Consider the following 57,671-nt stretch of genomic DNA (forward strand, 5'->3'; position numbering starts at 1 on the left):
AGCCGCATGCAATGGAAATTCAATTCGGCGGTGTTGTTTTACGTATCCATGGGACTGATTGTCCCGATCGAGGTCGTTGTTATTCCTTTATTCCAGCTGGTTAAAGCGCTGCATATCAAAAACAGCTATTTAGGTCTTATCCTGCCGTATTCCGGCTTCGCCATCGCTTCCTGCGTCCTCATGCTGTATGCCTTTCTCCGTTCGTTGCCGAAGGAGCTGGAGGAAGCGGCATGCATAGACGGAGCGAATGTCTATCAGACCTATATAAGAATCATATTTCCAATCGTGATGCCGGCATTGGTTACGCAATGCGTCCTTATATTCATTCGGATTTGGAACGAATTCCCGCTGGCTTTTATTATCGCCTCCAAGGATCAATTTCGGCCTCTAACCGTGGGATTGCTTGGTTTCTTCGTCAATGTGGGAGTTACGGATTGGGGGTTGATCGGCGCGAGCATGCTGCTATCCAGTTTGCCTATGATTATCGTTTATTTGGTAGGCAACGAGAAAATCGAAAATGCTTTGACAGCAGGGGCTATTCTGAAGTAGCCTCGCTCATACGCTCAGGCAGCCATGTGCATCACATTTTGCTTACATCCAAGGAGGTTTTATGGAAGTGAGAAAAAGAGCATTCATTTGGGTCATGACTTTCGTAATGGTTTTTTCCATGCTGCCCTTGTCAAGGTCGGTAGTCTCGGCCGACAGCGCAGCTAGTACGACTATCTATGTGGCTACGAACGGCAATGACAGCACGGGTGACGGAACCAAGGAAAAGCCGTATAAATCGATTGCCAAGGCAAAAGAAGTCGTAAGGACGCTGCCCAAGACCGGCGGGGATATCGTCGTTCAAATCGCGGACGGATATTATCCGCTAAATGAAACCCTGGTCTTCTCCAAGGAAGATTCCGGCAGCGCAAGCAGCACGATTCGCTATGAAGCGGCACCGGGTGCGAAGCCGGTAATCAGCGGCGGCGAAATGCTGGAAAAGGGCGTATGGACGGAGGCCGTCGGCCTTACCCAGACGGGAGGCTTAAAGGCGTATAAAACGACCCTTAACCGGAGCGATAAGCTGCGCGCGATCTATGTAAACGATAAGCGCGCCAACATGACGACAAGCCCGCAGATCGCTTCAGCGAACAGAACCGTTACGGGCACCCCCACCGTCAGCTTTACCTCTGCCGATAACCCTTGGGCGTGGCAGAACGGCAGCAACATTCGGGCCGGCATCGTATTCGATGCCAGCGTAGGTCTGACGACGGAAACGAAAAACCCTCAGAACATCGAGGCCGAAAGCATGGGCGGCTCTACGGCCAGATGGGCGAGGCCTTTCGTCACTTTCGCTTCGATCGAGCAAGCGCCGGCAGCCAGCAACAAACCCGGCGGCGTCATGCTCCGGTTCCAGATGCCGTATGGGGCGATTTCACAATCCTTAGGCAATAACACGCAATACAATCCGGGTAACAATCAAGTTATCCGCAATGCCTTCGAGTTCCTCAACAAACGCGGAGATTTCTATTTCGACCAGGCGGAAAGCACGCTCTATTACATCCCGCTTGCCGGTGAAGATATCAATACCGCCGACGTAGTTGTTCCAAAGCTTGAGACGGTCCTCGACATTAGAGGAATCCCGGTAGGAGATCGGTTGAATCCGATTGAGGGCTCGGATGACGGACGCGTCAAAAACATCACCTTCAACGGGCTGACATTTGCCCATACCGACTACAAGCTGTTTGAACTGACGGGCACCTACACGCTTAGCGACGGATCCGGTCCGGTAACGACGAGCTCCCGCGGCTACGCATCCGTTCAAGGCTCAATCGTGAACAAGGTTTATTTCCCAAGCAGCATTAACTGGCATGAGACCTTCTACCGGGGGTACGACATACCGCCAGCTGTCGTCATGATCAACGCGGCGAGGAACATTAAGGTACTGAACGGCGAGATCGGGCTTGCCGGATTTAATGGCATTCATATCGAAAACGATGCCAAGAACATCGAGGTCACGGGCAACTATATCGTGGATACGCTCGCTTCCGGCGTAGTGGTCGGACATCCGCAGCATATCTATGAAAACGATGAGCCGATTAAGCAGGAATCCAGCGTTTCCGTCTCCGGTACGCCAATCAGGAACTGGGCTGGCGTTGATAAGGAAAAGTTTGCGGCGGGTACGGAAGCGGTGCCGGAAAACATTTATATTACCAATAACTTCTTGTACAGAACCTGCTACGGATTTCCGGGCGCCAACGCGCTAGCCTCTTTCTACACAACGAATATGCAAGTTCTGCACAACTACATTTACGACACCACTTACGGCGCGATGAGCATCGGCTGGGGCTGGGACGAGTACGACGGGTTCGGCTTTACCGCCCAAGGCACGAACAAGACCGGCGGTCCTTACCATGGCACGCATGAAACGAGCGTCGCAAGATCTCCTATCATTTCGACAACCTCAAGAAACAACAAAATAAACTACAACCGGATAGAGGAAATTTGTACGGTCGTTAACGACTCCGGAGCCATCTACTCATTGGGACGCCAAGGGGATCCGGGTAATTTGCCGGGCGGAGGAACATGGGACACCGTCAACAATTTGACCAACGACCCCGTCACCGACAAGAACAGCAACTGGAATCCCGACAACTGGACGAATTTCACCGAAATGAACTACAACTTCCTTAACCCGAATCCAACCGACAAGCCTACAACCTCCAACAACTGGACAAACGGATTCCATCCCGACGAAGGCAGCACGTTCATCAAGATGATCGGCAACGTCGTGCAGTCAAAGCTTTCCCATGCACCGGGACAAAGCCGTCTCTTCGAATTTAACAACTGGAAGCGTAAAAGCGATATGATTGCCGTCGGAGGTTACGTAGACGGAAACAACAATCAGAATGGCGCTCCTAGGATTACTTACGACAATTACAAAAGCGAAGCCCGCATTTGGCCGTTAAAAGGCAACGAAATCGTGCTGAATTCGGGGCTCACCAATGAATACACCCATATGATCCCAAGAAGCCTCATTGCGGATACCGAGTTTGAGCTCGCTTCCAATGTCATTATGGGTAAAGGCGAAAAGCTGAACCGCAGAGGCCTGCTAAATGCTCAAGACACGGTCTGGCTTGCGCCAGCGAACACAACGGTGTTCAGCGAAGGCAATACGATGACAAAAGCTGCAGGCAACGAGAAGTCAATCAAAGCTCCGTCTGCCGCGGGTGAATACAAGCTCTATATTCAATACGGAGACGGCAGGGATACGGCCACATCCAAGTATACGGTCTACGTCGACCAGAACGCGTCCGCGATCAATGTGACGGACGGGGAAAATTACGAAGTTTCGGCGGTACGGCCTCTTGAACTGACTTTGAGCAAAGACTACACCTATACGCTTAACGGCAATCCCGTGATGAGCGGTTACAAAATCGCCACCGAAGGAAGCTGGACCCTAGTCGCCAGCACGCCGACCGAGCCGAATTCCATGACGATCAACTTTACAACGTCCGTATCGGTGGCCAACAGGCTGCTCCCGGCGGATGTGTCGGTAGCTCCGGGCGGGCAAGTGAGATTTGCAATCGATTTGGACGACTCGACTAAGAAGATATGGATTTCCTCGTCGAGCGGCGGACATTTCGATGGAGGCGACGATGAAACCGTAGCTTCAGGCGATATGCTCGCAATGACCGCGCCCATGCTGCCTGGTCCGTACATTATTTACGTACTGGCGGCGGACGGCGAAGTGTTGAGTCAATCGCACGCCCGCGTTGTGGTAAGCGATAAAACGCCTGCCGATATTCCTAGAAACGGTCTTGACTTATGGCTAAAAGCCGATGAGGGCGTGGAAAAAGACAGCAGCGGCAACGTAACGGGATGGACAAATATGGGAAGCGTACCGGCGAAGCTTGTCCCGGCGAGCGTTCCCGGCAGCGGCGGTGATAATCTTGGAACGCCAACCGGCAACCCTACATTAAAGAACGATGTATACGATTATGTAGATTTTGCCGCGAACTCGAGGCCGCTTAAGGCCGCAGGCTTTAAGGATTATAACGGCAGCACGCAGATGACGATATACACGCTTGTTAGACCAACAACGACAGCCAACAACTCCAGCGACCAGAATGGCCTTGTTTATTTCGGATTAAACGAGGCTTACCAAACATGGGCTGCCAACGACGGCTGGAGCGGTATTAATCTCGGCGTGGGAACAAACAGAGTTAACATCCGCTTTGGTAACGCGGATGGAAGCGTATCGGGCGGCGGGCAGCAAATTGCGACAACTGCCACGGACGGTCTGGTCAGCGTTCGCGCTCAGTTAGACGGAACCAATAGAGCCGTTTACGTGAATAACAACATCATCGGAACCCCTGGAACCAATGCGAAGGCGCTTAAAGGGAATAAATCGGATCTGGGCGTAGGCTACTCGATGGCTGCCGCAACTCCTTTCCGCTTCATGGGCAGAGTCGCACAGATTCTGATCTACGACAGGGTGCTGACGGCAGAAGAAATATCGAAAGTAGAAGCTTACTTTAACGAGGTCAAAGCCGGTCGCGGCGGTTCCGCGAACCCGATTACGCCAGTGGCGGTCGACAAAACGCTGCTGACCTCCTTCATAGGGACTGTCAATAACCTGGACGATACGCTTTATACCACCGATTCATGGAACACTTTTGCAAGCGCTTTAAGCGAGGCTCAAGCTGCCGTTGTGAATAGCGGAATCGGGCAGGAGGCAGCTGACAATTCCTATTACGCGCTGCGTAACGCGTTCAAAGCGCTTCAACTGGTCGTTCCCGTAACGGAAGTTACCGTCAGCGGGGAGAACGGCGCGTCCGTCATCAATCGGATCGGCGGCACGCTGCGGATGAGCGCAACTGTGAAACCGGATAACGCGACGGAGCGAAGCGTCACATGGACGGTCTCCGGACTTGACGGCACTGCGACCGGCGCTGCGACGATCGACGGCACCGGCCTGCTTTCGGCAGTCGCTGATGGTAACGTCCGGGTAACGGCCACCGCAGGCGACGGGTCCGGGGTGAGCGGCTCTAGCGTGGTGATGATTGATTCCGCCGCGCCGACGATCACCGTAATCGGACTTACAGACGGAAGTACGCTCGGCAATGCCGGCGAGTTCTCGGTACAGGTTGCCTTAACCGACAATTTGTCAGGAGTTGACGGCAGCAAGACGACGGTCACGCTGGATGCGAATCCTTATGTGCCGGGTTCGCCAGTGCCGCTGTATACGCTGGCTCCGGGTTCACACGCGCTTGCCGTGACTTCAACCGATTTGGCGGGGAATACCGCCACGCTAACGATGACTTTCACGATTGATGTCGATCAGGAAACCCTCAAGGAGCTAGTGACGGTTTTTGCTGACAACGGGTCGATCGATTCGCACGGTATTTCCAACAGCTTGCTGAAGAAGCTGGAGGCTGGCCAGCTTGAGGCGTTTATAAATGAAGTGAAAGCGCAGCGCGGGAAGCATATCGCCGAAGAAGCGGCAGACTATTTACTTCGGGATGCACTCCTTATAACGGGTCGGTAGTCGAAAGGGCTATCTCTCGAATCCAATCGGATCGGGAGATAGCCCTGCACGCTGCTTTGTGATTATTTTTAATCAGCCGTATGCTTAATTGTTCTTAGGACGCCATAGATGCCGTTTATCTTCCCATTCGGAATAAACTTAACGGTTACGTATGTTTTGCCTGCTGTTAAGGCATGGGGGAGTTCAAACTGTTTTTCATAGAAGCTCCTCTTCCATGCGTCCGGAAAATCCTCGGTTGCAAGCAGCTGCTCGTCGATATAAATATCAAAGCTTCTGTTCGTATGCATACGGTTAAAGGTTACCGCCAAGGAAGCTCCCGGCTGGATCTTCATCCGGTAGCTGAACCATCCTCCGGCTTCCGCCATCCTTCCGTTTAATCCTTCCCACGTACCGCCATGCGTGCGCTCGCCCTCGATCTGATGCTCCAATTCATATTGATCATTGCCAACTTGAACAGAATCAATCGTAGCTTCTCTTAATCTGCGTTCACGGTCCACGGCATCCGTATGCTGCCGCAGTTCCTCGGATCCATCATCCAGTAGGCTCCAATAAATGCCGTATCTTTCCCGGTGCTGCAGATAGTGGGGAGTAAAGATTAACCGTTCATCCATATCGGTGTTTCTCAGCGAAAAGGCCAGTTCATTCCCAAGACGTACGACATGCTTGTCGAAGTTGCCGAGCCATTCCTTCACGCTCATCCCTTCAGGTACGATATAATCCTTAACGGCGATTCTTCTTGTCGCGATGTTAACGATAACCCCCGTTCTAGATTCCACCATATCTTCTTGGCCAAGCGCAGCGCTTAGAACGATAGGACCGTATTGCAGGCCAATGACATGAGGGGCATCGGGAAGAGAAGAGAAAGCAACCTTCATTGGAATGCGGGCTTCAATGGTATCTCCGTCCTTCCAGATCCGGTCAAGAACAACATATTGCTGCTGAACGGAAGCAATAACCGCTTCCCCATTAAGTGCGATTTCGACTTCTCCGGCAGCCCAATAAGGGACGCGAATATGAATGGCAAGCCGTTTCGGGCTGCTTGTGCTTACCGTGAAATGGACAAGGTCGCTATACGGCAGCGAAGTTGTCTGCGTGACAACGGTTTGCTGCTCTGACCAATCCAGTCGGCTGCTGTAAAATTGATTGACATAAAGGTTATGGTCCAAGTGGAAGTAAATGCTGTCATTCAGCTTGGTAAAGCTCTCCATTCCGGTACCCGTACAACACCAAAAGTGTTCAAAGGGCGAGCTGTAAATTTTGAAGTATCCGGTAGCCATCGGCTGGAAATACATCGTCATGCCGGTCTCCGGATTTTGCGAAGACAGGATGGCGTTAATATACGTTCTCTCGTAAAATTCGGCGTATTTGCTGTCCTGCGTCAGCTTGAACAGCTCTTTGGTCAGCTTCAGCATATTATAACTGTTACAGGTTTCGCAGGTTACGTCGGAGCGTTTGCTGTCCAGGATATCCGGTTCTCCGAAATGCTCGCATTCGCTGTTGCCGCCAGTCAGATAGCTGTGATGATAGACGACCGTATCCCAGAAGTTGACGGCCGCTTCCAGATAGCCGCGCTCGCTTTCCCCAAGCGTGAGATAACGGTTCAAGGCACCGATAAACTTAGGAATCATCGTATTGGCATGCTTGCCCTTCAGCACATCCCGTCCTTCCCGAAGAGCATCGAACAGGCGGATCTCGTCGAACTTGTGAGCGGCATCCAGATGGCGATTGTTGCCGGTGAGCTTGTACAAATCATACATGCAGTCGTTCATGCCGCCGTATTCTACCGCCAGTACGGTGGCCTGAAGCTCCTCCGACCACGAACAAGCTCGGTCTGCGACCCAATCGCCCAGGCGCGTGACAACCTCGTAAGCCTGTTGCAGCTTGGTCGCCTGATGGATGGCAATAAGTCCGGCAATGATTTTATGCATGGTGTACCAAGGAACCCATGCCGGCTTCCTATTCTCCACATTGTCAAACAACGTCTCGGGAAAAGCGGATAGATAACCGTTGTCCAGCTGGGCTTCCGCCAGCTCTGCAACCATGTATTTCAGCCTCTCGAGCAGCCCGGAATCCTGCGTTTGCGCATAGGCCTGGGATACGGCCGTTAAATAATGACCTAACGTATGGCCGCGGATTTCAGTATTCTCCCAGCCGGGATACTTATCCGCTTTTGGCTGCAGGCCGCTAGTCTCCTTGAATCCGGCAAGCAGCCGATCCACGTCATAGCTGCGCAAATAATCCAATTCTTTCTGAAAGGCGTTCGTTTGGTAATCACCGTACAGCTTCACGCGATCCAGTCCGAAATGGTTCAACGACGTATTGCCTGTTAAGGCCTTCATGATCATCACCCTCTCGTCAATATGCTAAAAGCTTATTACTAGCTGGCGGCCCCGGTAAATGGCGTAAGGTTTGATTATGTGTCAAAAAGGAAGTTCTTTTAAAAGTTCTTCCCGGATTCGCTTATTCTGATCTACAATATAGTGTAAAAAAGGCGGAAAGGGTGGCGGCTTATGACTTATTACAGCTTCCGTGTCGATACGCCGGTCTCCCTTGTGATGACCGGCAAATTTATCGCTCCGTCTCCGGAGTGGAAGCATATGCAACGGGTGCTGCTCGAATTCGAGCTGTTTGTCCAAACCCGCGGCACATTGTATATGGCAAGGGGCAAGGAACGGTATGCCTTGCATGAAGGAGATTTTCTGCTAATGCCGCCGGGAGCCGTGCAATTCGGCTACAGGGAATCCGACTGCAGCTTTTATTGGCTTCACTTCTCCGTTCAAGACGGGTACAGGTCGGTGGAGGGCAATTCGGAGTATGAACCCGGCGTATTAACGATCCCCGACAAGGGGACGCTTCGCAGTCCGGACAAGCTGATTGTCATGATGAAGCAGCTGCAGGACTCCGTCCGAAGCTACAGGGAGCAGACGCTTAACAATTATTTGACGACCGGCATTTTATGCGAATTGTACAACCAGCTGTTTTTCGTCCAGAATCAATCGGGAAAGAAGCTTAAGCAGCGGCAGCTATACAACGACATCGTTGACTATATTAAATGGAACAGGCAGGAGAATATGAAGGTGAGCCAGCTGGCCGAGCATTTCGGTTATAATGCCAAGCATTTGTCCTTCTTGTTCTCGGAGATTGCGGGGATTCCCTTGAAGCAATTCATGCTGCAGGAGAAGATGGATGCGGCTAAATCTTTGCTGACGGATACGAATCAGAGCATCAAGGAAATAGCGGAGCAGCTGGGCTATTCCGACAGCCATCAATTTATGCACAGCTTTAAGCGAATGACAGGACTTACGCCAACGGATTATCGCAACGCTTACGCGAACCGGCTGCTGTATTATAGGTGAATAGCTTGTATGGACAACAAACAGGACAACTCTTTTCCACGGCGGTCGGAAGAGGGATGCCTTGTTTCTATAAGCCACATCGATAATGATTGTATCGCCTTATACTGCCGGGATTAACGCATCAGCCGGGGATTTTTTTTTGCTTAAGCATCTAAGAATAGATCAATAATCAATGAGGATAGGTCATTGTTTTGAATAAATAGATATTCTATACTAGCTTCAATAAGAGGCATGAAAGCGCTGCCAATAACAGTTAATAGTGAAAATTACAAGATTTTTTACAGGGGGGAGCGGTGCTTATAGCCGTTTTAAGCTTTAAATTCTGAATATTAAGAATTATAAATTTATTTAGGTGGTGTAAGAAGGTGCGAATACATTACAGCAAGAGTAGAACTTCATTCCTTAAATTTCTATACATACTGCCATTTATGATCTTGCTCGGTATCTTTGCCTACTACCCGCTGTATGGCTGGGTATATGCATTCTTTGATTATATGCCTCCGATCCCTTTATCCCAGTCGCCTTTTGTCGGCCTGAAATGGTTTCGTTCTTTGGTCGAAAACCAAGTGAAGATCGATCAACTTCTTCAGATTATTAAAAACACGTTTGGCATGAGCGGCTTGAATTTGCTTTTCTCCTGGCTTCCCATGATCTTTGCCATATTCATGACCGAGATGAAAGCGGTACGATTCCGGAAGTTTATACAGACGGTGACGACCCTTCCGAACTTTATCAGCTGGGTATTGGTTTATTCCTTGGCGTTTTCCATGTTCTCTAGTGAAGGGATCATTAACGGCCTCCTGAAGATGCTGGGAATTATCGATTCTCCGATACTCTTCCTGCAGAACTCCGACCACGTTTGGATTACGATGTGGATGTGGTCCACTTGGAAAGCGTTGGGCTGGTCCGCCATCTTGTATATTGCGGCCATTATGGGAATCGATGATTCCCTATATGAAGCGGCCCATGTAGACGGCGCGACGCGCATGCAGATTATTTGGTATGTGGTATTGCCAAGCATGCTGCCGACTTATTTTGTTTTATTGATGCTGCAAATCGCAAGCTTCCTGAATAACGGTCTGGAACAGTATTTCGTATTTCAGAATGCTTTTAACAAAGACACGATACAGGTGTTGGACTTATATGTATACAACCTCGCAATGGGGGGCGGCAGTTATTCCGTTTCCGTCGCGATCAGTATGCTGAAGAGCTTGATTAGCGTTGTGCTGCTCTTTTCCGTGAACCGATTGTCCAAATTGCTGAGAGGAGAGAGCATCGTATGAGTAAAGTCAAAGTACAGACCAGCGCAACCGACAAGATGATTTCCGTCTTGATCTATACGGTGTTCTCCCTGTTTGCTCTTATATGCGTCTATCCCTTTTACTCGATCATTATCAACACGATTAGCGCGAACGATATTAGCGCCAAAGGCGATGTCGTGTTTCTTCCCAAGCATATTCATTTCCAGAACTATCTGGATGTGTTTAAAATACCGGGACTATGGGATGCAACCGTAATATCTCTTGGCCGAACTTTAATAGGCACAACGTTGACGGTTGGCGCATCCGCCTTTCTGGGATTCATGTTTACCCAAGGGGATATGTGGGGCAGAAAGTTTTGGTACCGGTTTACGGTTGTTACGATGTTTTTTAACGCCGGAGTTATTCCATGGTATTTGACCATGAAATCCTTGCATCTGACCAACAACTTTCTGGCATATATTCTGCCTACCATCGTAGCTCCGTTTTTCATCATTCTCGTAAAGACCTTTGTAGAATCGACACCAAAGGAATTGCAGCAGGCGGCAAGTATCGATGGAGCCGGGATTATGACTCTCTTTTTCAGAATCATGCTTCCTATTTGCAAGCCTATACTAGCAACCGTTGCTATATTCTCGGCCGTAGATCAGTGGAACTCCTTTCAGGATACGCTGCTTCTGGTTACGGACAGCAAGCTCTATAGCCTGCAGTTCATTCTCTATAACTACATTAATCAGGCAAGCTCCTTATCTACCATGGTCAACCTGCAAAATGCCGGTTCAACAGCCATGGCAAGCTTGGCGACAAAGCAAACGACGACTTCCATTCGCATGACCGTCACCATTATTGTCGTAGCGCCTATCTTACTCGTTTATCCGATATTCCAAAGGTTCTTCGTAAAAGGAGTTATGATCGGCGCAGTAAAAGGTTAACTTGCGCCATTATAATACATGAATTGATTCGGGGGGTTGTAAATGAGGAACAGCAATACAGTATTTAAAAAATCGACGTTGGTATCGGCAGCAGGGATCTTCTTATTATCGACAGCATTAGCTGGGTGTCAAAGCTCCAATTCATCGCCAAGCACATCCTCAGAGCCTAGTAATGCGGAAGGCACATCACAGTCCGGCAAAGGAATCGATCACAGTAAGCCGCTGACCATCACCGTCTACGATAATGCGGCCAATTACCAAGGAGAGCAAACAGGGTGGTATGGGAAGCTTATCAAGGATAAGTTTAATATCACGCTTAACATTCTCGCTCCTCAGGTTGCCGGTGATCAGCTGTACAAGACTAGAACGGCAGCGGGGAATTTGGGCGATCTCCTGATCGTCGATAACAGTCAGCTGGAGGAACTAATTCCGGCGGGGCTGGTTATGGATCTCACGGACAAGGTTAAGAACACGCAATACCTGTCCAAATACGTGGATAATCATTTTAAACCTTTTAATGCGGCCTTCGATAAAGTGAACCCGGACGGGAAAATTTACGCGATGCCGACATTTGAAGCGGATACTTCCCCAACTACTTTCTCGGAGGAAATTCCTTATTCCAGTCCGATAATGCCTTGGGATTATTACAAAGGAGTGGGAGCTCCCAAGCTCAATAATTTGACCGATCTTCTGAATGTATTGAAGGAAATGCAAAAGAAATATCCGGCTACGCCAGACGGGAAAAAGATCGTTCCGATTACCTTGTGGAAGGACTGGGATGGCGGAAGCATGGAGAATGTCCGTTGGCTCAGCAACTGGTACGGCTACGAGCAGCCGGACGGAACGTCGACCATTCAGCTGAATGCCAAAGGCGATATCGTTCCGCTTATAGACGATAACAGTATGTACAAGAAGATTTTGCAATTCTATTTTACAGCCAATCAGATGGGGCTTGTTGATCCAGACTCCGCCTCGCAGGATTGGAACAAGGTTTCGGAAAAGCTGACGAACAAGCAGGTTCTTCTCTTGTGGTACTCCTGGCAACGGGGCTTCTACAACTCGATTGAAAGAGGCAAAAACGGCGACGGCAATGTGGCGGTACCGATTGCCGACATACACATCCTACAGAACAGCGATGCTTATTACGGCAACGGAAGAGTATTCGCCCTCGGTTCAAAAGCCAAGGAGCCTGAAAGAATTATGGAATTCCTGGATTGGATGGTCTCGCCTGAAGGACTTCGTTATTATACGAATGGATTTGAAGGCTTCAACTATGAGAAGACATCTGACGGCAAGTTTAAGCTGACCGAGATTGGACAAACCGCTTTCCAGAAAAACACACCCGTTCCGGATGAGTACGGTGGCGGCGGATACCAGGATGGGCAAAGCAAGATTAACAGCATGATTATGAGCGATTTTGTCACGGATCCGGAAACGGGGGAATTTTATAACAGCACTTATTGGAGCAGCACTTTAGAAGCTAACAAGACGGCACTCACGACGGACTGGCAGAACACCTATAATGCAACAAACGCAACCGAATATTACATGAAGAACAATATGATCGACATCGTTCCTAATATTAACACAAGCCTGGGCAGCGATTCATCCGACATTAAAAACAAACGCAGCCAGATTTCGGATTACGTAAAGAATACGTCCTGGAAGATGGTATTCGCCAAGAATCAGGAAGAATTCGATCAATTGTGGACAAAAATGAAGAGCGATGTAGTAGGACTCGGTTGGAATGATGTAAATGCCGTGGATGCGGAAAGAGCGCAAAAAATCGTTAAAATGCGTGCCGATGCAGCGGCAAGCAAATAAAGGAACTTTAGGAAGGGGAAATGAAGCATGCTTAGAGTTGTGAGGGTCGAAACGGGAATCGTTCAAGGACTGCCGGCAGCAGATCCCCGAATCACAAGCTTTAAAGGGATTCCCTTTGCCGCACCGCCTATAGGAGAAAACCGCTGGCGCGCTCCTCAGCCGGCCAACGATTGGGATGACGTGCTGAAAGCCTACGAATATTCGCCGATTCCGCTGCAGGTCAGACAGGAACTCGACGATAACAATATTTATACGAGGGAATGGGCCGTGGAGCCGGATATTGCGATGAGCGAGGATTGTCTTTACCTGAACGTATGGACCCCTGCTAAAAGCACGGATGAAAAGCTCCCCGTATTCGTATGGTACTTCGGCGGCGGCCTTCAGGTTGGCCATCCGTCCGAAATGGAATTTGACGGCGAGCGCATCGCTAGAAGAGGCGTCGTAGTCGTTACCGTCAATTATCGTCTAAATGCGTTCGGGTTTTTATGCCATCCTGAAATTACCGCGGAAGCGCCGGATGCTCCCGCAAACTTCGGCCACCTCGACCAGCAGGCCGCTACAAGATGGGTTAAACGCAATATCGCGGCTTTCGGCGGCGATCCGGACAACATGACGATTGGCGGACAGTCTGCCGGCGGCGGCAGCGTCATGAACCAGCTCACTTCACCGCAGAACAACGAGCTTTTTCAAAGAGCGATAGTTCAGAGCGGATTGTTTGCCCCTTTATACCCGAACGCCGGAATGCCAAGGTTTCTGCGCACGCTGGAGGAAGCCGAACAGGAAGGCATCCGGTTCTTCAACTATCTTGGGGTAACCTCGCTTGATGAAGCTCGAACTCTGGATGCGGTCTATCTACGGGACAAGATAGTGGAATATAAAGCTTTCTGGGGGACCGTCGTAGATCATAAATTCAACGTGGGGAACTCACTCGAGTTATTCCTTCAAAACAAACGTTTGCAAGTACCGGTCATGTTCGGCCATACATCGTCGGAGTTTTTCAGCATTCCGCAATCGGATTCGCTGAAGGGATTTCAACAGCTGGCCGAAGACATGTTCGGTGACGACGCCGAGACGTTCCTGAAGCTATGCGATTATGAATCGGGGAACCTTGAAGAAATCGTCAAGAAGGCATCGGTAAACGGCATTGAATATGCGATTCGGATTGCAGGCCAGGCGAATGCCGATACGGGCGGCAAGACGCCGCTGTATTATTACAATTTCGATGCCGAGATTCCCGGATGGGATAATCCCGGAACGTTCCATTCGGTCGATCTGTGGTTCTTCTTCGAAACCCTGGCCAAATGCTGGAGGCCGTTCGTTGGCAAACATTACGATCTCGCCCGGCAAATGTGCAATTACTGGGCGAACTTCATCCGTACCGGCGATCCAAACGGGTTAGATTCAACGGGCGAGGAAATGCCGTGCTGGAAGCCCTTTACGCCGGATGCCCCGTTTGGGATGAAGTTCGCGGATGCAGCAGAGTTCGACGAGCAGCAGCCTAATGACACGATGAAGTTTCTCGTAACGGAATATTTCAAAGCCAATCGGATGATTCGGGCAAATTAACCGGATGGTCCTGAACCTGTTCGGAGGGGCTGGCATGCACCTGGAATTTTCGAGGTGAGTATCCTGTCACTTGCTTGAATTGCCGGCAGAAGTGTTCCACGTTCTGATAACCGCAGCGGCGCGCAACTTCGTTAATGGTTTGGGAGCCTTGAAACAAATATTCCTTGGCAAGACGAATACGGCAGCTAATGACATCTTCTATGCAGGATATTCCGAAGGTTTTTTTATAAAGGGTTTGCAGATAACCCGGGCTGATCCGGAGGCGTTCCGCCATTTTCGGAACCGTCCAATGATCCCCCGGGTTATTCTGAATAGCGGCGCGCAATCTTAATATATCGTAGTATTGCGTTGTAAAGCCTTCATGGCAATAAGATTCCAGAAGCTTGTTGAACAAGGTGCGAAGTAAACAATCTATGGAGGATTTCTTGCAATCCCTATCGAAATTGTGCTCGATGACGAGCAGTTCGAACAGCTTGTGGCAGTAATCCGGATCATCCAAGGAGAATGGAATGCCAAACGGCAGCGATGTGTTTGAAACATACGGTTCGTCCGATTCAAAGCGTATCCAGTCATTTACATATTTATCGGTGCAAGCCTTATAATAGATTTTCTGGTGCGCCCGATAGAGGACTGCGCTATGAGAGGGGTATTGTCGAAGCTCCCCGTTTACCCAAAATAGTGCAGGAGTCTTGGTAATGACGAGCAGCCAGCAGTGATGACCTTGAGGAATATCGAAAATAAAATGGCGGTCATGCTCAGCATCGCTTCCCACATAGTGGATATGGTTCATCCGTTAGCCTCTCCTTTCAAAACGGCATATTCCTATTGTAAGAAAGATCCATAATGGAATAGGATAACCGTAAACCTCCAAGAATGAAATATACATTCTTTAGGAGTTGCTATTCTAATGTAAGTTTTTAATCGGCCTCGGCTGTCACAAATGAAAGAACCGAGCCAGGGCTTCCTGACTCGGTTCTTTTTTTCTTAATTAATCTTCACAAGCTGCCACTGCTGATTCAGGTTGCCCCGGTATAGATTTTGTTGAATGACGGCAGAGTTGGCGGTGGAGGAATTGGCAACTTCCACTGCTTTATTGCTATTTACGTTAATGATGCTCCAGTACCCGCTGCTTAATTGGATCAGCCGGAACTGCTGCGCCGTGTTGTTTAAATCGGACATGAGCTGAATGGCTTCTCCGTTGTTTTTTGTGCCGTTGCGTACATCCATGACTTTGCCGTCGGAGGAGCTGACGCTCTTCAGCTTGTAGTAATTGTTATAGACGCCTTGATCCGTAATAACCCATTGCTGTGCCGTAGCGCCATTATCCGTATATTGTTGAAGCTGCAGCGCATTTGTGTTTTGGCCGCCTGGCACCTCAAGCGCTTTGCCGGAAGCCCGGTTAATGATTTTGTAAGTCGAGCCGGACTGCAGCGCGTTCCAAATCCCGTTCCATGGATGCCATTGCGCCCGCTCGTAATACCATTCGAATAGGAAGCGGGCCATGCCGTCCCGTGCGGTGTTGCCGTCGTATTTCAGCCCTGCGGTTGGATCCGCGAACGAGCTTCTTGCTCCAGGCTCCAGCAGGAAGCCATTCATGTGAACGGCGATGCTGACATTGCCGGCAGCGGTGAAAATCGCTTTCGTATTTTTGCCGAAGCCTTCGTTGGAACCGTTAAACAGCTCCCAATAAGAAGAGTCTCCCGGCTGCGTTTTAAACCAGGTGGTCTCGGTAATATTGATCGGATAGCTATTCGCGCACGGCTTGATGGTATCGTCCCATATCTGCTGCAAAGCGGCATAGTCGTCATGAGCGCCGTAACCCGGATACCAGTGAACCGCATAACCGTAATTGTTAAGCGGATCCGTCAGCGGATAGGCGGCGCAAAGCTGATAATACTGATCCCAGCCCAGTCCCGCAGCCCAAATGACGTTATCTGCTCCGTTGCCGCGAATGGTGGAAATGATAGAGTTCTGGAAATTCTTAAGGGAATTCCAGTACGCAACAAAGTCGCTTTGAGCGGGATTGCCTCCCCAAGTACCGTTGGCATACGCCTGAACGGGCTCGTTAATGAGCTCGAACATGACGTTATCCGCGCTCTTGATCGCCGGCTGGGAGGATAAATAGCCCCAGATTTGGTTGAACTTGTCCAGATTGGCTTGCGTTGTCGCCTGGTTGTTCAGAATTGTGAAATCAAGTCCAAGCGTAACGTAAACTCCTTTGGTTTTGGCATAGTTGATGTACGGAATGATGACGTCTTGGGTAACGGCTTGCAGCCCTGCGAAATTATAGGTTCCGGCGGCAACGTCACCCATATCCTCGCGGTCGATAAACAGGCGGACCTGATTCATATACCATCCGTGATTATTCCCGTATTTACTGGAGGTATCGGTAAACGTATCGGTAATATCCTTTAAATAAGCCAGCACCGCGGCATGCCTGTTTCCGCCGTATTGATTCAGATAGTAGCTGCTGTCCTGGTAGGTCCAGTAAGATCCGGAGGGCTGATGCCAACCGCTCAGGACGACCGGCTGCCCGCTGCCGTTCACCAACTGATTGCCGCTGACATGAAGCTTTGACGCGGTCATTCCGGACCATGCACTGGCGGGGGAATTGTTCAGTAATAATGGCGTCAGCATGAGGGCTATCACGGTGAATAATTTTAAAAGCCAATTAGATTTGCCTTTACTCACTAATAAACCAACTCCTTTGTTCTATTTTTTTGTTGGAAAGCGCTTCCATAAACGAGTGTACTACTAGGGTAAAGGTATTGAACACCTGTCTTATTATGGGGGTTAACCTGATGGATGATATGATTAAAGAAGAAGTAAACAACGGGTAACGACATAAAAAGATGCTTATTGTATTATCAGGTTCCAACCAAGATAATGAATATCATACGACTCGTCGCAGCTGCGCCCGAGTGAAAAGGGGTAATCCTGTTGCGGATGCCAAAACCGAAATTAAACAAGGTAAAGCTATTAATGACAGCATTGATTCTTTTATCGGCTTTATCTGCATGCAAGAAAGACAGCCGGTTGACGCCGCCGGAAGTAAGTCGTGCGCCGGCTTCGGTCACGTATACGGATCCTTCGTTAAGCCGTTTTGATCCCCCGATTGAGCTTTCCTTTGTCCGCGAAGTGGGTGAAGGATTAGAAGATTTAATTGCCAGCTTGCCGGGAGAAACGCTTGAGGATAACCGTTGGACAAGGCTTTACGAGGAAGTTTTGGGGATTAAAATTAAGTATGACTGGACGGCTAAAGGCGATTTGTACCGCCAGAAGTTTGGCGCATCCATTGCTTCCGGCAACATTCCGGACGTGATTCAGGTAAATGCCCAGCAGCTCAGAGAGCTCAGCAATGCGGGCTTAATCGAAGAGCTTACGGAGGTGTATGACAACTTCGCTTCCCCATTAACGAAAAAAGTGCTTAGCGAAGAAGGCAACGGTCCCTTTGACACCGCTATGATTAACGGCAAGCTGATGGGCATCCCGCAGACCGGCTCGTCGATTGAAGATGCCGATTTATTATGGATCCGAACGGATTGGCTCAAGGAGCTGGGATTGGCACCGCCAAAAAGCATGAACGATTTACTGGCAATTTCGAAAGCGTTTACAGAAGAGGACCCCGATCGAAACGGCAAAAAGGATACCTACGGCCTTGCGGCGACCAAATATTTAGGAGATCCGGTGATGGGGCTGGTAGATCTTATGGCCGGTTACGATGCTTTTCCGAATATATGGATTAAGGATAAGCAAGGAAAGCTGGTGTACGGAGGTATCCAACCGGAAGTCAAAACGGCATTGAAGGTGATTCAGGGGATATATAGTCAAGGACAGCTTGATCCCGAATTTGCCTTGAAGGACGGGGACAAGGCCGGCAAACTGATTGCTGCGGGAAAAATTGGCATGATCTATGGGGAACAATGGGCCTCGTTTTTGGTTCAATCAAGCCACGATAATGATTCCCATGCCGATTGGCAGGCGTTTCCCATTGTTTCTGCTACGGGGCAAGCACCTAAGGTACCGCTTAAATTCAACACGAACACGTTCTTCGCCGTTAGAAAGGGCTATGAGCATCCTGAGGCTATCGTCAAGCTGTTTAATCTGCATCTGGAGAAGAACTGGGGACAAACCGCGGAATACGAGAAATTTTACAACAACACTTACGCGGTATGGCAGTTATCGCCGGTTACCCCTTCTCCGACAAGAAAAAACCTGGAGGCTTTCCGGCAGATTGAGGAGTCCCGAAAGTCGGGTAATTACGCGAAGCTGAAGGACGAAGCGGTATACATCAAGAAGAGAATGGATGATTATTTGTCCGGCAAGGCCGGCGAATCCGGATGGGGCTGGTTTAAGACCTATGGTCCGACGGGCGCTTTTTCGATCATTGACGAATATGAGAAAAACAATCAGCTGCTGTATGAGAGCTTTGTTGGCGCTCCTACGGATACGATGATTGACAAGCAGCAAATTCTTTACGATCTGCAAAATGAAACCTACATGAATATTATTTTGGGCAGACCAATCGATGACTTCGACCAATTCGTAAAGGACTGGTACAAGCTGGGCGGCGACAAAATAACAGCTGAGGTTAATCAGTGGTATGAACAACGGAGGTAATCACTTGTTAAGACTGCCCGCTAATTCGTGGCGCAATGCTTTATTCGTCCGGCTTATTATTACGAATCTGGTTGTTATTCTGCCTATTATTCTGCTAGGCGTTTATTTGTACAACTGGAGTTATACAAATGCAAGCAATGAAATATCGAAAAATACGACTGCCCAGCTCTCCTACTATCTGGAAGATTTGAATCATGAAATTGAGTGGCTGGAGATTCAGCAATACGATATTTTGCAGGATAACGATTTGAATAAACTGGCGGTAACTTGGAGCTTGATGGACAACGCGGATAAGAAGGCTGGTATCGATTACTTGCTTCACCGGTTTACTTCTATTAAAAATAGCAGTGTCTATATTAAGGATATATCCGTGCATATACGTACCATTCAGAAGAGTATTTCTTCAAGCAACGGAGTGGATGAATTCGATCGGCTTAGCTTTGATTTTCTCCACGATGAAGTGGATAAGAAGGAAGGACGCTTGATTCGGTACAATGACGCTCTGAACTTAAGCGCGGCTAAATACGGAGGCAAGGAAGGAGAGCCTATTTATATCGTCCAGATTGAACTGGATATGGACAAACTGAGAGAGTCCCTGCAGCAAATCAGCGTCTATCCCGAAAGCGGTTCATTTCTTATTTCAAACCGTACGGGTTATACGCTCGCCAGCAACGCAAGCACATCCGGCGCTTTGAAGAGCTATGTGTTCGCGGCTATCCGAACAAAGGAAAATACCTTGGTTACGCGTATTGACAACAAAAACTATCATTTGGACAAAGCGTATTCCGAGCCGCTTGGATTAACCGTCGTAACTTATCTGCCGGAATCGGTGGTAAAGAAGCCTTTGAACGGCTTCAACAACTGGGCATGGGTGTTTGCGCTGACCTCTTGCTGCGCTATTGTCATTTATGCTTTTTCTACATACAAGTTTGTTCATAAGCCTTTGCTGCTGCTTGTACAGAGCTTCAGAAAGATGGAAGGAGGTGCACTCGACATTCACATTGACCATGAGAAGAAGGATGAATTCGGCTATTTGTATAACCGGTTCAACCAGATGATTAGTAAGCTGCAGACGCTGATCGATCAGGATTTCAAACAAACGATGATGATGCAAAAGGCAGAGCTTAAGCAGCTTCAATCCCAGATCAAACCGCATTTTCTGTACAACAGCTTTTTTATTCTGAACTCATTGGCAAAAACCGGCGATTTGGAGCGGGTAGAGCTTTTTACGAATATGCTTGGCGAATATTATCGTTTTATTACCCGGAACGGGGAGGATAACGTCCTGCTGGCCGAAGAAACGCGGCATTCCAGAATGTATACCGAAATTCAGAAGCTTCGATTCTCCAGAAGAATCAAGGTTGAGTTTGATGAACTGCCTAAGGATATGGAACGAATACGTGTGCCAAGGCTGATTATTCAGCCCATTATCGAGAATGCCTATGAACATAGCCTGGAGAAAATGACCAATGAAGGTTTCCTCCGTGTTTCCTTCGATATGGATCGAGAGGAAGCCAGAGTTATTGTCGAGAATAACGGCGATTTTCCCCTCGATGACGAGCAGCTGGAAAAGCTGCAAGCGAGATTGGACAGCAAAGGCGAATCCGGCGAAATGACCGGCATGATCAATATTCATCGGCGAATTATGCTGACTTATGGGGAAGGCAGCGGTCTTCATTTGTCCAGAAGCGAGCTCAATGGCATGAGGGTGGAAATCAGAATCAAGCTTGAGGGGGCCGGTGGACTTGTATAGATTATTGATTGTGGATGATGAAGACATTATTACGGACTCGCTGTACGAGGTGTTTCATCGGCTGATGCCGGAGAAGCTTGATGTGTGCAAAGCCTATTCCGCCAAGGAAGCTTTGCAGTGGATGGCAAGGACAAGAATCGATATTGTGCTGACCGATATCAGTATGCCGGGTATGAACGGTTTAGAGCTGTCCGAGGAAATTCAAGCCTTCTGGCCAAGAAGCAAAGTCATTTTCCTGACGGGCTTCAGCGAGTTTGACTATGCTTACAAGGCTATTCAAATGCAAAAGGTTCGTTATTTGCTGAAGACGGAGGGTTATGACAAGGTTACGGCAACCGTACGGGAAGTCATGGAGGAAATCGAGTACGAGAATCAGATGAGCAAAATGCTGGAGCAATCCCAAGAGCAGCTTTACGCGATAGAGCAGGCCGCACAAGGAGACTACATTCGCCATCTGCTTCAAGAAAGCAGCGGGCATGGCTTATGCGAGGAGAGACTAAGGGATGAATTCGGCAAGATGAACATCGGGCTTGATCCTGTCGCTCCCATTCTTCTTGTAAGGGGACATTTAACGTATCCGGAGCATGCTTCCTACATCTTGCGAAGCGGGATTCTTACGAAGGCAAGGATCGTATGCAATTCCTATTTGTCCGAGAAGACGAGGCATATCGGTATTATAGACAAGCAAGGGGACTTATTATATCTGCTTCAGCCTTATGAGCATGAGGAAGAGAAATTCAATAATCATCTTGTTCGTTATCTGGAAGGTACATTGGAATTGATTCAGGAGACCTGCCTGCAATCGCTAGGTCTAACGCTCGCTTTCACGCTCAGCGGAAATTTATGCAAATGGAATGAGATGAATCGGCAATACGAACGGCTCCGTCAGCTGCAGCTGATGAAAATCGGCGGTAGAGGCATCGCCATTATTGTAACGGATCGCGGGGAACCGCTGGAAGATCTTCGAGAGCAGCAAACCAAGGAAGAAGGACAGGTTTCTTCCAAAGCAGAAATGCTTGCCGGGTTTCTTGAAGCTGGCAAAGCGGAGAAATTCATCGAAGCATTTGAAGATTTAAGCATGGTCATGCTGCACGAAAACAGTACGGTCACGCGGAAAATGGAAATCTATTATTCAATCGCTCTTACTCTGTTTACGTATATTAACCGAAATGGGCTTTGCCGGGAGATTAGCGATTATTGCAAGCTGATGCGCCTGGAGGAGCATTCCACCATGCAAGAGGCGGTTCAATACTTAAAGCAGATAACCGAACAGCTGTTTCGGGCCAAAAGCCCGGAGAGCAAAGAAAATGCAGCGGGCGTAATCGAAAAAATCTGCGAGTATATCAATGACCATCTAAGCGAGGATTTGTCGCTTGTCCGCTTGGCGGAACTTAACTATTTCAATCCTTCTTATTTATCCCGCTTTTTCAAACAGGAATGCGGCGTCAATCTATCCGAATACATTGACACCTGCAGGGTAAGAAAAGCGAAGGAGCTGCTGAAGGAGGACGAATTTAAGGTACGGGAGGTCGCGGTTAAAGTCGGATATGAAGCGGCTCATTCCTTTACAAGATTTTTCAAGAAGGCTACCGGCATGACGCCGCAGGAGTATCGGGATGCCCTAGCTCCGGTTTAGGGGGCGTTTTATGACACGGCATCTCTTAAGGTCAGTCCTGCGGTTCGGTTTCCTTGCGGCAGTTCTTGCCTTATTAATAACATCTCATCATTCGAATCGGGAGGAATTATCCATGGAAGAATTACAGGTTAAGCTTGCGAATGCGGTTGGCAAAATCCCTTCTCAAGGCAATCCGCTTGTATCCCATAAGTTTGGAGCGGATCCTTACGCCCTAGTATTTGACGGACGGGTTTATCTTTACATGACGAATGACGTCCTGGAATACGGCGAGGACGGAAGCGTGAAGGATAATACGTACGGCAATATTAACAAGATCGGTGTTATATCCTCAGCGGATCTGGTCAATTGGACCGATCATGGAGTCATTACGGTTGCGGGTCCCGAAGGGGCAGCCAAATGGGCAACTCAATCCTGGGCTCCCGCAATTGCTCATAAAGTAATCAAGGGACAAGATAAATTTTTCCTCTACTTCGCCAATAATGCCAGTGGAATCGGCGTGCTGGAGGGCGACAGTCCAATCGGACCATGGCGTGATCCTATCGGAAAAGCACTCATTCTAAGGTCGACGCCCGGCGTTGAGAAGGTGACTTGGTTATTCGATCCCGCTGTATTGGTTGACGATGACGGCAAGGCTTATATTTATTTCGGAGGCGGAGTGCCGGAAGGAAAGGACGAATGGCCGGATACGGCCCGGGTGATGGAGCTCGGCGAGGATATGGTCAGCGTTGTAGGCGAAGCGCAGGTTATTCCCGCGCCGTTTATGTTCGAGGATGCCGGGATTAATAAGCATAAAGGCATTTATTATTTCACTTATTGTTCCAACTTTTATAACGGCCAGCGTCCGGAAGGCAGTCCACCGGCAGGCGAGATTGCTTATATGACCAGCGATCGTCCAATGGGACCGTGGACATACCGCGGGACGATTCTGAAGAATCCCGGGCATTTCTTTGGCGTAGGCGGCAATAACCATCATGCCATGTTCGAATTTAACGATGCATGGTATATGGCTTACCATGCCCAGACTTTATCGAAGGCAATGGGGGTGCCTAAGGGGTATCGTTCCACTCATCTGAATGAAGTGAAGTTCCAGGATGCCGATCAGCCCATTCAAGAGATTACGGCGAATTACGAAGGAGTTCCCCAAATTCAAGCTTTTCAGCCTTATGAGCGCGTAGAAGCGGCAACGATGGGATGGAACGCGGGAATCGCGACGGAGGCTTCCCCTGACGGCGGCATGTCCGTCACCGATATTGACAGCGGAGATTGGATCGCATTATCGAAGGTTGATTTCGGCAGCGAAGGCGCTCGTACATTTGCCGCGGCTGTATCCGGGGCAGGCTCTGCCGCTGTTATTGAGCTGCGGCTGGATGCCGCGGACGGCAAACTGATCGGAGCCTTACAGGTCCAGCCTGCGGGAGAGGATGAAGCAGAATATCAAACGGATGTAACGGGCGCCGAAGGTACGCATGACCTGTATCTGGTGTTCAAAGGCAAGCCTGACAGCAAGCTGTTCAAGCTGCATAGCTGGCAGTTCAGCCAGTAAGCAGGGTATCGTGAAGGGAGATCGCGGCGAGAATGGCCGCGGTCTCTTTTTAGAGCAGGAAAGGATATGATGCTGCATGAAGCCCGTTCGAGCCTCCGACGCCTATCACAACAGTCAGTTAATCTGCACCTACAGCGGTTATAAGCCGGCCAACATGCATAAGTGGGGGCCGGGAGTACGCGATGTTTACGCGCTGCACTTCATTATAAGCGGGAAAGGAACGCTCGAGACGCGCAATCAGCGATTTTCATTAAAGGCGGCCGATAGCTTTATGATCTTCCCGCAAACGGAAATTTACTATTATCCGGATCCTGAGGATCCTTGGGAATATATATGGATTGAATTTAAAGGCGATGAAGCCGGGCGTCTGGTGGGAATGACCGAAATGGAACGGGATAACCCCGTGGCCGGGGCGAGCCCGCATGATCTGAAGCCGTATTTCCCCGCGGCGCCAAGGGCGGATGCGAGGCCTTTTGAGAGAATTAGAGCGGGGGCGCAATTGCGTTTGCTGCTGTCCTATTATTTGGAGTTTTATCCGAGAGAATCTCAGCCGGCGGATTATGTGAAGATGGCCAAGGAGTATATCATCATTAATTATTGGCGGGCAAACCTGACGGTGTCCGATATTGTAAACGCGGTGAGCCTGGAGAGAAGCTACCTGTTCCGCTTGTTTAAGGAAGCTGCCGGTATGTCTGTATCCCGCTATCTGACTGCATACCGGATTGAACGGGCGCGCGAGCTTCTGGAATCCTCCGTATTGTCCGTCAAATCGGTTGCTTACTCGGTCGGCTATAAGGATCAGTTGTATTTCTCCAAAGTATTTAAAAAAGCAACGTCATATACGCCCTCCGAGTATATGACGCTGCATGGCCGTACCGAAATCCTTTAGCGGAAAAGGACGCAATGGCCGGATTCCCTGAAGTAGCGTATCAGCTTCTCCAGGGGCTCGCGTCCGCAGCTTAGCTTAACGCCCAGGCAATCGATGCATAAAAATTGTTGTGCCGTTCTTGAGACAAGCTTCATGTAAATCGCCCGATCATCGGCTTGGAGGGGGGCCTGACAGGTCTTGCAGGATTTGCTGTTCATTATTTAACCAGCTTGGCCCGGACGATCAGACAGTCATGCGCCGGCACAACGGGTGCGAACCGTTCCTTGAATATTCCAAGCTCCTTATGCTCCCAGCAGTCGTATAAGGATAAGGAGAACCCGGAGGCGTAGGGAAGTCCGATATCCCAGAATTGCAGCGAAAGCTCCCGCTGATCATCGCTTAGATTAAAGAAGCCAATCGCCAGTTCGCCATCCGAAAGAACCTTTACAAGCATAAAGACATCCTCGGTATGGAACCATTGCGGCTCCGGCTTGATCCGGTATGCTCCGCGGCTTTCGATGTCCTGATTAATGGCTATGAGATCCGTGTTAAGCAGCATGTCTTTGGTCGCCTGATTAGCCGTGCGGATATCGCAGCCCATCATGAGAGGAGAGCCCATCATGCACCACAAAGAGAAATGGGTCTTGTATTCGTTATCGGTACAGCCTCCTATTTTGCTGCCGATAAACGAATTATTGCTGCCGCCGTACATGCCGACGACCAGCATGTCCATATCGTTATGGCAGAAGGAGCCGGTATAGCATTCTTTGTCCAGCTGCGAGAGTGCCAGATTCTTAATAGATTCCCAGTGATCCTGAATATCGCCCGTTGACCGGTACATATGGGCACCCGATTCGCGTATCCACTGGTAGACATGATCCTCGCCCCAATTGCAGGCAGAGAAGAGGATTTCCCGTCCGCTGTTTTTAAGAGCAAGGCTCATCCGTTTGTAGAGCAATTCTCCGGAGATATGCCGGGGTTTGAAGCAGTAATCGTACTTCAAATAGTCGACGCCCCACTCGGCGAATAATTGGGCGTCTTGAAACTCATGCTCGAAGCTGCCGGGATAACCCGCGCAGGTGTGGGTGCCGACGCAGGAATACATGCCGAATTTCAAGCCTTTGGAGTGGATATAATCGGCGAGCGCTTTCATTCCGCTTGGAAACTTGGCGGGATCGGCTACCAGATTCCCCTGCTGGTCCCGCTGCTTCAAGCTCCAGCAATCGTCAATGACGATATATTCGTAACCGGCAGCCTTGTAACCGTCCGATTCGAAACGATCGGCAACATCCCGAATTAATTGCTCATTAATGTCCCAGGTAAACGTGTTCCACGAGTTCCATCCCATTGCGGGGGTAAGTCCAAGAAGAGGGTTGTCCATTTATTGCTTGCATCCTTTCGCGTGACCGGCAACAAGGCCGGATGTGAATATGAATCGTTTGTTTGTATTAAATCATAGGGGATCTTCCGCAGCCTATAGCTTAAAGTTGCTTCTATATGGATAATTGTTGTTTCCGATGAAGCTAGGCAACGCGAAGGCCGGATATCTATAACTAGACGGGTAATAGAACCGCAATCCGGCAGGTTGTTGGAGCTTGCTGCATAGAGCTAAACTTTCCTTGTTTACCATTTACCGATAACGGTTTGACGAAGCGGGAGGGGACTATGTCCATCATGGATGAACTGCCTGAGCAGCTGAGGAAGCAGGTAACGGGAGAAATGCTGTTTAGCATCAAGTCCGATCTGCTGTTCGATGGCTGCTTTGGGGAACAATGGCTGGCAGTGACAGACCGGGATATCCGGGTCTGGCAGAAGGATGGTTCGCTGGCCGTTAAATTTGAAGTAAGCGAGTTGAGAGACGCGCGCGCTGTCGGAGCGGTAGGGGGAGGCATGCTGGTAGCAGACACCCATGATTCTCCCGTTGTTATAGCCCGCTATACGGCAGCCATGACGCCGGTATTCAATTTTGCGGCAAAGCTGATCAGTGCGCTGGCCAAGAGGGAAGAGCGGCCGGTATTATCGGAGCGGGATATTCCGAAGCATTGTCCAACCTGCGGCAATCCGCTTCATGAAGGCACGAAGGTATGCCAGCTGTGCATGAACAGCGGCAAAGCCGCTGCCCGGATGCTGCGCTACGCCAAGCCTTATAAGGGACATTTGGCGGCGGCAGCCTGCATGCTTATCCTGACCACGTTCGTGGAGCTGGTGCCGCCTTATTTGACAAAAGTCATTATCGACGATGTGCTTCAGGCTCAGAATAAGGGCTCCATTCTATTGTTGCTTATTCTCGGCTTGGGAGTTACAACCTTGATGCTGTCGGTCATGCAGACGGTAAGGGGATACATCGGCGTATGGGTTGGCTCTAAGCTGATGGGGGATCTCCGCAAAGATATATACGGTTCTTTGATGCGTCTTTCCATCTCCTTCTTCGACCGCCGGCAAACCTCGCAGTTTATCGGCCGCGTGAACAGCGACTCGGAAGCGATGCGGCAGTTCATGACGGACGGGGTCGTCTTTGTATGCGGAGAGTCGTTGCGAATCGTCGCGATATTCGTTATTATGCTGAGCCTGGACTGGAAGCTGTCGCTGTTCGCGCTGCTGCCCGTACCGGTCATGATCGCGGTGTCGATGACGATCTGGCCGAAGATTGGGCGCCGCTGGTACCAGCAATGGCGATCCATCTTCCGCCTGAATACGCTGGTCGGTGATTCGCTGCAGGGCATCCGCGTCGTTAAAGCTTTTGGCCGGGAGCGGGAGGAGATGGCCCGTTATGCCAATGCCAACGTTGAAGTGGTACGAAACAATATCCGGATGGAGGGACTATGGCAGTTCATGTTCCCTGCGTTTAATTTTATTGCGGGAATAGGGACGCTGCTTATCTGGTATAACGGCGGTAACAAGGTACTTCATGAGGGGATGCAGCTTGGAGTTCTTATGGCTCTTGTTGCTTACCTTGGCATGTTGTTTGGCCCGTTGCAATGGGTCAGTCAAATGATCAACTGGGCAAGCAATGCCATGGCTGCCGCCCACCGGGTATTCGAAATCATGGATACGCCGTCGGATGTTCCGGAAGCTCGTCGGCCGGCAGCTCTTGGCACCATTCAAGGTCTGGTTAGATTCGAAAAGGTCACCTATGGTTATGAAAAGCATCATCCCGTACTGAAAGACATCAATCTCCAAGTGAAGCAGGGCGAAATGATTGGCCTCGTGGGACATTCCGGAGCAGGCAAGTCGACGTTTATTAATCTGATCTGCCGGTTCTATGACACGGATGAGGGAGATATCTATATCGACGGCATCTCCATACGAGAGATCAGCCAATCCGATTTGCGGAAGCAGATCGGCGTTGTGCTTCAGGAGACGTTCCTGTTCGACGGTTCCATTGCCGATAATATTGCGTATTCGAAGCCGGATGCTTCGCCCGAGGAGATTATGCGGGCAGCCAAAATTGCAAACGCGCATGAGTTTATTGTCCGTCTGCCGGATGGTTACGATACACGAGTAGGGGAACGGGGGCATAAGCTTTCCGGCGGCGAGAAGCAGCGCGTAGCCATTGCAAGGGCCATTATCCATGATCCCCGCATTTTGATTCTGGATGAAGCGACAGCGTCCGTTGATACGGAAACGGAGCAGCAGATCCAGGAGGCAATCTCCCGGCTTATCCAAGGCCGGACCACCTTCGCCATCGCCCACCGGCTTTCTACACTCCGCAATGCGGACCGGCTGGTTGTATTGGATCATGGCAAGATCGTTGAGGTCGGCACGCATGAAGAGCTTCTGGGCAAGGAAAAAGGGTTTTACCGCAAGCTTGTGGATGCGCAGAAAGAGCTGTCTCAAATCAAGGGGGTAGAAGGCTGATGGCAGACCGTTACGATATCCGGCTGTTCAAGCCGGAAGAGATCTACTTCAGCCGGGGCAAGGGCGGTGTGCTGCAAGGCGTTGTGGACGGCAAACCTTATGAAGAACTGGTTGTCTTCCGAACATTTCCGTTTCGCTATGCTTCCGAATATATCTCGGTGAGAACGACTGGCGGGGAAGAGCTTGGCATCATCCGCGATATTGCGGAATTGTCTGCCGAATGCGTAGCTGAGCTGGAAAAGGAGCTTCAGTACCGATATTTTCTGCCAAAGGTACAACGCGTAGCAAGCGTGAAATTTAAATCGGATTTATGGATTTGGGAGCTTGAGACCCATCTCGGCGACACCCGGCTGACGATGAGAAATCTGCACGAGCATCTTCAATTTCCGGGAGGAAACCGAATCGTCCTGACGGATATGCACGGCAAACGCTGCGAGATTGCGGACTGGCATCTTCTTGATGCCCACAGCAGGCGGCAACTGGAAGACGTCCTATAAGTCGATTGAATATGAATGGAGAGGGGAACTGCACATGAGCAGCATCGTTCTGACAAATCCTATTATTTGGGCGGATATACCGGATATCGATATGATTCGCGTAGGAGACGTTTTTTACATGGTCAGCACCAGCATGCACTCCATGCCCGGCTGTCCAATTATGAAATCCATTAATTTAAAGGACTGGGAGATCGTCAATTACGTATTTGATACGTTCGAAGACAATGAGGCTCACAATCTAGCGGATGGCAAAGGGATTTACGGAAAGGGCTCTTGGGCTTCCAGCCTTCGCTATCATAACGGAACCTTCTATGTCTGCTTTTCTAGCAATGATATGCAGCAATTCTATATTTACCGGACAGAAGATATCGAGAACGGCAGCTGGGAGCGCTCCGTGATCAACGGTCTGCTGCATGATCCGGCTCTGCTCTTTGACGAAGACCGTGTTTTTGTGTTCAGCGGCAACGGTAATATCTATATAACTGAATTAACCGCGGACGCAGCTGCAATTAAACCGGACGGAATCCGCCAGCTTCTGCTGGAAGGAGAACGGGATGGCATCGGACTGCGTATCGAAGGCTGTCATGCTTACAAGCTGAACGGCTATTACTATTTGTTCTTTATCGACTGGCCAAGAACCGGACATGGGCGACGCAGGGAGCTGTGTTACCGCTCGAAGGAACTGCTTGGTCCGTATGAATACAAAGTCATTCTGGACGATGACCTCGGTTACCGCAACAAGGGCGTTGCGCAAGGCGGGATCATCGACACGCCTTCCGGCGAATGGTATGCCTTCTTGTTCCAGGATCATGATGCGGTCGGAAGGATTCCGTGCGTGCTGCCGATGGCTTGGGAGGATGGCTGGCCGGTAATAGGCGATGGCGCCAAAGCGCCGGTCTCTTTTGCGGCGAATTTACCGGAGTCGGTGTCCAAGCCGCTGGTGATCAGCGATGAATTCGATTATGAAGAAAACAAGCTGGCCTTGAACTGGCAGTGGAATCATAATCCGGACAATTCGCTCTGGTCGCTTACCGCCCGGCCGGGTTACTTGAGACTGGAGACCGGCCGTATCGTTGACCGTGTCGTTCTGGCGCGCAACACGTTGACTCAGCGAACGGAAGGGCCGGCGTGCTGCGGAACGACGGTATTGGATTTATCTCATATGAAGGCGGGAGATCATGCCGGCCTTGTCGCGCTGCAAAGCGAGTATGGCACCGTGGGCATACAAGCGGAAGACAATGGCGAGCTTTATGTCGTAATGGGGATAAACCGCGGCGACGGCGGAATGGAAACCCTGGAAAAGCTTAAATATAACGGCAGCCGGATTCATGTGAGAATCGATTTTGATTTCAGGGACAGTATGGATAGAGCTTATTTTTATTATTCAGCAGACGGTACGGAATGGATATCGATCGGACGCCCTCTGCAAATGAAGTATACGCTGGACCATTTCATGGGCTACCGGATTGGCTTGTTCAATTATGCAACAAGGCAATCCGGAGGTTATGTTGATTTTGATTATTTCCGATATACGAAAACCGTTTAGCATGTCTCGAAAATACGAAGGATGAAAGAGGTGCGATTAAGAATGGAGAATACAATGAAAAAGCAGGATGAGCAATCGTTAGCCGGTGCGTTTCATAACGATTTCCTGATTGGGGCGGCCGTCAATCACCGGACGATTGTCAGTCAAAGCACACTGCTGCAGCAGCATTACAACAGCTTAACCGCCGAGAATGAAATGAAATTCGAAAGCCTTCATCCGGAGGAGCATCTGTATACCTTCGAACGGGCCGACCGGATCGCCGGCTTCGCCCGCGAGAACGGCATGAAGCTGAGGGGGCATACGCTTGTATGGCATAATCAGACGCCAGAATGGGTATTCGAGGACGGGAATGGAGGAATAGCCGGCCGCGAGCTGCTGCTTGCCCGGATGAAGTCTCACATTGAGACGGTTGTGAAACGGTACCGGGATACGATCTATTGCTGGGATGTCGTAAACGAAGCCGTAACGGACGCCGGCGAAGAAAGCTTGCGTCCTTCCAAATGGCTGCACGGCATCGGAGAAGATTACATCGAGCAGGCCCTCCGCTTTGCGCATGAAGCCGATCCTAATGCCCTTCTGTTCTATAACGACTACAATGAATGCAACCCTGGCAAAAGAGAAAAGATCTACTCCTTGGCGAAATCCTTGCTGGAGAAGGGCACTCCCATTCACGGCATTGGACTCCAGGCGCATTGGAATCTGTTTGATCCGTCCATGGACCTGATCCGGGAAGCTATCGAGCGATATGCATCGCTTGGCTTAAAGCTGCAAATGACCGAGATGGACGTATCCATGTTCGCCTTTGACGATAGACGTACCGATCTTACTTCACCTACGGCGGAGATGATGCGTCTGCAGGAAGAGAGATACAAGCAATTTTTCGAGCTGTTCCGCGAATATAAAGACGTACTGACCAGCGTAACGTTCTGGGGAGCGGCGGACGATTATACTTGGCTGGATCACTTTCCTGTTAGAGGGAGGAAAAACTGGCCGCTTCTGTTCGATACGGAGCAGCGCCCAAAAGAAGTGGTTAAGGCGATCATTGGGCAATAAAAGAGTGTGCAAAGTAAAGCGCGTTCCAATCGGGAACGTGCTTTTTTGCGCTTCGTAAGCCTGCGGCACTTTCTATACCTTGGCGGGTGTTCTACCAAAAGCCGACAGGTTGTTGCCTCATTCCGTTAGCACTACACTTTTTAAAGAAGGCGGAAACAGCGGGGTAAAAGGGAAAGGGGGAAGAATCGTGCTGGCTACGCAGGCAGAACAGACTGAAACAAACGGGGAACCGTTGCTTAAGGCGACAGGAATAAAGCGGGTCTTCGGAAAAGGAAATGCCGGGGTTACGGCTCTGTCAGATATACAGCTCAATATTCCGGCTGGTTCCATGGTAGCGCTGAAGGGGCGTTCAGGCTCCGGTAAAACAACGTTGCTGAATATTCTAAGTGCGCTTGACGAGCCCACTGAGGGGCAGGTTTTTTTTCAAGGGAGAGAAATTACCGGCTTATCAGCCAAAGAGAGGAATGCCTTGCGCCGCAAGGAGATCGGACTGGTCTTTCAGTCGTTCGGGCTCATTCCGCTTATGTCCGCTTACGAGAATGTGGAGTTTGGGCTTCGGATTGCAGGAACACCGGTGAAGGGGAACAAGGATGCAGCCGAAAAGGCTCTCGAGCGGGTAGGCATGCGGGAGCGGATGAAGCATCGTCCGATGGAGTTGTCCGGGGGAGAGCAGCAGCGGGTGGCCATTGCGCGCGCCATTGCGCATGAACCTGCGCTTCTGATCGCAGACGAGCCGACCGCGGAATTGGACAGCCGAATGGGATTGCAGGTGATGCGGGTGTTCAGGGATCTGGTTCACCGTTCCGGAATGACGATTCTGCTTACTACGCATGACCCGGGTATTATGGAGCTCGTCGATCATGTTATTGCATTGGAGGATGGAAAAATTGTATCCGAAACAACGAATCATAAGCCTCTTATCTAGCAGGATGGCAAAGCGGGTAGCCGTCTTCGCGATTACGGCGTTAACGCTTTCCGGCTGTTCTCTTCTTCCCCAAGAGGAAGCGGTGCTGCAGCCTCCGCTTATTCAGCCGGTTCAGGAAAAGCTTGATCTTGTTGATGTAACCCGCGGCAATATTCAAACCTCGCTGAAAGGGACGGCAACCTTTGTCTCCTCGAACGTGAAGACGCTGTCATTTGCCGAATCGGGCGGTCAGCTGAAATCGGTTAACGTCAAGCTCGGGCAAGAGGTAAAGGCCGGCGACCTGCTGGCCGAGCTGGAGACAGAGGATCTGGCGCTGCAGGTCCGGCTGCAAAAGCTGAACGTAGAGCGGGTGCAGCTTCTGTACAGTGAAGCCGTGAGGGATGGAGCGTCCGGAACTGACAAGCGGCTGAAGGAAATCGACGTTGAACGGGAACGGATATCGCTGCAAGCCATGGAAAGCAGGCTTCATAAATCTCGGTTATTGTCCCCAATCGCGGGAACGGTGATCTACGTCGATGCCATTAAAACCGGCGACCGCGTGAATGCCTATCAAACCATCGTGACGGTAGCTGACCCCTCCAGCATGCAATTGACTTACGTGGCATCGGATGCCAAGGATGTACTTGGCGTGGAGGCGGGGATGCCCGTCAGCCTGAAGTACAAGGGAAAGGATTATACCGGTAAAGTGCTGCAGTCTCCATCCAATACTCCCGTCAGCACGGATCAGGCAAAAGCGAACAGCAATGCCGTAACCATTGTCATGGGGATCGACCATCCGCCCGAAGGCATTCAAATCGGACATAGCGCCGATATGACGATTGAGCTTCAGAAACGGGAAAATGCCATTGTACTGCCCCGTAAGGCCATTCGATCTTACATGGGCAGATCTTATGTTCAGGTTGCAGACGGCGAACGCAAAAAAGAAGTGGATATCGAGGTTGGATTAACAACCCCAACCGAGGTGGAGATCGTTAAGGGGCTTGAGGAAGGCCAGAAGGTCATTCTGAACAATTGACGTAACAACGAAGCCTTGGCGACAGGGCGCAAGAGTGAGGTGTACGCATGGCATTATGGACAATGATTCTCCGCAAAATGGCCAATAACAAATGGCTTCAGCTGAATTTATGGTTTGGTCTGACCGTATGCGTGGCTCTATTCAGCTCGATGCCGCTTTATTCGGATGCCATTCTCGAGAGGACTTTGCAGAAGGAGCTTCAGCTGGTCCAAAGCAAGAACTCCGTATTTCCCGGATACGTGCGGGTCAGCACATCGGTCTCATCGGCCAAGATGGATCAGAAAACCGCTCAGGCCATTGAACGCGCGGACCGGTACATTCAGTCGATTCCCGAGCGGATGGGACTGGAGGCGCTGTCCTTCTATCAGCAGCGTTTCACCCAAAAGATGAAGGTGTACGGAGCGGACGCATCGGAGCAGGAGAAGAAGACGCAAAAGACGACGGGAGGCTTCAAGGCGCTGTCCGACATGGACAAGAGAGTGCGTCTGATTGACGGCCGAATGCCGGTTGACCGCACGGACGGCTTGTTTGAAGCGGTTGTGACGGAAAAGTTTCTGAATTCCGTTAAACGCGATTTAGGGGAGGAGCTTCTGGCAGAGACGGCGGATAAGCATTTGTTCCGGGTCATCCCGGTCGGGATTATCGATACCGATCCGGCAGCGGATCCGTATTTGCCTTTTCTGGCGACGGATGAGCCTGACGGCTTCCTCATTCCCTTCCGGCAATTCGAACGCGAATTTATGGCAAAGGACGGCAAGGTAAGGGTATCCGACCTGGAATGGCGTTATGCGCTGGATTACAAACAGATGAGCATCGATAAGATCGGGGCCTTCACCGAAGCCAACCGGGCGATTCGAAGTTACTTCCGCGGACGGCTTGGGTCAGCAGAAATTAATATTCCCGCGAATGAAACGATAGCCTCCTATCAAGGCAAGCAAGAGAAGCTTGACGTGATGATGCTGTCTCTGTATTCTCCGGTGATGCTCATGCTCGCTTTCTATTTGTTTATGGCGGCAAATCTCGTCATTGAGAGGCAAAAAACGGAAATATCCGTGCTTCGAAGCCGAGGAGCCAGCCGGCTTCAGATTATGACGGCTTATACGCTGGAAAGCCTGATGCTTGGAATAAGCGCGCTTGCGGTTGGTCCTTTTCTTGGCGTTACCTTTACGAAAATACTGGGGGCATCGGGCGGATTTCTTGAATTCGTGCAGCGTTCGGCTCTCGAGGTCAGCTTGACCAGCAATGCGTATAAGGTAGCGGCCGCCGCAGTTGCCGGAGCGATCGTGCTGATCCTGATTCCGGCGTTTCTGGCGACCCGGGTATCGATCGTGAATCATAAGCAGCAGGCGGCAAGAATGACCAGGATGTCCTTCTGGCACAAGACGGGCATCGATATTTTGCTAGTCGGTCTGGCTCTGTATCTTCTCTACAATTTCAATAACCGGCAGCAGGATTTAAAGCGTCTGGCCCTGGATTCGGATGCCCTGCAGGTGGATCCGCTGCTGTTTCTGATGCCCGCGCTGTTTGCGCTGGGAGCCGGGCTATTGGTGCTTCGGATTTATCCATGGTTTATTCGGCTTGTTTACTGGGCCGGGCGCAAGTGGTGGCCGCCGGCGCTATACAACACGCTTATACAGATCAGCCGTTCGTCTGGCCAGTATTTGACGATTAAAGTATTCCTGATTTTGACGGTATCAACCGGATTGTTCAGTGCCAACGCAGCACGGACCATCAACGATAATATGGAAAGCAAGATCCAATATAACATTGGCGCGGATATGACACTGACTACCCGTTGGGAAAGCGACGCTCCTCCGCCAATCCAGCAGGGAGCCGAGCCTCCGAATCAGACTGCGCAAGAGTCCGGCGAGAAGCGGGTGCAATATACGGAACCGCCATTCCAGCCATTCCGGGAGCTGAGCGGGTTAGAAGCATCGGCCAAGGTATTCCGGAAGGAAGGGGCCAGATTCAGCGCGGGCGGCGCGAAGAAGACAAACGGCGCAGCCACGCTGGTTGGTATCGATACGAAGGATTTCGGTGAAACCGCCTGGATGAAGGACGGTCTTCTCGATTATCCAATTAACAGTTACTTGAATCTTATGGCGACCAATCCGAAGGCGGTTCTTATCTCGCAATCGCTAGCCGACGCCGCGAAGGTCAAGCCCGGGGATCCGATAAGCCTTTATTGGGACGGACTGGATGAAGCGTTGTTCACCGTCTACGGCATTATCGATTATTGGCCGGGCTGGAATCCGCTGCCTGCTGCGGGCGGCGAAGAGAGACCAACAAAGCCGAATCTTATCGTCGGCAATTTGAGCACGATTCAGAACCGGCTTGCGGTTGAGCCTTATGAAGTGTGGCTTAAGCTGAAGGACGGCGTTTCCAGCCAGTCCATCTATGATCAGCTGACCGCAGCGAAAATCAACGTGACCGGTCTGCACGACTCGAAGCAGGAGCTGATCGCTTCCAAAAATGATCCGTTCCGGCTGGCCATTAACGGAGTCATGACGCTAGGCTTTGTTATATCGATGCTGATCAGCTTCTTTGGCTTCCTGTTGTTCTGGGTGCTTGCTTTATCCGGCCGAACGCTGCAGTACGGGGTTTTGAGGGCGATGGGTATTCCTTTCCCGCAAATTATCGGCATGCTGCTCAGCGAGCAGCTTCTTACCTCCGGTGCAGCCGTCATCATCGGCGTGTTAATCGGCAATAGGATCAGCGAGCTGTTCGTCCCGCTGTTTGAAATGTCGTTTGCAACGGCGGAGCAGGTTCCGCCATTTCAGATCGTCTATAAGCTCAGCGATTATTTGCAGCTTTACAGTATCGTAGGCCTTACTCTCACCGTTGGTCTGCTAATACTTGGCTACCGGCTGTCCCGGACGCGGATTGCGCAGGCGCTGAAGCTGGGGGAGGAATAAACCATGATCAGATGCGAGGAGCTCGTCAAAATCTACAAAACCGCCGATCTGGAGGTGGTTGCTTTGCAAGGGCTGGATATGCGGGTGGAGGACGGAGAGTTAATGGCGATCATCGGCAATTCCGGAAGCGGGAAGTCGACGCTGCTGAATATGCTGGGCGGCCTGGATAAGCCGTCCGCTGGCAAGCTGTTTGTAGACGGCAAGGATCTGCTTGCGTTTGGCGAGAAGGAGCTTGTGAAGTATAAGCGGGAGACCGTTGGTTTCGTATGGCAGAATAACGCCCGCAACCTCATTCCCTATCTAACGGCTTTGGAGAACGTAGAGCTGCCCATTCTTTTGAAGGGTAGGCGGCGCAGAGCGCGTGCTATCGAGCTGCTGGAAGCGGTTGGGCTTGGTCATCGCCTGAGAAACAAGCTTAGCGAGCTGTCCGGAGGCGAGCAGCAGCGGGTGGCGATTGCCATCGCACTGGCCAATGAGCCCAGGCTGCTTCTCGCGGACGAACCAACCGGCTCGCTGGACACGAAGACCTCGGATCAGGTGCTGGATCTGTTCCGGAACCTCAATCAGACCCTTGGCATTACCGTTGTAATCGTTACGCATGACCCGCTGCTAGCCCGCAAGGTCAACCGGGTCGTGCAGATCCGGGACGGCAAAACCTCCGCGGAGATGATCCGCAGAGAATCGTATGCCGACGAGCTGGCACGGCTGGATGCCGAGCACCTGCAGGCCGAGCGGCAAAGCCATATCGAATATGCGGTTCTCGATAAGGCAGGGCGTCTCCAGATTCCCGCCGGTTATCTGGATGCCGAAGGCTTCAAGGACAGCAACAAGGTACGCGTTGAGCTGGAGGAAGGGCGCATCATCCTTTATCCGCAGGAAATGACGCCATAATCCGCCCCTCAAGGGGCGGTTTAATGGAATATACAAGAAAAACGAAAGGTGAGGTGTACGGATGAAGAAACAAGGTTTGAAGCGCTCTTTTTCGGGCGTGCTGGCCATCGCTCTGATGCTGACGTCATTGTCGCTAAGCGTGCTGCCCAAACAGGCGGAAGCGGAAGCAAGCACAGTGAAATGGGCAACGGATTTTGAGGATGGCACGGTTCAAGGCTGGCATGGCCGCGGAGGCAATGAAGTGCTGTCAGCCTCGGAAGTCGCTGCTCACACAGGGACATACGGTCTGCAGGTAACGGGAAGAACGCAAGGCTGGAATGGCCCGCAGCTCGATGTAACCTCCATGATGACGGAAGGGAAAACCTATGCGCTTGCCGCGTGGGTCAAGCTCCCGGCAGGCACAGCGGCCTCATCGGTATCGATGACGGTTCAGCGTACGACGGACGGGACAACGAATTATGAAGGGGTTGCTTCCGGAAATGTTACAGCGGACGGTTGGGTGAAGCTTAGCGGTCAGTATCAATTAAAGCAGCCGATCCAAAGTCTCTCCGTCTATTTTGAAGCATCCTCTAGCCCAACGCTGGATTTCTATGTAGATGATTTTTCCATTGAACAGCTTCCTGATCCGGAACCGATTGTCATACAGCAGGATATTCCTTCGTTGAAGGATGTCTTTGCCGATGATTTCAAGCTGGGAGCAGCGGTATTGGTTAATGAAATCGAGGATCCAAGCGGTCCCGATGCGCAGTTGATCAAGAAGCATTTCAACAGCTTGACTGCCGGCAACGAGCTGAAGTGGGATGCTACGGAGCCGCAGGAGGGACAGTTCAACTTCACGCGCTCGGACAAGATTGTTAATTTTGCGGTGGATAACGGTATCGCGATGCGCGGTCATACGTTGATCTGGCATTCCCAAACCCCGAACTGGGTGTTTTACGATGAGAACGGGAATCTTGCAAGCAAAGAACTGCTGTTTGCACGGATGAAGCGTCATATCGATACGGTCGTCGGCCGATACAAAGGCAAAATTTATGCATGGGATGTTGTGAACGAGGTGCTTGAGCCAGGCGATAATCAGCCGGGCGGTCTCCGCAACAGCTTATGGTATAAGATCGCTGGAGAAGAATTTATTGAGAAGGCATTCGAATACGCGCATGAAGCCGATCCCAATGCGAAGCTGTTCATCAACGATTACAATACGAATATGCCGGAAAAACGGCAGGATCTGCATGACTTAATCAAACGTCTGAAGGATAAAGGCATTCCCGTCGACGGCGTTGGCCATCAGACGCATATTGGCATTGAATATCCGCAGATTCAAGAGCTCGACGACATGATTCAAGCTTTCACGGATTTGAATATTGAGCAGCAGGTAACAGAGCTGGATATGAGCGTCTATACCAATGACAATGATGCTTACGAGACATTTCCTCCGGAGCTTCAAGTGAAGCAGGCGAAGCGGTATAAGGAACTGTTCCATGTATTCAGGAAGCACGCGGATCAGCTGACCGCCGTTATTTTCTGGGGCAAGGATGATTTGAATACGTGGCTTCGCACCTTCCCGGTCGACCGCAATAACTGGCCGCTCCTGTTCGATGAACGGCTGCAGGCGAAATATGCCTATTGGGCATTAGTGGATCCAAGCAAGCTTCCGGTGGACATTCAGAACGCAACGGCGGCGAATGCCGGCGCGGCCATTGACGGGAAGCTGGAGGATGCTTGGAACAGGTCGCCTTACGTCTCCGTTAAGAGCGAAGGAACGGCTGTCGCCAAGTTCAAGTCGCTATGGGATGCGCATAACCTTTATCTTACGGTTGACGTGACGGATCCAAGCACGAACGGAAATGATGCGGTGGAAGTATTTATCGACGGCAATAACGGAAAAACTGCCTCATACGAATCGGATGACAAGAAATACACGTTCCGTCGAAGCGGTGCTAATCCGGGTAAACCGGCTGCCTACAAAGCGGTTAAGCTTACAGACGGTTATCGGATCGAAGCGGCCATTCCGCTTGATGGCTTATCGCTGAATAACAAGCTTGGATTTGATGTGCGCATTGCAGACAAAGCGGGCAGCGCGGTAACGAGAACCTCCTGGAATGACAGAACGGGATCGCAAGATACCGATACGTCCAAATATGGCGTTTTAACCTTAATAGAAGGTCCGCAATTTGCGGAAGCTCGGGCGGGTTCGCCGGTTATAGACGGCAATATGGATTCCCTCTGGAGCAGCGCAAACATTATTACGACAGACCGCTGGGTGCAAGGGACAAACGGAGCAAAAGCGAAGGTTAGAACGCTGTGGGATGCAGGACGTTTATACGTACTCGCGGAAGTGACGGATTCGTTGTTGTCGAAGCAAAGCCCTAATGCGTGGGAGCAGGATTCGGTAGAACTATTCGTCGATCAGAACCAAGCCGGAACGGCGAGCTATCAAGCAGACGACGGGCAGTACAGGATTAACTTCGACAACGAGCAAAGCGTGAATCCGGGCTCTTTAAGCGGAAATCTGGTATCCGCGGTAAAACGTACCGCCAATGGTTATCTGGTTGAAGCCTCCGTGAAATGGAATGGCACGCCACCTGCAGCCGGAGACGTTATTGGCTTTGACGTTCAGGTGAACAACGATGAAGACGGCGATGGGGATCGTGAAAGCGTAGCGATTTGGAATGACCGATCGGGGCTGTCCTACACGAACACCTCCGGCTTCGGATTACTGAAGCTGTCGGATACAAAGTAGACGAGCACAAGCGAGAAAGCTTTCCGTTAATCCGGAAAGCTTTTTCGCTTGCGACTTCAAGGAGACATGTGGGAATAGCCGGTCAAAGTCCCGGGACTTAAGCAAGAGTCCCAAGACGCTGCCGGCTTCTTTTCGTTTGCAAGCGCTTACGAAAATGACAATCCTCATCCGTTCATGATGTAAATCGTACTTTGCTTGCGGTACTCATTAGCGCTCGCGCCCGTGTATTCCTTGAATTTCTTGTAGAACCAGTCAATTTCCGTATAGCCTACTTCATTTGCAATCTCGTAGATCCTCATATCCGTTTTCTCCAGAAGGAGCTTTGATTTCTCCATTCGCTGTTGAAGAAGATATTCGTTAAACGACATGTTCTCCTGGTCTTTGAATTTCTGGCCAAGATAGGCGCAGTTGAAGTGCAGCATGGTTGAGATTTTTTTCAAGGTTATATTCTCATGCATATGCTCCTGGACGTATTGCTTGACCAGATCAATGATGGACGGATTCTGACTTTTTTTATTCTCGTAGCTTAGGGTTAACCGTTTGGAATGTACGGATTGAACGTCCAGCTCCTTCTTTATCTTGCAGAGGCTGGCAGCCAGATCCCCGGGATGCATCGGATCCGCAATGTAATCGCTTACTTGAAGGGCCATTGCTTTCCGCAGCAGCTGGAAATCATGACTGCCTCCCAAAAGAATGATAGAAACGCGGCTAAGTTCTCTGATTTGTTCACAGATCTGCATTCCGACAGCCTGCGAAGGTTTAAGATCTATAAGAATGAGGTCGAACATCTGCGTGCGAAGAAGAGCTTGAGCGTCAGAGAGAGAATCCGCATAGGCATGAAGCTGGAAGCCATGCTGCTCCCATGGAAGCAGCAATCTGGTTTCTTCTCTCGAAATCTTGTCGGGATGAACAAGTAATGCTTTATACATAAAGCTGAACCTCACTTTCTGTAGGATTGTCTCTGACGGATATGGTTTTTATTATTGTTCATGACTCGGGCGGGTGACAATGTGCATTTCTTTATCCATCATCCATTTGTTTACCTCTTGGGTTAGCAGCTGCGTGACAATCCGCGCTATTCCTGGAAACCTATAAATTGACAGGTCATTGACCTATTTGCAGGCAGGTTGTTGGCCAGAAATGTAAGCGCTACACTTTTTCCTGTAAACCAATTTAGGGGGGACCAATGTGAGAGTGAGAAAGACGGTTATGATGCTTTCGACTTTGATGTTAGCGGCTTCATTAACGGCATGCAGCGGGGGAAGCGGCGGCAGCAAAGGCAATGAAGGCGGGAACGGCCAAAGCAACAATACGGATGCGCCTGCAAGCAATAATGCGACAGCCTCCAACAATGCCGCGGCCTCGAATAATGCCGGCAATGCGGAAGAGGATGCTTCATCGCCGGAGATGGATTTCGACATGGGGGGCAGAACGATCAAGGTCGTCTCCTGGTGGGATATGACAATCGGAGAGGACAACCCGGACAATATCCAGCGCAAGAAAAACCTGGAGGAGCTTGAGAAGAAGCATAACTTCAAGATGGAGTTCATAGCGGTTGACTATGGCGAATACCAGCAAAAGGTCGTCGCATCCCTCCTTGCGGGCGAACCGCTTGGCGATATTGTGAGACTTGGCAAAAACTACACGATTCCTTCCCTGGTTCAGCAAGACCTGTTATGGCCGGTTGACGAATACACGAAAAACACGAAGGTATTCAATCCAAAGGCTACCGAATTCATGTCGTACAACGGCCGCGGTTACGCCTTCTCAGAAGGTCAAGGCAACCTGATTACCGGCATTTTCTATAACCGTACTCTTCTTAACAAGCTTGGTATCAAGTCTCCGCAAGATTACGTAAGCGAGGATAACTGGAACTGGGATACCTTTACTCAAGTGGCCAAGGAAGCGAACAAAGATACGAATAACGACGGCAAGCTGGATACTTGGGGACTTGCGTCCGCCGGGTTTATGGATCCTGCTCTCGTCTCCAATGAAACGAGCCTGACGAGCGGCGATAAGCAAAATCTGGATGATCCGAAAACCGTTGAGGTCTTTAATTTCCTCTCCAAGCTGGCAACCGAGAAAGTGGCACGCCCAACCGAAGGCGGGGACTGGACGGAACCGGGGCAGTTCTTCCGTCAAGGCAATACGCTTATGTATGCCGGAGCCATGTATGAGATCGGCGGCTTGAAGACGGATATGAAGGACTACGATATCGGCTTTGTGCCGTTCCCGAAAGGTCCAAGCGCAACCGCATACCATTCCGCCGAAGGGGCATTCCAGGCTCTGACCATTCCGAAGAGTGTCGAGAATCCGGATCAGCTGGTGTACATCTGGGAAAAAATCAACGATATCGATTCGATCTACGACTATGCCGACCAAGCATCGCTTGAGAGCAACTTCACCGACGAGAATGATATCCAGAACGCCCGCGATGCAGGCGCAGGCATGCTGGTGCTTGACAGCGGTACATTCCCGAAATTCCCTTACTACGAAATGATCGGCGAGCTGACCTCGGGCAATTCGGTATCAACCGTAATCGACAAGTATAAAGCGCAAGCTCAATCCGCTATTGATGAGGTTTACAAAAAGTAACAAGCAAAGCTTTAGCGACAGTCCCCATTCGAACCATTACAAGGGGGACTGTTGCTAAAGCGTAATCTCTTGCCGCAGGAGGGGAGAAAAGTTGAGCAGCAAAAAGCGCTACGGAATTGCCATACTGGTTCTACTTGTATTTTTTTTGTCCATATGGGCTTTCTACCCTTCGGGTCAGCCGAATAACGGACGCGCTCAGGCAATGGGCGGATTTCAGGCGGTTACCGACTCCGATGACAAAGGCGGCTATAACGAGTATTTGAAAAGCTATTCCGCCGACGACAGACCGTCTCAAGTGATCCGCATCGAAGGCGAAAGATTCGCCGGTACCGTTGGGGAAGGCTTTGAGGTGGCCGATCGTCCGGAGGGGCTGGACGGAAAAGCCGTCATGACGCCGGATGCCGGCTCGATCAGCTGGAACGTCCCCGTTCAAGAAGCCGGACTTTACAATATCCGGATTCATTACTATCCGCTGGAGGGGAAAAGCTCCGCCATTGAACGCAAGCTCACGATTAATGACGAGCAGCCGTTTACGGGGGCTGAAGATTTATTGTTTGACCGGCTTTGGGGCAATCGCGATGCCGGAATTCAGAGAGACGACCGGGGAAATGATCTTCGTCCAAGGCAGATCGAGAAACCGGCTTGGCAGCTCAAATCATTCATGGACAGCGAAGGCTATTTTGCGGAGCCCTATCTGTTCCACTTCGACAAGGGGACGCAGAAGCTTACGCTGACGGCTTCCCGGGAGCCGATGGCCATCGACTATATCGAGCTGTATCAGGATCAGACCGTCAAGTCCTATGAGGATTTTAAGAAGGATTATGAAGCGGCAGGCTTAAAGCCCGCGAAGGATCAGTATATGATGATTCAGGCGGAGGACGCGGTGCTGAAATCGTCTCCGACCCTATATCCGTTGTCCGACAAATCAAGTCCTTCCGTTATTCCGTATGATGTGTCCAAAATCAGGGTTAACGCAATCGGCGGCGTGAACTGGAAGCTGCCGGGGCAGTGGCTGGAGTGGGAAGTGGATGTTCAAGAGGATGGATTGTATCAGATCGCATTAAAAAGAAAGCAGGATCAGCTACGCGGCGTTTACAGCACGCGCAGCCTGATGATCGACGGAGAATATCCGTTTAAAGAAATGAAGCAGATTCCGTTTAACTTCGATATGGACTGGAAGATGGACGTCATGGGCGGCGATGAGCCCTATCTGTTCCATTTGAGCAAAGGCAAGCATACGCTCCGTCTGTCCGTATCCCTGGGCGAGATCGCTCCGCTGCTCCAGACGATTGAATCAAGCGTCCTGCAGCTTAATGAGATATACAGAAAGATTCTGATCATTACCTCCAACTCGCCCGATCCTTACCGCGATTACCAGCTGGAGAAGCGGATTCCGGAGATGACGGAGGTGTTCAAGACGCAGGCTGCCACGATCAAGAGCGTGGCCGATTATCTCGAACAATCGACAGGCGAGCAAAGCGATAAAGTAGCGGTTCTCCATACGATGGTCAATCAGCTGGAAGAGATGGCTGCAAAGCCCGAGACGGTTGCGAAGCGGCTGACCGCTTTCAAGACCAATGTCGGCGGACTTGGCACTTGGATCTTAAACGTAAGAGTACAGCCGCTTACGCTGGACTATCTAGTCGTCTCTTCTCCGGAAGCCAAGCTTCCGCGGGCAAGCGCTACCTTGTTCCAAAAGATTAGGCATGAGCTTGGTGGCCTGGTCGCTTCTTATACGGAGGACTATGACAGCATTGGCAATACCAAGCAAAGCGACAAGTCGATTACGGTATGGATTACGACCGGGCGGGACCAGGCCCAAGTATTAAAGAGCATGATCGATGAAAGCTTTACGCCGGAGTCGAATATATCCGTGAAGCTGAGGCTTGTTCCGGCCAATATTCTGCTTCCTGCGACGCTGGCCGATGAAGGACCGGATGTTGCCATGCAGATTGGGGAAGACGTACCTGTCAACTATGCGATGAGGAAGGCGGCAGCGGATTTGTCCGCATTCCCCGACTTTAAGGAAGTGGCTTCCAGGTTCAACGAAAGCGCTTTGGTTCCTTATGAATACGGCAATGGCGCATACGCCTTGCCGGAGCAGCAGACCTTTCCGATGCTGTTTTACCGGAAAGACGTTCTGGCGGAAATCGGGTTGACCCCGCCAAAAACCTGGCAGGACGTGTACAACATGATCTCGGTGCTTCAGAAGCACAACATGGAGTTTTATTTGCCGATCGACACGGTAACGAACAATGCGAATCTCATTCCGAATGCTACGTTCTCGATGCTTCTCTATCAGAATAACGGCAAGTTCTATACGGATGATGACAAGAGAAGCGCGCTCGATTCGGATATCTCGATGGAGGTCTTTAAGAAATGGACGCAGTTCTATACCAACTATAAGTTCCCGCTGATGGCGGATTTCCCGAACCGCTTCCGTACCGGAGAGATGCCGATTGGGATTGCGGACTACACGACTTACAACAACTTGACGGTAATGGCGCCCGAAATTAAGGGGTTATGGGACTTTACGATGGTGCCGGGGACGGAATTGCCGGACGGCACGGTGAATCATGAAGTGGCCAGCCATACAACCGCGGTAATGATGCTGGAGAATGCCAAGGATAAGGATGCGTCATGGGCGTTCATGAAATGGTGGACCAGCAAGGAGACGCAAATTGCTTACGGACGCGAGATGGAAGGGCTGCTCGGGGAAGCCGCCCGTTATCCGACTGCCAATATAGAAGCGTTAGAGGAGCTTCCTTGGCCGGTGAAGGATTATAAAAACCTTGAAAGCCAGTGGCAATGGGTAGAGGGAATTCCTCAGGTTCCAGGCGGCTATTTCACGGGTCGCCATTTGGACAATGCCTTCCGCAAAGTCGTCAACGGCAATGAGAATCCCCGCGAGGCGTTATCGGATTATCTGTTGTATATCAATGACGAAATCGCGATTAAGCGTAAAGAATTTAAATTACCGAACTAGCTTGGGGGTGAATGCCGATGCCTGAACAAACCGTATCCGTACCCGTGCCCGCGCCGGATCTTATCCGGCAGCCGGCCAAGGTATCCAGATGGGCGCAACTGTTCAAAGAGATCAAGAGAAACAAGCACAATTATATCTTGATGAGCCCGTACATGATTATTTTCACCCTATTTACGATTATTCCGGTTGTATTCTCGATCTGTCTTAGTTTCTTCTATTTCAATATGCTCGAATTTCCGAGGTTTGTTGGCTGGGATAACTATTCCAGGCTGTTTCTGAATGACGACGTCTTTATGATAGCCTTGCGAAATACATTCATGTTCGCCGTTATTACAGGGCCGATCAGCTATTTCGCCTGCTTCCTGTTCGCGTGGATTATAAATGAGTTGTCTCCGAAGATCCGGGCTGTCATGACCTTGATTTTTTACGCGCCGTCGATCTCGGGAAACGTGTATTTCATATGGCTGATTGTCTTTTCCGGTGACCGGTATGGTTATTTGAATGGCTTTCTGATCAAATTCGGCTTTATTCTGGAGCCGATCCAATGGCTTACGAATGAGCAGTATATTCTGACCATCGTCATTATCGTTCAGTTATGGCTGAGCCTCGGTACCAGCTTCCTTGCTTTTATCGCCGGGCTACAGACCATTGACCGGTCTCTGGTAGAAGCAGGTACGGTAGACGGGATCCGCAACCGGTGGCAGGAGCTGTGGTTCATTACGCTTCCGTCGATGAGACCGCAGCTGTTGTTCGGCGCAGTCCTTCAAATTACGGCGTCCTTCGCCGTTGCGGATGTTTCCATTGCCCTGGCGGGCTTCCCGAGCGTGAACTACGCGGCGCATACGATCGTCACGCATCTGATGGATTACGGCACGATCCGCTTTGAAATGGGCTATGCATCGGCCATCGCAACCGTTCTCTTCCTGATCATGGTGGGCGCCAACAAGCTGACCCAGAAGCTGCTTAGAAAGGTCGGTGAGTAACGTTGAACAGTTGGACAGCGGTTTTCCGGATTCAGAGGAAGCTTAACCGCTCCTTTACCGTCAGCTTTTTATTATTTCTGCTCCTTGCCGTATTTGGCCTGTTTATGGCCATCCCGCTTGTGTACGCGGTTAACAATGCGTTCAAACCGCTTGACGAGCTGTTTATTTTCCCGCCGCGGATTATGGTCAATAACCCGACGCTGGATAACTTCTTCGACTTGTTCTCGTTAATGGGCAATTCCTGGGTTCCGCTTTCGCGCTATATTGCCAATACGCTCGTTATTACGCTTGTAGGAACGTTCGGGCATATCCTGCTCGCCTCGGCTGCGGCCTATCCGCTAGCCAAGCATAAATTTCCGGGCTCCCAGATTATTTTCTCGACAGTCGTTCTGTCGCTGATGTTTTCCGGTACGGTTACGGCCATTCCGAACTATATGATGATGTCATGGCTTGGCTGGATCAATACGCATTTATCGATTATTATTCCATCCCTCGCTTTCCCGCTTGGACTATTCCTGATGAAGCAGTTCATGGAACAGATTCCGGACGCGCTCGTGGAAGCGGCCAAGATTGACGGAGCAAGCGAGTACCGGATCTATTGGCAAATCGTCATGCCGAACGTAAAGCCGGCCTGGCTCACCCTTATGATTCTGCAATTCCCTATGCTGTGGGGCTCCGACGGAGGCAACTTTATTTATAGCGAGAACCTGAAGACCCTTCATTATGCATTAGGTCAAATCGCGCTTGGGGGCATTGCCAGGGCAGGCGTTGGCGCGGCGGTAGCGCTTATTCTGATGGTCGTTCCCATCACGCTCTTCATCCTGTCCCAGAGCAGTGTCATCCAGACGATGGCAACTTCCGGGATGAAAGAGTAGAAGGGAGCCAAAGCATGTTGCGAATACAGAAAAACATATACTTCCTCCTTGCCTTAACTTTTCTTTTGGGCATAGGCGTAGGCGCAGGCGGCACAAGGGTTCAGGCTGCGGACGGGGCAGAATCCTATAATTATTCTTATTGGGGGCTAACGACCGCGGCACCGGCAGCGTATCAGGCAAACGTTTTGTGGAACGGGGAAAGCATGGGGGCGGGCTCTTTTAAAGAGCCAAGCGACTTCCAAGTAACCGAGGATCAACAAATCTATGTTCTTGATTCGGGCAACAACCGGGTTGTTGTGCTGGACGACAAATTTCATCCGGTACGGACGGTCAGCTCGTTTGTCCGAGACGGCAAAGAGGAGACCTTCAATAATCCCCAGGGGCTGTTCGTAACCGACGCCAAACAGCTTGTGATCGCGGACACCGGCAATAAACGGATTGTTCAACTGGATCGGAACGGCAATCTGGTCAAAGTTATCGAGGCGCCCAAATCGGATATGCTGTCCGAGAAATTTGATTTTCAGCCGGTACGGGTTGTTGTCGATAAGGCGCAGCGGGTTTATGTCATGTCCACCGGCGTTTATGACGGCTTTATGGAATTTAGTCCGGACGGCACGTTTACTTCGTTTGTTGGCGCGAACCGGGTCTCCTTTAATCCAACGGATTATTTATGGAAGATGCTGTCGACCAAAGCGCAGCGCAGCCAGATGGTTATGTTTACGCCAACGGAGTTCACTAATCTGGACATTGACCGGGAAGGCTTTATTTACGCCACGAACGGACAGGACAGCGGGAATGTCAAAAAGCTGAACGCCCAGGGCAACGACATATTGCGGCGGGAAGGCTACTTTGCCCCCGAAGGCGATATCCGTTACACGAACGCAACCGGACCATCCCGATTGATCGATATCGATGTTGGCGACAGCGAGATGTACTCCATACTTGACGGCAAGCGGGGAAGAATTTTCACCTATGACGGAGACGGCCATTTGCTGTACGTGTTTGGCGGGCTGGGTAATCAATTAGGACAATTCAATACGCCGGTAGCCATTGAGCGGCTTGGCGACGAATTCCTCGTACTGGATAAAGCGCTTGGCGAGATTACCGTCTTCCAGTCGACCGAATACGGCCGCACGCTAAACGACGCTGTCAGAGCTTATTACGATGGCGACGAGGATAAAGCCTTTACCTTGTACCAAGAGACCATCAGCATGAACGCCAATCTGGAATTTGCCTATGCGGGGATTGGCAAAGCCCTGCTTCGTCAAGGCGATTATCGCGAAGCCATGAAATATTTCAAGAAAAGCATGGACCAAAAAGGATATTCCAAGGCCTTCCTGCTCTATCGGAAGGAAGTGCTCCGCGAGTATTTCCCCGGCATTATGTCAGGGTTACTGTTACTCCTTGTTTGTTGGTTTGGAATAAGCAGATACCGGAAATGGAGAGGAGGAAAAAAGGTTGCCTTCATTAAACAGAGAGCTGTATAAATATCCGTTATATCTGATTTTGCATCCCTTCAACGGCTTCTGGGAATTGAAATATGAACGCAGCCGGAAGCTGAACCTGATCATTTCCTTCGCGATTTTGTTCCTGCTGATTATCATGAAGATTATGCAGACGCAGTACAGCGGATTTCTCGTCAACATTGTTTATCCGGACAGCATAAACAGCCTGATGGAGAGCTTGTACGTGATTGTGCCCGTCTTGTTCTGGTGCATAGCCAATTGGTCGCTGACTACCTTAATGGACGGGGAAGGCAAATTTGCCGATATTTTCACCTCGACTTGCTTTGCGTTAGTACCGCTTCTCGTTATTCAATTTCCGTGGATAGGATTGAGTAACCTCATTTCGCTGGATGAGGTGTCCTTCTACCATTTCTTCAACAATGTGTCGGTGCTCTGGTGCGCCTACCTGCTGTTTGTCGGCAATATGACGGTACAGCAATATTCGCCGTCAAAGACCATCGGAACCATCATTCTCACCATTGCGGCAATGGCATTTATGGCTTTCTTATGTTTATTGTTCTTTAGTTTGATTCAGCAGATGGTTGCGTTTGTGCAGGTCATACACCAAGAAATCGTACTCAGGCGCTAGCGGCGCTTTCGAAGCAAGAATCTTCACGATTGCCGGTAAACGGCTAATTGCGAGGCCATTCTTTTGCCGGTGCTTACGAAGCATGAATGGCTTCACCATTCATTTTAAGGGGGCAAGAAGATGAATAAAGCCAGAATGGCCATGCTGACCGCATGCGCTCTGGTTGGGATCCTGCTTGCCGGATGCTCGGATTCCGCTTCGGGCAAGCAGGCGGGAGAAGCTGATCAGGCCGCGATGACATTCACGCAGGGAAAGGCTTTGAGCGCATCCTTCACGGATCCCCTAATTGCTGACATGAAGGGGGTTGCCGAGAATGATCAGCTCCGCTTATTCGCCGATGATCAGACGGGCGCCATAGCCGTTCTTAATAAGCAAAGCGGAGCCGTTTGGCGCAGCAACCCGCCGGGGAGCAGCGAAGACACCATTGCCGCCGGCGTGAACAAGGATTTATTATCGTCCCAGATTAAGCTGGATTTCTACAATGATTTCGGTCAGCTCAACTCGATTAATTCCTATACGGACAGCGTTGCGAATAAACAGATTAGCATGGAGAAGCTCCCGAATGGGCTTAGCGTTACCTATCAATTCGGCAAGGTGGAGAAAACGCTGGAAGATATGCCGAAGATGATGAGCAAAGAGCGCTTCGAGGCTTTAAACAAGAAGCTGGATAAAACCGGACAGCGCGCGTTGAAGATTGCTTATAAAGAAAATAAGGAACAGACGGCCTATGAGCGGAACGACAGCGCGTTAAACGGGCTGCAGCTGGACCGGGCGCTGAAGTCCCTTGAAACCGCCGGTTATACGGAGGAAGATCTGAAGAAGGATATGGAGGAGCTGCATTTCTCCCAGGAGAAAACAGCCCCGAGAATATTCGAAGCGACTATCCAGTACACCTTGGACGGCAACAGTCTTGTTGCAGCTGTTCCGGTGGCGGGCATCCATTACCCTGAAGAGTATCCGGTAAACAGCGTCTCCTTTCTCAATTTCTTTGGGGCGGGCGGAACAGCGGACAAGGGCACGATGCTTGTTCCGGACGGATCGGGCGCGCTTATTCGCTTTAACAGCGGCAAGACCCGCTATCCATCGTATCAGCAGCTCGTTTATGGCCAAGACAACACAATGGCCAGAACGGAAGACGCGGCAAGAGAAGAAGCGGTGAGACTTCCGGTCTTCGGCATCATCCGCGAGAACAGCGCTTTTCTCGGCATTATTGAGGAAGGGGAGTCTGTTGCAACGATTAACGCGGATATAAGCGGCAGGCTCAACAGCTATAACTATGTTTACCCTAGCTTTAACGTTATCAATAAAGGCCAGGTAACGCTGGATGCGAACGGCCAGCAGCGTTCCCTTCCGAAGTTTCAGGAAAATCCGATGAAGTCCGATTTTGTTGTCCGGTATGCCTTCCTGAGCGGAAAGGATGCCAGCTATCAAGGCATGGCGAGCTACTACAAAGAGTACTTGGTAAATAACAAGGCTCTTCCTGTGGAGAAAGCGGAGGACGAGGATAATATCCCGTTCTATCTCCAGCTGGACGGAAGCATTTCGGATAAGAAGCATTTTATGGGCATTCCGTACCGCGCGCTGGAGACACTGACAACCTTTAAGGAAGCCAAGGCTATTATCAATGAAATGAAGCAGCTGGATATTCATAATATCAAATTGAAATATGCCGGATGGTTTAACGGAGGGCTTGATCATAAAGTGCCCAAATCGATTTCGGTAGACGGGGAAATCGGCGGAAGCAAAGGGCTGAAGGACTTGGCCACTTTTGCAGCGGACAGCGGTGTTACGCTTTATCCGGACGTGGCGTTTTTAACAGCGAATTCCGGCGCGGATTTCAATGAATCCAAATCGGCATCGCGAACGCTGAGAGGGGATCCGGCAGCGCTGTATCCGGCGGATTTGGCCTTGAACCGGCGCGATATTTCCAAGTCCCCCTCTTATATCGTTTCGCCTCGGCTTGTTGAGAGCTTTGTGGATTCTACCTTGAAGGGCATGAACGCGTTTCAAGCGAAGGGCATTTCGGTCAGGGATCTTGCCGATCAGCTAAACAGTGATTACAGGAAGCATAACCAGATCGACAGGACGGAATCCGAGGAGATTTCCAAAGCAGCGATGGCGAAGCTGCAGGGTGAGAAGCTGCAGGTGATGGGCAACGGCGGCAACGCCTACGCGCTTCCGTACCTGTCTGATCTTACGAATGCTCCGATGGGCAATAGCGGCTTCAAGCTGGAGGACGAGCAAATTCCGTTCTATCAGATGGTAATTCGCGGGAATGTGGAATACACGGGTGCGCCATATAATCTTTCCAACTATACGAATGACAGGCAATACATTCTGAAGTGCTTGGAATTTGGCTCTAATGTTTATTTCGAATGGATTTATGAACCAAACTATTCCGTCAAGGACACCGATCACAACGAACTATACGCCGTGAACTATAAGCTGTGGATGGATAAGGCCGCAGGCATGTACCAGGAAGTAAACAAGGTACTGAAAAATGTTCGAAATCAGCCGATTACCGGACACGAGAAGCTGCAGGACGGCGTGTACAAGACCGTATACGGAAACGGCATGTATGTCATCGTCAATTATAACCTTGCTCAGGTGACTGTTGACGGCCAGATCATAGAAGCCGAAAGCTACAAAACGGGTGGTGACCAATCTTGAAACGGATAGCAAAGCTCGGCATGAAGCAACGAACCTATGCGGAGCAAAAGGCGCTGTTAGGCTTTCTATTTGTTTTGCCTTGGCTGCTGGGGTTTATCTTGTTCTTTATCATTCCGCTGGTCAACTCTTTCCGTTATAGTCTCAGCAAGATCGAGGCCAATTCATCCGGAATTAAAATCAGCTATATTGGATTCGAGAACTATATCAACGTCTTAACCGTGAATACCAGCTTTAACCGGACCTTGACCGAGGCTATTCTCAACATGGTGGTTAACGTGCCTCTGATCGTCATTTTCAGCTTGTTCCTGGCCGTACTCCTTAATCAGAAGTTTATCGGTCGCTCGATTGCCCGCTCGATCTTCTTCCTGCCGGTCATTCTGGCCTCCGGGGTGATCATGACGCTGGAAACCTCCAGTCTCGTGCAAGCCGTTAATGACCAGAACCAGGGCTCGGGCGGCGCCATTCACGCTTTAGGAGCCTACGAGCTGGCAGGGCTTATGATGGATGCGGGCGTCAGCGAAAGCGTCGTTAATTATTTGACCGGCGCCGTGGAGCGAATCTACCAGATCGTCAGTCAATCCGGCGTGCAGATTCTGATTTTCCTTGCCGGCATTCAGACCATCTCCCCTCAGCTGTACGAGGCTTCCAAGATGGAAGGGGCAACCGGCTACGAGGCGTTCTGGAAGATTACTTTTCCGATGGTCAGCCCGCTTATTCTCGTGAATATGATATATACCATTATTGACTCCTTCTCAAGAAACGGGATGACGGATTTAATCAAGGAGACGGGCTTTACCAACTTTGATTTCGGTCTTAGCTCGGCAATGGCATGGCTGTATTTCGTGTCCATTATGCTGATCCTGCTCATCAGCTCCTATATCGTTTCGAAGAAGGTCTTCTACCAAGAATAGAAAGAGGGTGAGCTCATTGATGATGGCCCGATTGTTATCGTTTGAAAGCTGGAAGCGCTGGATCTGGTCCTTCGTAAGACTAGTGCTGATTGCCGGACTTTCATTCGTTATTCTGTATCCGATTATTCAGAAGATATCGACCGCGATAAAAGCCAAAACGGATCTCTATTCGCCCATTGTGGTATGGATTCCCGAGCATTATTCGCTCGAGAACTTCAAGAATGCGATTTCCATCATGGATTACTGGAAGACGCTCCTGAATACGTTCTCGCTGTCTGCAACAACCACGATTCTGACCGCTATATCGTGCGCGCTGGCCGGCTATGCCTTCGCAAGATTGAAATTCAGGGGCAGCAACCTGCTGTTTGCGGGCGTCATTCTGACGATCATGGTCCCGCCGACAACGATACTTATTCCGATGTACTTGAATTTGAAGGATTTCAGCTTAATGGGGCTTATTCCTCTCCTTACGGGAAAAACCGTCAATTTGCTGAATTCGTATTGGCCGTTTATCCTAACCTCCATAACGGCCAATTCCCTGAAAGCCGGATTATATATCTTTATCTTCCGGCAGTTCTTCCGGGGAATTCCGCGGGAGGTCGAAGAAGCTGCTTACATGGACGGGGCCGGCGTTGGTCAGACCTTCCTGCGTATTATGCTGCCTAACGCGATTCCCTCCATTATTACGGTACTGCTCTTCTCGTTCGTCTGGCAGTGGAACGACAGCTTCTTTACGACAACCTATCTCACCTCGAGCAACGTGATGTCAACGCAGCTGTCGTCCTTGCCTTATAATCTTTCTATTATTCTTGGCAATGACGCTTCCGCCAAGGATCCGTTCTACTTGAGCATGGTGCAGGATACGGGAATTCTGCTGGCGATTCTGCCTCTTATCGTGTTATATCTGTTCGTGCAGCGCTACTTCGTTGAGAGCATCGAGCGGACAGGACTTGTCGGGTAAAACAATGAAATGATGACATGTATATTTCGGTGTCAGTCGAGTGCCCCCATTCGATCTGGCGCTAAAACCAACCTCTATATCGCGGTCGCTCATCCTCGAGAGGCCGGGGTAGAGGTTTTTTTTATTTCACGAGAAAGCGGGTTTCCTATGCTTCGTATACGCAATAAAGCCTTTTTCACTATTATTCTCTCGGCGGTACTCCTCGTTGTCGTCATCATGATGCTGATACTGAACAAGTCCGGAGAACCCGGTCAGACCACTGCCGCCAACGTTCAAACAACGGCTCTGCCCGTATCCGCTGCTCCGCAAGAGCCGTCGGAGAGCAGCACGGAGCCGCCGAAGCAGACGGCGGAGGCCGTCGCGCCCTCCGTACAGCTGGATATCCCGTCGCTCGCGGAGACCTTCGAGAATGATTTTGCCATCGGAGCTGCCCTTGAGCCCAACCAGACGAATGGATTATCGGCAGAACTTTTGAAGAAGCAAGTGAATATGCTCGTAGCCGAAAATGCCATGAAGCCGGCTTCCATCCAGCCGGCAGAGGGGCAATTCAATTGGGATCAGGCGGATCGGATTGTCGCCTTCGCCAAGGCGAATCACATGGCTATACGTTTCCATACGCTTGTATGGCACAGCCAGGTGCCGGACTGGTTCTTCCGGGACGCTGACGGCAAACCGATGGCGGATGAGACCGATGCCAAGAAGCGGGAAGCCAACAAGAAGCTGCTGCTGGACCGGCTGGATGCTCATATCCGGGCTATTGTTGGCCGTTACAAGGATGACATTAAATATTGGGATGTCGTGAACGAAGTGATTGAGCCTGCGGATCCGGATGGCATGCGAAGCAGCAATTGGTACAACATTACGGGCACCGACTACATTGCGACTGCCTTCCGGGCCGCAAGAGAAGCTGGCGGCCCCGGGATTAAACTGTACATTAACGATTACGGAACGGATGATCCGAGGAAGCGGGACCGATTGTACGATCTCGTGAAGGAGATGCTCGATAAAGGCGTTCCGATCGACGGCGTCGGTCATCAGACCCACATCAGCATTTATAGCCCGTCCGTGATGAACATTATGGATTCGATGAAAAAATTCAAGGAGCTGGGGCTCGATAACCAGATTACCGAGCTGGATATGAGCGTCTATAACTGGAACGACCGGACCGATTACGGAGCTGCCGTGCCGGAACATATTTTGCAAAAGCAGGCACAGCGCTACAAGGAGCTATTTGAAGCGTTAAAGTCGAATGCAGGATTGGTCAGCGCTGTTGTGTTCTGGGGGATCGCTGACGATCATACTTGGCTAAGCACATTTCCTGTCGCTCGGACGGAAGCGCCGCTGCTCTTTGACAAGCAGCTGCATGCAAAGCCCGCTTTCTGGGCGATCGTGGGAGGAAGCAATGCCGATCGGTAAAAGGACAGGTTGATGCGCTGGAAGACCGATTGAAGCTGTAATACTATTAAATCGTACGACGAAAGGAGATTAACGATGACGGAGGAGCAATTCTTAAGAGATTCAGAGGAGCACGTGGATATACGCTCGGAGGCTTATCGCGAAATGATCGCTAAATCCTTGCTTGAGTTAGGCAACAACAAGCGATTGAAAGCCGCCATAGAGAAAGCCAAGAGAGGCGAGGACGTTACGATTGCTTTCATTGGCGGGTCTGTCACTCATGGGGCGGGAGCGGATCCGCTTCATCTGGACTGCTACGCTTACCGGACGTATGCCGGCTTCAAGGAAAGGTTTGGAAGAGAAGGGGGCCCGCATATCCGCTTTATTAAGGCAGGCGTTGGCGGTACGTCCTCCGAGCTGGGCATGATACGTTACGAGCGGGATATTCGAAGAGACGGAGCGGTTGAGCCGGATATCGTCATCGTCGAATTTGCCGTCAATGACGCCGACGACGAGACGAAAGGAATTTGCTACGAAAGTCTCGTAAGGAAAGCATTGGCCGCCGACAATGCTCCTGCCGTCGTTCTGCTCTTCAGCGTGTTCGAGAACGACTGGAATTTGCAGGATCGCCTTGCTCCCATCGGCCGGCATTACGGACTTCCCATGGTAAGCGTGAAGGACGCGGTAACGGAGCAGTTTTACAAGTCAAAAGTAGAAGGCCATGTCATCTCCAAGAAGCAATTTTTTAGCGATATCTATCATCCGACCAACGCCGGGCATCGCATTATGGCCGACTGTTTGTGTTGGCTCTTCGACCAAACCGATCGCTGCGAATTGCATCAAGAAGATATCTGCCTAGATCAACCTCCGGTCTACGGCAGCGATTTTGCGGATGTTCAATTGCTGGATCGGTACAATGGCATTGGCGCGGCAGAGATTACGGAAGGCAGCTTCTCCGCGGCCGATTCCGAACTGCAGTTCGCGGAGATGGACGACCATCCATACGGATCGCCTCAGTTCCCTTACAACTGGATGCATGCATCGGAATCCGGAAGCGATAGCTTTAAGATGACGCTTCATAGCAAAAGCCTGCTTCTCATCTATAAAAATTCCGGCAGCGACGATTTCGGAAACGCCGATATTTGGGTCGACGGAAAGCTTGCGAAGGCAGCGGATTCTCATGCCGTCAACTGGACGCGCTGCCATGCCGTAATCTTGTATCGGGAACAAGTCTCTAGGGAGCATACGGTGGAAATCAGAATGGCTGCCGGGCATGAGCGAAGGAAATTTACGATTTTGGGCTTCGGTTTTGTAAAATAGTTTTTCACTCTGCATTTAGAACGGAACAAAGACAATTTCTTCGGTAACGATGAGGAAATTGTCTTTTTTTATTGCTTGTGCCGATACAAAAGGGTTCCTGCCGGTCAGGCATATGGATAAGTTGGTGAAGCGCTTTATATTTTTTGGATTCGTATTTTAAACCGCTTTAAAAGATGACATTCTTTCAAATAAAGCGCATACAATTTACAAAAAATTAAACCGGTTTAACAGCAGCGGAGGTGAAGATCGGGTCTTCACGGCAGCCAAGAATCGGCTTAAGTCAAGGAATAAGGGAGCGCAGGTATCGAGAACAAGCAAAATCACGAATGGAGGGGTTCATTTTGAGGAGACAAAGGAAGCTGCTGGTTATTCTGTTTGTCATCTTTACCATTATTGCGGCAGGGTGTACGAATAACAATAATTCGCCGGCACCGTCAAACGCGGCCGGGGAGCCGAGCAACGACAGTAAAGGCACGGACAAGGAGGAAGACAAGGGCGGCGGAGGGGGTGGTGAAGGCACAGCCTCCAAGGAAGCACCTATGCTTGCC

General features: G+C 50.4%; 38 protein-coding genes (2 of these 38 cut by a window edge). 33 read left to right on the top strand and 5 right to left on the bottom strand.

The window, feature by feature from the left end:
• Both FHT67_RS07335 and FHT67_RS07340 read left to right on the top strand, forming a co-directional pair.
• Positions 1-549, top strand: partial view of an ABC transporter permease subunit gene (locus tag FHT67_RS07335; RefSeq protein WP_132307068.1) — the 3' portion only. It extends 246 nt beyond the left edge of the window; 549 of the gene's 795 nt are visible here — the last part of the coding sequence; its start codon lies beyond the left edge, outside the window; it ends in the stop codon at positions 547-549.
• A gap of 61 nt (positions 550-610) precedes the next feature.
• Positions 611-5,536: an Ig-like domain-containing protein gene (locus FHT67_RS07340; protein ID WP_243867019.1), complete on the top strand. Its 4,926-nt coding sequence runs from the start codon at positions 611-613 to the stop codon at positions 5,534-5,536.
• 68 nt (positions 5,537-5,604) lie between these two features.
• Here FHT67_RS07340 and FHT67_RS07345 read toward each other — a convergent pair whose 3' ends face one another.
• Positions 5,605-7,875 (bottom strand): glycoside hydrolase family 127 protein, encoded by a 2,271-nt coding sequence (locus tag FHT67_RS07345; protein ID WP_167196983.1) that lies wholly within the window; start codon positions 7,873-7,875, stop codon positions 5,605-5,607.
• Between the two features lie 171 nt (positions 7,876-8,046).
• Between FHT67_RS07345 and FHT67_RS07350 the strand changes: the two genes are divergently transcribed.
• The 5 genes from FHT67_RS07350 to FHT67_RS07370 all read left to right on the top strand — a co-directional run bounded on the left by FHT67_RS07350 (position 8,047) and on the right by FHT67_RS07370 (position 14,473).
• Positions 8,047-8,892, top strand: coding sequence for an AraC family transcriptional regulator (locus FHT67_RS07350; protein ID WP_167196986.1), 846 nt, complete (start codon positions 8,047-8,049; stop codon positions 8,890-8,892).
• A gap of 428 nt (positions 8,893-9,320) precedes the next feature.
• Complete coding sequence (locus FHT67_RS07355) at positions 9,321-10,175, top strand: ABC transporter permease subunit (RefSeq protein ID WP_132307180.1); 855 nt, start codon at positions 9,321-9,323, stop codon at positions 10,173-10,175.
• A complete protein-coding gene (locus FHT67_RS07360) occupies positions 10,172-11,083 on the top strand; it encodes a carbohydrate ABC transporter permease (RefSeq protein WP_132307062.1) in 912 nt (303 codons plus the stop codon). The genes FHT67_RS07355 and FHT67_RS07360 overlap by 4 nt, the downstream gene beginning before the upstream one ends.
• A gap of 42 nt (positions 11,084-11,125) precedes the next feature.
• Positions 11,126-12,907, top strand: a complete 1,782-nt coding sequence (locus FHT67_RS07365; protein ID WP_167196989.1) for a type 2 periplasmic-binding domain-containing protein — start codon at positions 11,126-11,128, stop codon at positions 12,905-12,907.
• A gap of 27 nt (positions 12,908-12,934) precedes the next feature.
• A complete protein-coding gene (locus tag FHT67_RS07370) occupies positions 12,935-14,473 on the top strand; it encodes a carboxylesterase/lipase family protein (RefSeq protein WP_167196992.1) in 1,539 nt (512 codons plus the stop codon).
• Here the strand turns inward: FHT67_RS07370 and FHT67_RS07375 are convergent.
• Together FHT67_RS07375 and FHT67_RS07380 are read right to left on the bottom strand one after the other, a co-directional pair.
• The gene (locus FHT67_RS07375) at positions 14,442-15,263 is read right to left on the bottom strand and encodes a helix-turn-helix transcriptional regulator (RefSeq protein ID WP_167196995.1); all 822 of its coding nucleotides are present in this window, start codon (positions 15,261-15,263) and stop codon (positions 14,442-14,444) included. The two genes, FHT67_RS07370 and FHT67_RS07375, sit on opposite strands and share 32 nt — an antisense overlap.
• Positions 15,264-15,457: 194 nt before the next feature.
• Positions 15,458-17,059 (bottom strand): RICIN domain-containing protein, encoded by a 1,602-nt coding sequence (locus tag FHT67_RS07380; RefSeq protein ID WP_243867021.1) that lies wholly within the window; start codon positions 17,057-17,059, stop codon positions 15,458-15,460.
• Positions 17,060-17,455: 396 nt separating this feature from the next.
• On the opposite strand from FHT67_RS07380, the gene FHT67_RS07385 reads away from it, so the two are divergent.
• The 5 genes from FHT67_RS07385 (at position 17,456) to FHT67_RS07405 (ending at position 24,914) form a co-directional block, all read left to right on the top strand.
• Positions 17,456-19,093 (top strand): extracellular solute-binding protein, encoded by a 1,638-nt coding sequence (locus tag FHT67_RS07385; protein ID WP_243867023.1) that lies wholly within the window; start codon positions 17,456-17,458, stop codon positions 19,091-19,093.
• Positions 19,094-19,097: 4 nt separating this feature from the next.
• Positions 19,098-20,846 (top strand): sensor histidine kinase, encoded by a 1,749-nt coding sequence (locus tag FHT67_RS07390; protein ID WP_132307050.1) that lies wholly within the window; start codon positions 19,098-19,100, stop codon positions 20,844-20,846.
• A complete protein-coding gene (locus FHT67_RS07395; RefSeq protein WP_167197004.1) occupies positions 20,839-22,482 on the top strand; it encodes a response regulator transcription factor in 1,644 nt (547 codons plus the stop codon). Before FHT67_RS07390 ends, FHT67_RS07395 begins: the two co-directional genes overlap by 8 nt.
• Before the next feature lie 112 nt (positions 22,483-22,594).
• Positions 22,595-24,025 carry a glycoside hydrolase family 43 protein gene (locus FHT67_RS07400; protein WP_243867025.1) on the top strand — a complete coding sequence of 477 codons (1,431 nt, stop codon included), beginning with the start codon at positions 22,595-22,597 and terminating at the stop codon, positions 24,023-24,025.
• Between the two features lie 76 nt (positions 24,026-24,101).
• Positions 24,102-24,914, top strand: a complete 813-nt coding sequence (locus FHT67_RS07405; protein WP_132307044.1) for a helix-turn-helix domain-containing protein — start codon at positions 24,102-24,104, stop codon at positions 24,912-24,914.
• 196 nt (positions 24,915-25,110) lie between these two features.
• Here FHT67_RS07405 and FHT67_RS07410 read toward each other — a convergent pair whose 3' ends face one another.
• Entirely contained in the window at positions 25,111-26,274 is a 1,164-nt protein-coding gene (locus FHT67_RS07410; protein WP_167197010.1) for a glycoside hydrolase family 27 protein, read from the bottom strand.
• A 284-nt stretch (positions 26,275-26,558) separates the two neighbouring features.
• On the opposite strand from FHT67_RS07410, the gene FHT67_RS07415 reads away from it, so the two are divergent.
• The 9 genes from FHT67_RS07415 to FHT67_RS07455 all read left to right on the top strand — a co-directional run bounded on the left by FHT67_RS07415 (position 26,559) and on the right by FHT67_RS07455 (position 40,333).
• A complete protein-coding gene (locus FHT67_RS07415; RefSeq protein ID WP_167197013.1) occupies positions 26,559-28,751 on the top strand; it encodes an ABC transporter ATP-binding protein in 2,193 nt (730 codons plus the stop codon).
• Complete coding sequence (locus tag FHT67_RS07420; RefSeq protein WP_167197016.1) at positions 28,751-29,248, top strand: DUF1854 domain-containing protein; 498 nt, start codon at positions 28,751-28,753, stop codon at positions 29,246-29,248. Before FHT67_RS07415 ends, FHT67_RS07420 begins: the two co-directional genes overlap by 1 nt.
• A gap of 34 nt (positions 29,249-29,282) precedes the next feature.
• Positions 29,283-30,794 (top strand): glycoside hydrolase family 43 protein, encoded by a 1,512-nt coding sequence (locus FHT67_RS07425; RefSeq protein WP_167197019.1) that lies wholly within the window; start codon positions 29,283-29,285, stop codon positions 30,792-30,794.
• Positions 30,795-30,836: 42 nt separating this feature from the next.
• Positions 30,837-31,847 carry an endo-1,4-beta-xylanase gene (locus FHT67_RS07430; protein WP_167197022.1) on the top strand — a complete coding sequence of 337 codons (1,011 nt, stop codon included), beginning with the start codon at positions 30,837-30,839 and terminating at the stop codon, positions 31,845-31,847.
• A 187-nt stretch (positions 31,848-32,034) separates the two neighbouring features.
• Positions 32,035-32,772: an ABC transporter ATP-binding protein gene (locus tag FHT67_RS07435; protein ID WP_347880079.1), complete on the top strand. Its 738-nt coding sequence runs from the start codon at positions 32,035-32,037 to the stop codon at positions 32,770-32,772.
• 4 nt (positions 32,773-32,776) lie between these two features.
• The gene (locus tag FHT67_RS07440) at positions 32,777-33,787 is read left to right on the top strand and encodes an efflux RND transporter periplasmic adaptor subunit (RefSeq protein WP_243867027.1); all 1,011 of its coding nucleotides are present in this window, start codon (positions 32,777-32,779) and stop codon (positions 33,785-33,787) included.
• 47 nt (positions 33,788-33,834) lie between these two features.
• Positions 33,835-36,702 carry an ABC transporter permease gene (locus tag FHT67_RS07445; RefSeq protein ID WP_167197028.1) on the top strand — a complete coding sequence of 956 codons (2,868 nt, stop codon included), beginning with the start codon at positions 33,835-33,837 and terminating at the stop codon, positions 36,700-36,702.
• A 3-nt stretch (positions 36,703-36,705) separates the two neighbouring features.
• Complete coding sequence (locus FHT67_RS07450; RefSeq protein ID WP_167197031.1) at positions 36,706-37,593, top strand: ABC transporter ATP-binding protein; 888 nt, start codon at positions 36,706-36,708, stop codon at positions 37,591-37,593.
• 61 nt (positions 37,594-37,654) lie between these two features.
• Positions 37,655-40,333 (top strand): endo-1,4-beta-xylanase, encoded by a 2,679-nt coding sequence (locus FHT67_RS07455; protein ID WP_167197033.1) that lies wholly within the window; start codon positions 37,655-37,657, stop codon positions 40,331-40,333.
• 164 nt (positions 40,334-40,497) lie between these two features.
• Here FHT67_RS07455 and FHT67_RS07460 read toward each other — a convergent pair whose 3' ends face one another.
• Entirely contained in the window at positions 40,498-41,262 is a 765-nt protein-coding gene (locus tag FHT67_RS07460; protein ID WP_167197037.1) for a response regulator transcription factor, read from the bottom strand.
• 259 nt (positions 41,263-41,521) lie between these two features.
• Here FHT67_RS07460 and FHT67_RS07465 point away from each other — a divergent pair, with 259 nt between their 5' ends.
• From FHT67_RS07465 to FHT67_RS07520, 12 genes are all read left to right on the top strand, one after another.
• Positions 41,522-42,928: an extracellular solute-binding protein gene (locus FHT67_RS07465; RefSeq protein ID WP_347880080.1), complete on the top strand. Its 1,407-nt coding sequence runs from the start codon at positions 41,522-41,524 to the stop codon at positions 42,926-42,928.
• A 91-nt stretch (positions 42,929-43,019) separates the two neighbouring features.
• On the top strand, positions 43,020-45,914 hold the full coding sequence (locus FHT67_RS07470) for an extracellular solute-binding protein (protein WP_208403182.1): 2,895 nt from the start codon (positions 43,020-43,022) through the stop codon (positions 45,912-45,914).
• A gap of 17 nt (positions 45,915-45,931) precedes the next feature.
• Entirely contained in the window at positions 45,932-46,897 is a 966-nt protein-coding gene (locus FHT67_RS07475; protein ID WP_132307020.1) for a carbohydrate ABC transporter permease, read from the top strand.
• 2 nt (positions 46,898-46,899) lie between these two features.
• Positions 46,900-47,772 carry a carbohydrate ABC transporter permease gene (locus tag FHT67_RS07480; protein ID WP_167197040.1) on the top strand — a complete coding sequence of 291 codons (873 nt, stop codon included), beginning with the start codon at positions 46,900-46,902 and terminating at the stop codon, positions 47,770-47,772.
• A 14-nt stretch (positions 47,773-47,786) separates the two neighbouring features.
• Entirely contained in the window at positions 47,787-49,259 is a 1,473-nt protein-coding gene (locus FHT67_RS07485) for a hypothetical protein (protein WP_167197043.1), read from the top strand.
• Positions 49,231-49,866 (top strand): YIP1 family protein, encoded by a 636-nt coding sequence (locus FHT67_RS07490; protein ID WP_167197046.1) that lies wholly within the window; start codon positions 49,231-49,233, stop codon positions 49,864-49,866. Before FHT67_RS07485 ends, FHT67_RS07490 begins: the two co-directional genes overlap by 29 nt.
• Positions 49,867-49,986: 120 nt before the next feature.
• Positions 49,987-52,536, top strand: coding sequence for a DUF5696 domain-containing protein (locus FHT67_RS07495; protein WP_167197050.1), 2,550 nt, complete (start codon positions 49,987-49,989; stop codon positions 52,534-52,536).
• The gene (locus tag FHT67_RS07500; RefSeq protein ID WP_167197052.1) at positions 52,533-53,447 is read left to right on the top strand and encodes a carbohydrate ABC transporter permease; all 915 of its coding nucleotides are present in this window, start codon (positions 52,533-52,535) and stop codon (positions 53,445-53,447) included. The genes FHT67_RS07495 and FHT67_RS07500 overlap by 4 nt, the downstream gene beginning before the upstream one ends.
• A gap of 16 nt (positions 53,448-53,463) precedes the next feature.
• Entirely contained in the window at positions 53,464-54,408 is a 945-nt protein-coding gene (locus FHT67_RS07505; protein WP_167197055.1) for a carbohydrate ABC transporter permease, read from the top strand.
• A 147-nt stretch (positions 54,409-54,555) separates the two neighbouring features.
• Positions 54,556-55,824 carry an endo-1,4-beta-xylanase gene (locus FHT67_RS07510; RefSeq protein ID WP_208403183.1) on the top strand — a complete coding sequence of 423 codons (1,269 nt, stop codon included), beginning with the start codon at positions 54,556-54,558 and terminating at the stop codon, positions 55,822-55,824.
• A gap of 75 nt (positions 55,825-55,899) precedes the next feature.
• Positions 55,900-57,123 (top strand): GDSL-type esterase/lipase family protein, encoded by a 1,224-nt coding sequence (locus FHT67_RS07515; protein WP_167197058.1) that lies wholly within the window; start codon positions 55,900-55,902, stop codon positions 57,121-57,123.
• Between the two features lie 341 nt (positions 57,124-57,464).
• Positions 57,465-57,671: the beginning of an ABC transporter substrate-binding protein gene (locus tag FHT67_RS07520; protein ID WP_132307005.1), read on the top strand. It continues 1,791 nt past the right edge of the window; 207 of the gene's 1,998 nt are visible here — the first part of the coding sequence; it begins with the start codon at positions 57,465-57,467; its stop codon lies beyond the right edge, outside the window.

The sequence above is a fragment of the Paenibacillus sp. BK720 genome (assembly GCF_011761545.1).
Taxonomy (GTDB): Bacteria; Bacillota; Bacilli; order Paenibacillales; family Paenibacillaceae; genus Pristimantibacillus.

Bases quoted from the DNA above. Each gene is read 5' to 3' on its own strand.
- FHT67_RS07340 (WP_243867019.1), top strand. From the start codon at position 611: ATGGAAGTGAGAAAAAGAGCATTCATTTGGGTCATGACTTTCGTAATG.
- FHT67_RS07345 (WP_167196983.1), bottom strand. From the start codon at position 7,875: ATGAAGGCCTTAACAGGCAATACGTCGTTGAACCATTTCGGACTGGAT.
- FHT67_RS07350 (WP_167196986.1), top strand. From the start codon at position 8,047: ATGACTTATTACAGCTTCCGTGTCGATACGCCGGTCTCCCTTGTGATG.
- FHT67_RS07355 (WP_132307180.1), top strand. From the start codon at position 9,321: ATGATCTTGCTCGGTATCTTTGCCTACTACCCGCTGTATGGCTGGGTA.
- FHT67_RS07360 (WP_132307062.1), top strand. From the start codon at position 10,172: ATGAGTAAAGTCAAAGTACAGACCAGCGCAACCGACAAGATGATTTCC.
- FHT67_RS07365 (WP_167196989.1), top strand. From the start codon at position 11,126: ATGAGGAACAGCAATACAGTATTTAAAAAATCGACGTTGGTATCGGCA.
- FHT67_RS07370 (WP_167196992.1), top strand. From the start codon at position 12,935: ATGCTTAGAGTTGTGAGGGTCGAAACGGGAATCGTTCAAGGACTGCCG.
- FHT67_RS07375 (WP_167196995.1), bottom strand. From the start codon at position 15,263: ATGAACCATATCCACTATGTGGGAAGCGATGCTGAGCATGACCGCCAT.
- FHT67_RS07380 (WP_243867021.1), bottom strand. From the start codon at position 17,059: ATGACCGCGTCAAAGCTTCATGTCAGCGGCAATCAGTTGGTGAACGGC.
- FHT67_RS07385 (WP_243867023.1), top strand. From the start codon at position 17,456: ATGACAGCATTGATTCTTTTATCGGCTTTATCTGCATGCAAGAAAGAC.
- FHT67_RS07400 (WP_243867025.1), top strand. From the start codon at position 22,595: ATGGAAGAATTACAGGTTAAGCTTGCGAATGCGGTTGGCAAAATCCCT.
- FHT67_RS07405 (WP_132307044.1), top strand. From the start codon at position 24,102: ATGAAGCCCGTTCGAGCCTCCGACGCCTATCACAACAGTCAGTTAATC.
- FHT67_RS07410 (WP_167197010.1), bottom strand. From the start codon at position 26,274: ATGGACAACCCTCTTCTTGGACTTACCCCCGCAATGGGATGGAACTCG.
- FHT67_RS07415 (WP_167197013.1), top strand. From the start codon at position 26,559: ATGTCCATCATGGATGAACTGCCTGAGCAGCTGAGGAAGCAGGTAACG.
- FHT67_RS07420 (WP_167197016.1), top strand. From the start codon at position 28,751: ATGGCAGACCGTTACGATATCCGGCTGTTCAAGCCGGAAGAGATCTAC.
- FHT67_RS07425 (WP_167197019.1), top strand. From the start codon at position 29,283: ATGAGCAGCATCGTTCTGACAAATCCTATTATTTGGGCGGATATACCG.
- FHT67_RS07430 (WP_167197022.1), top strand. From the start codon at position 30,837: ATGGAGAATACAATGAAAAAGCAGGATGAGCAATCGTTAGCCGGTGCG.
- FHT67_RS07440 (WP_243867027.1), top strand. From the start codon at position 32,777: ATGGCAAAGCGGGTAGCCGTCTTCGCGATTACGGCGTTAACGCTTTCC.
- FHT67_RS07445 (WP_167197028.1), top strand. From the start codon at position 33,835: ATGGCATTATGGACAATGATTCTCCGCAAAATGGCCAATAACAAATGG.
- FHT67_RS07450 (WP_167197031.1), top strand. From the start codon at position 36,706: ATGATCAGATGCGAGGAGCTCGTCAAAATCTACAAAACCGCCGATCTG.
- FHT67_RS07455 (WP_167197033.1), top strand. From the start codon at position 37,655: ATGAAGAAACAAGGTTTGAAGCGCTCTTTTTCGGGCGTGCTGGCCATC.
- FHT67_RS07460 (WP_167197037.1), bottom strand. From the start codon at position 41,262: ATGTATAAAGCATTACTTGTTCATCCCGACAAGATTTCGAGAGAAGAA.
- FHT67_RS07475 (WP_132307020.1), top strand. From the start codon at position 45,932: ATGCCTGAACAAACCGTATCCGTACCCGTGCCCGCGCCGGATCTTATC.
- FHT67_RS07485 (WP_167197043.1), top strand. From the start codon at position 47,787: ATGTTGCGAATACAGAAAAACATATACTTCCTCCTTGCCTTAACTTTT.
- FHT67_RS07495 (WP_167197050.1), top strand. From the start codon at position 49,987: ATGAATAAAGCCAGAATGGCCATGCTGACCGCATGCGCTCTGGTTGGG.
- FHT67_RS07510 (WP_208403183.1), top strand. From the start codon at position 54,556: ATGCTTCGTATACGCAATAAAGCCTTTTTCACTATTATTCTCTCGGCG.
- FHT67_RS07515 (WP_167197058.1), top strand. From the start codon at position 55,900: ATGACGGAGGAGCAATTCTTAAGAGATTCAGAGGAGCACGTGGATATA.